At 62.4% G+C, this 55,890-nt stretch carries 54 protein-coding genes (2 of these 54 only partly in view); 26 read left to right on the top strand and 28 right to left on the bottom strand.

The window, feature by feature from the left end; all coding sequences use genetic code 11:
- Window positions 1-2,256, top strand: partial view of an aminotransferase gene (locus tag J3R84_RS14485; protein ID WP_203528351.1) — the 3' portion only. Its footprint begins 672 nt before the window's first position; the window shows 2,256 of its 2,928 coding nt (coding positions 673-2,928); its start codon lies beyond the left edge, outside the window; the stop codon is at window positions 2,254-2,256.
- 39 nt (window positions 2,257-2,295) lie between these two features.
- Here the strand turns inward: J3R84_RS14485 and J3R84_RS14480 are convergent, their stop codons facing one another.
- The 5 genes from J3R84_RS14480 to J3R84_RS14460 are packed head-to-tail and all read right to left on the bottom strand — an operon-like array spanning window position 2,296 to window position 7,421.
- Window positions 2,296-3,615, bottom strand: a complete 1,320-nt coding sequence (locus tag J3R84_RS14480; RefSeq protein ID WP_025424688.1) for an aspartate aminotransferase family protein — start codon at window positions 3,613-3,615, stop codon at window positions 2,296-2,298.
- Window positions 3,612-4,436, bottom strand: a complete 825-nt coding sequence (locus tag J3R84_RS14475; protein ID WP_025424687.1) for an N-formylglutamate amidohydrolase — start codon at window positions 4,434-4,436, stop codon at window positions 3,612-3,614. Before J3R84_RS14475 ends, J3R84_RS14480 begins: the two co-directional genes overlap by 4 nt.
- A gap of 15 nt (window positions 4,437-4,451) precedes the next feature.
- Window positions 4,452-5,798, bottom strand: coding sequence for a glutamine synthetase family protein (locus J3R84_RS14470; protein WP_203528353.1), 1,347 nt, complete (start codon window positions 5,796-5,798; stop codon window positions 4,452-4,454).
- A 36-nt stretch (window positions 5,799-5,834) separates the two neighbouring features.
- Window positions 5,835-6,497 (bottom strand): cysteine hydrolase family protein, encoded by a 663-nt coding sequence (locus tag J3R84_RS14465; RefSeq protein ID WP_025424685.1) that lies wholly within the window; start codon window positions 6,495-6,497, stop codon window positions 5,835-5,837.
- Between the two features lie 42 nt (window positions 6,498-6,539).
- Window positions 6,540-7,421 (bottom strand): MurR/RpiR family transcriptional regulator, encoded by an 882-nt coding sequence (locus tag J3R84_RS14460; RefSeq protein ID WP_025424684.1) that lies wholly within the window; start codon window positions 7,419-7,421, stop codon window positions 6,540-6,542.
- Between the two features lie 178 nt (window positions 7,422-7,599).
- Here J3R84_RS14460 and J3R84_RS14455 point away from each other — a divergent pair, with 178 nt between their 5' ends.
- The 4 genes from J3R84_RS14455 (at window position 7,600) to J3R84_RS14440 (ending at window position 12,418) form a co-directional block, all read left to right on the top strand.
- A complete protein-coding gene (locus tag J3R84_RS14455) occupies window positions 7,600-9,477 on the top strand; it encodes a branched-chain amino acid ABC transporter ATP-binding protein/permease (RefSeq protein ID WP_203528355.1) in 1,878 nt (625 codons plus the stop codon).
- Window positions 9,478-9,511: 34 nt separating this feature from the next.
- Complete coding sequence (locus tag J3R84_RS14450; RefSeq protein ID WP_025424682.1) at window positions 9,512-10,675, top strand: ABC transporter substrate-binding protein; 1,164 nt, start codon at window positions 9,512-9,514, stop codon at window positions 10,673-10,675.
- A 92-nt stretch (window positions 10,676-10,767) separates the two neighbouring features.
- On the top strand, window positions 10,768-11,505 hold the full coding sequence (locus tag J3R84_RS14445) for an ABC transporter ATP-binding protein (protein WP_107028043.1): 738 nt from the start codon (window positions 10,768-10,770) through the stop codon (window positions 11,503-11,505).
- A gap of 25 nt (window positions 11,506-11,530) precedes the next feature.
- A complete protein-coding gene (locus J3R84_RS14440; protein WP_025424680.1) occupies window positions 11,531-12,418 on the top strand; it encodes a branched-chain amino acid ABC transporter permease in 888 nt (295 codons plus the stop codon).
- A gap of 509 nt (window positions 12,419-12,927) precedes the next feature.
- Here the strand turns inward: J3R84_RS14440 and J3R84_RS14435 are convergent.
- Both J3R84_RS14435 and J3R84_RS14430 read right to left on the bottom strand, forming a co-directional pair.
- Complete coding sequence (locus tag J3R84_RS14435) at window positions 12,928-13,938, bottom strand: amino acid ABC transporter substrate-binding protein (RefSeq protein WP_025424679.1); 1,011 nt, start codon at window positions 13,936-13,938, stop codon at window positions 12,928-12,930.
- A gap of 109 nt (window positions 13,939-14,047) precedes the next feature.
- Entirely contained in the window at window positions 14,048-17,104 is a 3,057-nt protein-coding gene (locus tag J3R84_RS14430; protein ID WP_025424678.1) for an aminotransferase class III-fold pyridoxal phosphate-dependent enzyme, read from the bottom strand.
- Between the two features lie 79 nt (window positions 17,105-17,183).
- On the opposite strand from J3R84_RS14430, the gene J3R84_RS14425 reads away from it, so the two are divergent.
- Entirely contained in the window at window positions 17,184-17,666 is a 483-nt protein-coding gene (locus tag J3R84_RS14425) for an Lrp/AsnC family transcriptional regulator (RefSeq protein ID WP_051509126.1), read from the top strand.
- 34 nt (window positions 17,667-17,700) lie between these two features.
- Here the strand turns inward: J3R84_RS14425 and J3R84_RS14420 are convergent, their stop codons facing one another.
- On the bottom strand, window positions 17,701-18,642 hold the full coding sequence (locus tag J3R84_RS14420; RefSeq protein WP_025424676.1) for an AraC family transcriptional regulator: 942 nt from the start codon (window positions 18,640-18,642) through the stop codon (window positions 17,701-17,703).
- Between the two features lie 221 nt (window positions 18,643-18,863).
- On the opposite strand from J3R84_RS14420, the gene J3R84_RS14415 reads away from it, so the two are divergent.
- Window positions 18,864-19,913 (top strand): NAD(P)-dependent alcohol dehydrogenase, encoded by a 1,050-nt coding sequence (locus J3R84_RS14415; protein ID WP_025424675.1) that lies wholly within the window; start codon window positions 18,864-18,866, stop codon window positions 19,911-19,913.
- A gap of 76 nt (window positions 19,914-19,989) precedes the next feature.
- On the opposite strand, the gene J3R84_RS14410 is transcribed toward J3R84_RS14415, so the two are convergent.
- A complete protein-coding gene (locus tag J3R84_RS14410; protein ID WP_025424674.1) occupies window positions 19,990-20,454 on the bottom strand; it encodes an Lrp/AsnC ligand binding domain-containing protein in 465 nt (154 codons plus the stop codon).
- 22 nt (window positions 20,455-20,476) lie between these two features.
- Window positions 20,477-21,640 carry a M20 aminoacylase family protein gene (locus J3R84_RS14405; protein WP_025424673.1) on the bottom strand — a complete coding sequence of 388 codons (1,164 nt, stop codon included), beginning with the start codon at window positions 21,638-21,640 and terminating at the stop codon, window positions 20,477-20,479.
- Between the two features lie 191 nt (window positions 21,641-21,831).
- Between J3R84_RS14405 and J3R84_RS14400 the strand changes: the two genes are divergently transcribed.
- The 3 genes from J3R84_RS14400 to J3R84_RS14390 all read left to right on the top strand — a co-directional run bounded on the left by J3R84_RS14400 (window position 21,832) and on the right by J3R84_RS14390 (window position 25,223).
- A complete protein-coding gene (locus tag J3R84_RS14400; RefSeq protein ID WP_025424672.1) occupies window positions 21,832-22,902 on the top strand; it encodes a D-alanyl-D-alanine carboxypeptidase family protein in 1,071 nt (356 codons plus the stop codon).
- Window positions 22,903-22,914: 12 nt separating this feature from the next.
- Window positions 22,915-24,090 (top strand): CobW family GTP-binding protein, encoded by a 1,176-nt coding sequence (locus tag J3R84_RS14395; RefSeq protein WP_113567682.1) that lies wholly within the window; start codon window positions 22,915-22,917, stop codon window positions 24,088-24,090.
- Between the two features lie 452 nt (window positions 24,091-24,542).
- On the top strand, window positions 24,543-25,223 hold the full coding sequence (locus J3R84_RS14390) for a response regulator (RefSeq protein ID WP_025424670.1): 681 nt from the start codon (window positions 24,543-24,545) through the stop codon (window positions 25,221-25,223).
- Between the two features lie 39 nt (window positions 25,224-25,262).
- On the opposite strand, the gene J3R84_RS14385 is transcribed toward J3R84_RS14390, so the two are convergent.
- From J3R84_RS14385 to J3R84_RS14355, 7 genes are all read right to left on the bottom strand, one after another.
- Window positions 25,263-26,756 carry a sensor histidine kinase gene (locus tag J3R84_RS14385; RefSeq protein WP_203529792.1) on the bottom strand — a complete coding sequence of 498 codons (1,494 nt, stop codon included), beginning with the start codon at window positions 26,754-26,756 and terminating at the stop codon, window positions 25,263-25,265.
- 225 nt (window positions 26,757-26,981) lie between these two features.
- Window positions 26,982-27,167, bottom strand: coding sequence for a hypothetical protein (locus J3R84_RS14380; protein WP_025424668.1), 186 nt, complete (start codon window positions 27,165-27,167; stop codon window positions 26,982-26,984).
- Between the two features lie 178 nt (window positions 27,168-27,345).
- Window positions 27,346-27,582, bottom strand: a complete 237-nt coding sequence (locus J3R84_RS14375) for a sulfurtransferase TusA family protein (protein WP_025424667.1) — start codon at window positions 27,580-27,582, stop codon at window positions 27,346-27,348.
- Window positions 27,582-29,030, bottom strand: coding sequence for a L,D-transpeptidase family protein (locus tag J3R84_RS14370; protein WP_025424666.1), 1,449 nt, complete (start codon window positions 29,028-29,030; stop codon window positions 27,582-27,584). The genes J3R84_RS14375 and J3R84_RS14370 overlap by 1 nt, the downstream gene beginning before the upstream one ends.
- Before the next feature lie 209 nt (window positions 29,031-29,239).
- Window positions 29,240-30,193 (bottom strand): acetyl-CoA carboxylase carboxyltransferase subunit alpha, encoded by a 954-nt coding sequence (locus J3R84_RS14365; protein WP_025424665.1) that lies wholly within the window; start codon window positions 30,191-30,193, stop codon window positions 29,240-29,242.
- A gap of 64 nt (window positions 30,194-30,257) precedes the next feature.
- Window positions 30,258-31,220, bottom strand: coding sequence for a site-specific tyrosine recombinase XerD (gene xerD / locus J3R84_RS14360; RefSeq protein WP_025424664.1), 963 nt, complete (start codon window positions 31,218-31,220; stop codon window positions 30,258-30,260).
- Window positions 31,217-31,366, bottom strand: coding sequence for a hypothetical protein (locus J3R84_RS14355; protein WP_025424663.1), 150 nt, complete (start codon window positions 31,364-31,366; stop codon window positions 31,217-31,219). The genes xerD and J3R84_RS14355 overlap by 4 nt, the downstream gene beginning before the upstream one ends.
- A 241-nt stretch (window positions 31,367-31,607) precedes the next feature.
- Here J3R84_RS14355 and J3R84_RS14350 point away from each other — a divergent pair, with 241 nt between their 5' ends.
- The 3 genes from J3R84_RS14350 to J3R84_RS14340 are packed head-to-tail and all read left to right on the top strand — an operon-like array spanning window position 31,608 to window position 34,628.
- A complete protein-coding gene (locus J3R84_RS14350) occupies window positions 31,608-32,198 on the top strand; it encodes a shikimate kinase (RefSeq protein WP_025424662.1) in 591 nt (196 codons plus the stop codon).
- Window positions 32,191-33,324 carry a 3-dehydroquinate synthase gene (gene aroB, locus J3R84_RS14345; protein ID WP_025424661.1) on the top strand — a complete coding sequence of 378 codons (1,134 nt, stop codon included), beginning with the start codon at window positions 32,191-32,193 and terminating at the stop codon, window positions 33,322-33,324. Before J3R84_RS14350 ends, aroB begins: the two co-directional genes overlap by 8 nt.
- Complete coding sequence (locus tag J3R84_RS14340; RefSeq protein WP_025424660.1) at window positions 33,321-34,628, top strand: HlyC/CorC family transporter; 1,308 nt, start codon at window positions 33,321-33,323, stop codon at window positions 34,626-34,628. Before aroB ends, J3R84_RS14340 begins: the two co-directional genes overlap by 4 nt.
- 3 nt (window positions 34,629-34,631) lie before the next feature.
- Here the strand turns inward: J3R84_RS14340 and J3R84_RS14335 are convergent, their stop codons facing one another.
- Window positions 34,632-34,913: a BolA family protein gene (locus J3R84_RS14335; RefSeq protein WP_025424659.1), complete on the bottom strand. Its 282-nt coding sequence runs from the start codon at window positions 34,911-34,913 to the stop codon at window positions 34,632-34,634.
- 143 nt (window positions 34,914-35,056) lie between these two features.
- Between J3R84_RS14335 and J3R84_RS14330 the strand changes: the two genes are divergently transcribed.
- From J3R84_RS14330 to J3R84_RS14315, 4 genes are all read left to right on the top strand, one after another.
- Complete coding sequence (locus J3R84_RS14330; RefSeq protein WP_025424658.1) at window positions 35,057-35,692, top strand: J domain-containing protein; 636 nt, start codon at window positions 35,057-35,059, stop codon at window positions 35,690-35,692.
- 74 nt (window positions 35,693-35,766) lie between these two features.
- A complete protein-coding gene (gene cobS, locus J3R84_RS14325; RefSeq protein WP_025424657.1) occupies window positions 35,767-36,762 on the top strand; it encodes a cobaltochelatase subunit CobS in 996 nt (331 codons plus the stop codon).
- A 103-nt stretch (window positions 36,763-36,865) separates the two neighbouring features.
- A complete protein-coding gene (cobT, locus tag J3R84_RS14320) occupies window positions 36,866-38,761 on the top strand; it encodes a cobaltochelatase subunit CobT (RefSeq protein WP_025424656.1) in 1,896 nt (631 codons plus the stop codon).
- Window positions 38,762-38,871: 110 nt separating this feature from the next.
- Window positions 38,872-39,864, top strand: a complete 993-nt coding sequence (locus J3R84_RS14315; protein WP_025424655.1) for an esterase-like activity of phytase family protein — start codon at window positions 38,872-38,874, stop codon at window positions 39,862-39,864.
- A gap of 148 nt (window positions 39,865-40,012) precedes the next feature.
- Here the strand turns inward: J3R84_RS14315 and J3R84_RS14310 are convergent, their stop codons facing one another.
- Both J3R84_RS14310 and rpmB read right to left on the bottom strand, forming a co-directional pair.
- Window positions 40,013-40,651: a queuosine precursor transporter gene (locus J3R84_RS14310; protein ID WP_203529793.1), complete on the bottom strand. Its 639-nt coding sequence runs from the start codon at window positions 40,649-40,651 to the stop codon at window positions 40,013-40,015.
- 151 nt (window positions 40,652-40,802) lie between these two features.
- Window positions 40,803-41,099, bottom strand: a complete 297-nt coding sequence (rpmB, locus tag J3R84_RS14305; RefSeq protein WP_025424653.1) for a 50S ribosomal protein L28 — start codon at window positions 41,097-41,099, stop codon at window positions 40,803-40,805.
- Window positions 41,100-41,488: 389 nt separating this feature from the next.
- Here rpmB and J3R84_RS14300 point away from each other — a divergent pair, with 389 nt between their 5' ends.
- Together J3R84_RS14300 and yddG are read left to right on the top strand one after the other, a co-directional pair.
- Window positions 41,489-42,265, top strand: a complete 777-nt coding sequence (locus J3R84_RS14300; RefSeq protein ID WP_025424652.1) for a DUF3108 domain-containing protein — start codon at window positions 41,489-41,491, stop codon at window positions 42,263-42,265.
- Window positions 42,266-42,481: 216 nt separating this feature from the next.
- On the top strand, window positions 42,482-43,372 hold the full coding sequence (gene yddG / locus J3R84_RS14295) for an aromatic amino acid exporter YddG (RefSeq protein ID WP_025424651.1): 891 nt from the start codon (window positions 42,482-42,484) through the stop codon (window positions 43,370-43,372).
- A gap of 43 nt (window positions 43,373-43,415) precedes the next feature.
- Here the strand turns inward: yddG and J3R84_RS14290 are convergent, their stop codons facing one another.
- Both J3R84_RS14290 and gloB read right to left on the bottom strand, forming a co-directional pair.
- Window positions 43,416-43,859: a cupin domain-containing protein gene (locus J3R84_RS14290; RefSeq protein ID WP_025424650.1), complete on the bottom strand. Its 444-nt coding sequence runs from the start codon at window positions 43,857-43,859 to the stop codon at window positions 43,416-43,418.
- Window positions 43,859-44,629: a hydroxyacylglutathione hydrolase gene (gloB, locus tag J3R84_RS14285; protein ID WP_025424649.1), complete on the bottom strand. Its 771-nt coding sequence runs from the start codon at window positions 44,627-44,629 to the stop codon at window positions 43,859-43,861. Before gloB ends, J3R84_RS14290 begins: the two co-directional genes overlap by 1 nt.
- Before the next feature lie 182 nt (window positions 44,630-44,811).
- Here gloB and J3R84_RS14280 point away from each other — a divergent pair, with 182 nt between their 5' ends.
- The 3 genes from J3R84_RS14280 to J3R84_RS14270 all read left to right on the top strand — a co-directional run bounded on the left by J3R84_RS14280 (window position 44,812) and on the right by J3R84_RS14270 (window position 47,696).
- Entirely contained in the window at window positions 44,812-45,576 is a 765-nt protein-coding gene (locus tag J3R84_RS14280; RefSeq protein ID WP_025424648.1) for a class I SAM-dependent methyltransferase, read from the top strand.
- Between the two features lie 90 nt (window positions 45,577-45,666).
- The gene (gene hisC / locus J3R84_RS14275) at window positions 45,667-46,773 is read left to right on the top strand and encodes a histidinol-phosphate transaminase (RefSeq protein ID WP_025424647.1); all 1,107 of its coding nucleotides are present in this window, start codon (window positions 45,667-45,669) and stop codon (window positions 46,771-46,773) included.
- Window positions 46,770-47,696: a prephenate/arogenate dehydrogenase family protein gene (locus J3R84_RS14270; RefSeq protein ID WP_025424646.1), complete on the top strand. Its 927-nt coding sequence runs from the start codon at window positions 46,770-46,772 to the stop codon at window positions 47,694-47,696. The genes hisC and J3R84_RS14270 overlap by 4 nt, the downstream gene beginning before the upstream one ends.
- Window positions 47,697-47,796: 100 nt before the next feature.
- On the opposite strand, the gene J3R84_RS14265 is transcribed toward J3R84_RS14270, so the two are convergent.
- A complete protein-coding gene (locus J3R84_RS14265) occupies window positions 47,797-48,810 on the bottom strand; it encodes a DUF2125 domain-containing protein (RefSeq protein WP_025424645.1) in 1,014 nt (337 codons plus the stop codon).
- A 193-nt stretch (window positions 48,811-49,003) separates the two neighbouring features.
- Between J3R84_RS14265 and J3R84_RS14260 the strand changes: the two genes are divergently transcribed.
- The gene (locus tag J3R84_RS14260) at window positions 49,004-49,534 is read left to right on the top strand and encodes a gamma-glutamylcyclotransferase (protein WP_038575656.1); all 531 of its coding nucleotides are present in this window, start codon (window positions 49,004-49,006) and stop codon (window positions 49,532-49,534) included.
- A gap of 20 nt (window positions 49,535-49,554) precedes the next feature.
- Here J3R84_RS14260 and J3R84_RS14255 read toward each other — a convergent pair whose 3' ends face one another.
- From J3R84_RS14255 to ftsE, 4 genes are all read right to left on the bottom strand, one after another.
- A complete protein-coding gene (locus J3R84_RS14255) occupies window positions 49,555-50,346 on the bottom strand; it encodes a lysophospholipid acyltransferase family protein (RefSeq protein ID WP_203529794.1) in 792 nt (263 codons plus the stop codon).
- Between the two features lie 123 nt (window positions 50,347-50,469).
- Window positions 50,470-51,168, bottom strand: a complete 699-nt coding sequence (locus J3R84_RS14250; protein ID WP_025424643.1) for a YdcF family protein — start codon at window positions 51,166-51,168, stop codon at window positions 50,470-50,472.
- Between the two features lie 96 nt (window positions 51,169-51,264).
- Window positions 51,265-52,212 (bottom strand): cell division protein FtsX, encoded by a 948-nt coding sequence (locus J3R84_RS14245; protein ID WP_107028041.1) that lies wholly within the window; start codon window positions 52,210-52,212, stop codon window positions 51,265-51,267.
- Between the two features lie 73 nt (window positions 52,213-52,285).
- On the bottom strand, window positions 52,286-52,945 hold the full coding sequence (gene ftsE / locus J3R84_RS14240; RefSeq protein ID WP_063934108.1) for a cell division ATP-binding protein FtsE: 660 nt from the start codon (window positions 52,943-52,945) through the stop codon (window positions 52,286-52,288).
- Window positions 52,946-53,202: 257 nt separating this feature from the next.
- On the opposite strand from ftsE, the gene J3R84_RS14235 reads away from it, so the two are divergent.
- The 3 genes from J3R84_RS14235 (at window position 53,203) to J3R84_RS14225 (ending at window position 55,175) form a co-directional block, all read left to right on the top strand.
- Window positions 53,203-53,907: a hypothetical protein gene (locus J3R84_RS14235; RefSeq protein WP_225906529.1), complete on the top strand. Its 705-nt coding sequence runs from the start codon at window positions 53,203-53,205 to the stop codon at window positions 53,905-53,907.
- A 63-nt stretch (window positions 53,908-53,970) separates the two neighbouring features.
- Window positions 53,971-54,516, top strand: a complete 546-nt coding sequence (gene hpt / locus J3R84_RS14230) for a hypoxanthine phosphoribosyltransferase (protein WP_025424639.1) — start codon at window positions 53,971-53,973, stop codon at window positions 54,514-54,516.
- 299 nt (window positions 54,517-54,815) lie between these two features.
- Window positions 54,816-55,175: a response regulator gene (locus tag J3R84_RS14225; RefSeq protein WP_025424638.1), complete on the top strand. Its 360-nt coding sequence runs from the start codon at window positions 54,816-54,818 to the stop codon at window positions 55,173-55,175.
- Window positions 55,176-55,301: 126 nt separating this feature from the next.
- Here the strand turns inward: J3R84_RS14225 and J3R84_RS14220 are convergent, their stop codons facing one another.
- Window positions 55,302-55,890, bottom strand: the 3' end of a protein-coding gene (locus tag J3R84_RS14220; protein WP_025424637.1) for a TIGR02302 family protein. It continues 2,030 nt past the right edge of the window; 589 of the gene's 2,619 nt are visible here — the last part of the coding sequence; its start codon lies beyond the right edge, outside the window; the stop codon is at window positions 55,302-55,304.

Here is a 55,890-nt window from a genome sequence, read left to right as displayed (position 1 = left end):
GATGCGGCCGGCCGGCCGATCCCGGATGGCGTCATCGATTTCGGCGATATTCTGAAGGGCTGGCTCGTCGCAGAGCTCGCCGTCACATGCGCTTCGCTGCTGCATCATGCCGATGGCGATCCTCTCTTCGTTCTGCCGGCCATCAGGGCCTTTCACGCGGTTTGCCCGCTTGAGGAAAACGAGCTGAAGGCATTGTGGCCGCTGATCGTTGCGCGTGCCGCGGTTCTGATCGCCAGTTCCGAGCAGCAGCTCACCATCGATCCTGAGAACGCCTATGTGCAGGGCAACGCGGCCCATGAGCGCGAGATCTTCGACGTTGCCGTCTCCGTACCGCCGGCCATGATGCAATACGCGATCCTGCGTGCCGTCGATGCGGTACCGGAGGCGACGATGCCGGTGGTGGGTGAGGGATTGCTCGTCGACATCGAGCCTGCCGGCGTGCGCCAGATCGATCTTTCCATCTTGAGCCCGCTGCTTCCCGAGGAGCGCTGGCAGCACGAGGCGCTGCCGGCCTCGTTGCTGCAGACGGCGGCGCACGCGATCGGGATGGCGTCGACCCGGTATGGCGAGTACCGGATGACCGAGAGCGCGCTTCGGGCGTCCGCGCCGATGCCGACCTTCGCCCTGCATGTCGATCTCTGCCTGCCGACCGGGACTGTCGTCAGGGCACCCTTTGCCGGCCGACCCGAATGGCATGACGGGCGGATGGTCCTGAACGGTGGGGCGGTCGTTCTCCATCTCTCCGGTCTCGAACCGTCCGAGGATACGGAAGAGACGGTTGCTGCCGGCACGCCGATCGGCACGGTGGTCGAGGCCGGCCATGGGCTTGGCCTGATCCGGGTGCAGCTCTGCCGCGAACCGGGACTGAACCCGCCGCTGTTTGTCCCGGCCCATCAGGCGGATGCGTGGCGCATGCTCTGCCCGTCACCATCAGGCATCCTCGGTTTCGACTGCGATGCGCCGAGACCGCATTCGACCGACCTGCTTGACCGCCGCAAGCGGCACTTCGCCAGGCAGCAGAAAAACTACTATCGCAATCCACCGCAGATCGAACGCGGCTGGAAGGAACATCTGTTCGACGTCGAGGGCAGGGCCTATCTCGACATGGTCAACAACGTCACCATCCTCGGCCACGGACATCCGCGGCTGGCGGCAGCGGTCGGCCGGCAATGGTCGCTGCTCAATACGAATTCGCGTTTCCATTATGCTTCGGTCGCCGAGTTTTCCGCGCGGCTTGCAGCACTCGCGCCCGATGGCCTCGACACGGTGTTCCTGGTCAACAGCGGCTCGGAAGCGAACGATCTCGCCTTGCGGCTCGCCTGGGCCTTTTCCGGCCAGCGCAACATCGTCAGTCTGCTCGAGGCCTATCACGGCTGGACGGTGGCGAGCGACGCGGTCTCGACCTCGATCGCCGACAACCCGCAGGCGCTTGAGACCCGCCCTGACTGGGTGCATGCCGTGGTGGCGCCAAACACCTATCGAGGCCCGTTCCGCGGCGCCGGCACGACCGACAATTACGTCCGGTCGGTTGCGACCAAGCTGCGCGAACTGGAGGACGGGGGGCAAGGCCTTGCCGGCTTCATCTGTGAGCCGGTCTATGGCAACGCCGGCGGCATTCCCTTGCCGAAAGGCTATCTCGACGCCGTCTATGCCATGGTTCGCCAGCGCGGTGGTGTCTGCATCGCAGACGAGGTGCAGGTCGGTTACGGCAGGCTCGGGGACTATTTCTGGGGTTTCGAGGAACAGGGCGTCGTGCCCGATATCATCACCATCGCCAAGGGCATGGGCAACGGCCATCCGCTCGGCGCCGTCATCACGCGGCGTGAGATTGCCGACGCCCTGGAGAAGGAAGGTTATTTCTTCTCGTCATCAGGCGGCAGTCCGGTGAGTTCCATCGTCGGTCAGACGGTGCTCGATCTTCTCGAAGAGGAGAAATTGCAGGACAACGCGCGCGTCGTCGGCGGCTACCTCAAGACGAGGCTCGAAGCGCTGGAGCAGCGGTTTCCGCTGGTCGGCGCCGTGCACGGCATGGGGCTTTATCTCGGTGTCGAGTTCGTCCGCGATCGCGAAACGCTGGAGCCCGCGACAGAAGAGACCGCGGCCATCTGCGATCGCCTTCTTGAGTTTGGCGTCATCATGCAGCCGACCGGCGACCACCTGAACGTCTTGAAGATCAAGCCGCCGCTCTGCCTCAGCCGGGAAAGCGCCGACTTTTTTGCCGACATGCTCACGCGTGTTCTTGACGAGGGTTGGTAGACGCGGGTCCCACCGACGGCAGACGCCGGTAGGACTGCCTCACCAGCCGGCGAATTCTGAAAGCACCGCGTCTGAAACCCGGCCGGCTACGACATCGCCAAAGGCGCGGTCGAGAATGTCGAGCGCCTGGTCGATGTCCGCGTCCGAGATCGTCAGCGGCGGGGTCATCTCCAAAACGTTCGAATTCATGCCGACATAATAGACGACGAGGCCGAGCTCATAGGCGCGGTAGATCAGCTTGGCCGTTTCTCTTGCTGCCGGTGAACGGCTGTCGCGGTCGGCAATCAGCTCCACGCCGCAGGCAAGGCCGCGTCCGCGCACATCGCCGATCAGCGTGTGACGCCCGGAAAGCTGCCGCAGGCCCTGGCGCAAACGTTCGCCCTTTCGGTGGGCAGCTTCGGCCAGTCCCTCGCGCTCGATGGTTTCGAGCACGGCAAGGCCGGCAGCTGTCGACACCGGGTTGCCATGTAGCGTCTGCATCGCAAAGGCCGTGGCGCAATCCATGATCTCGGCCGGGCCGATCGCTGCCGAAAGCGGCAGGCCGCCGCCGAGCCCTTTGCCGACCGTCAGGATATCGGGCACAAAATCCTCATGCTCGAAGCAGTGCATCCTGCCGCTGCGGCCGAGCCCGACCTTGACTTCGTCGCAGACGACGAGGATGCCGTGCCGTTGGCAGAGATCGGCAAATTTTTCGAAGAACCCCATCGGCGGCACGATCAGCCCGCCGTCGGACTGGATCGGCTCGATGAAGGCGCAGCCGATCCGCTCCGGCGGTGCCGAGGTCGCAAACTGCTGTTTCAGGAGGTCGAGGATTGCCTCGCCTGTAACGTCGCCTTGATAAGGCCGGTAGGGATCGGGGTAGGGCAGCAGGATCAGCCCCTCCGCCTTGGTCGCACCCGCCTGGACGCTGTGGCCGGAAAAGGCCATCGAGCCGGTGGTGCAGCCGTGATAGGCGCCAATGAAAGAGATGACGCCGGTGCGGCCGGTGGTTTTGGCGATCGCCCGGAAGACTGCTTCGTTGGCGTCGGAGCCGGAATGGCCGAACCACACCTTGTTGCGTCCCTTGCCGGGGAAAAGGCCGAGCAGTTTTTCCGCAAGGGCGGTCGCCGGTGCGTTGGCGGCGGAGAGAACGCTTGCGCCCGCCGGGTTGGCAACAGCCCGCGACACGGCCTCGACCAGGGCGGGATGGCCATAACCAAGGCTTGCAGCTCCCCAGGCGCCGGATAGGTCGATCAGCTCGCGGCCGTTCTCCTCGACGAGACGTACACCCTTGCCGCCGGCGATGGCGAGCGGAAAGAAGCGCAGCTTCTGCAGGTTGGCAATCGCGTGTCCGTCCCTGGCGTAAAGGCCTTCGGTCACGGGCGGCACTCCCTGAGGCTCGTCTGGAGACAACGGGTCAGCCGCTCACCCCACGCCTTTACGCCCGCGTCGGTATCGATCAGGTCATGCCTGACTTCGATCAGCACGCCCGGCAGCTGGCGCGCGTCGGCATGCACCGGCACCGTATAATCCTCGTCCGGGTGGATGTTGTAGGGCTCGTTGTCGCCGATCGTCAGTTGCTCTTCCGAACTCAGGTCCCGGATCAGCGACTGCGCGAAAGCCTCGGCATCGCGATAGAGAATGCCCGCCTGCCACGGGCGCTGATTGCCGAAATAGACGGGGGTGAAACTGTGCACGCCAACGACAAACGGCCGTTCACCCCTTGCCTGCCGTAGATCAAGGCGCCGGGAAACGGCATCGGCGAAGGGCCTGAACAGCGTATCGATCCGCTGCTGTCGCTCCATCTCGCTCAGATCCCGGTTGGCCGGGATCTCCGTCGTTTCGCTCACTTCCGGAATGAAGGACGGCGCCGAAAGCGGACGGTTGCAGTCGATCACCAACCTTGAATAGTTGGTGAAGAACAACGGCGCGTCGAGGCTGAGGCTTAGATGCTGGGCGAGTGCCAAGGCCCCGATGTCCCAGGCGATATGGCGCTGGCGCTCGTGTTCGGGCAATCCCATGTCACCGAGTGCACGCGGCATGCGGTTGGACGCATGCTCGCACAAAAGCAGGAACGGCGATTTGCCGTCCGGGTTAAACACCGCATAGGGCGGCGGCTCGTCGATCGCCAGAAGCGGCTGGCGGGCGTCGTGCCTGCCGCGTCGGTCGTCGGGGCTCTTGATGGCCGTTGTCGAAGTCATGGGAGCCTATCCGTATCAGTAGACGGCCGCGTAGCGGGCGCAGAGTTCGTCGGGGGAGAGGCCGTCGACGATCTCGATTTCCTTGCGCTTCATCGCGACGTAGCAATCGAGGAAGTCCTTGGCGAACCAGCCGGTCACCACCTTGTCTTCGGCAAGCGTTTCGAGCGCTTCCGGCAGGCTTGCAGGCAGGCGGCGGATGCCGAGCTTCTTCTGGTCCGCGTCGGAAAAATCGGACGGGTCCGAGTTGATCAGCGGCGGCTGTTCGAGGCCAGCCCGGATACCTTCGAGGCCGGCCTTGAGCAGGACGGCCAGCGACAGATGCGGGCTCGCGCAGGCGTCGGCGGCGCGGTACTCCATGTTGAACTGCTTGGCCGGATTGCTGCCGGGCAGATCCAGCGTCGGGCAGATGCGGAGCGTCGCCTCGCGGTTCTTTTCGCCAAGGCAGGTATAGGCAGCGCTCCAATGGTGCGGAACGAGCCGCATGTAGGAGAGCACCGACGGGGCGGTGAAGGCGGTCAGCGCCGGGAGGTGGCGGATAACGCCGGCGGCGAAAGACCCGGCGACCTTCGACAGGCGACCCGGGCGCGACGCGTCGAAGGTGACAGGATTGCCGTCAAGATCGGTGAAGCTGACATGTAGGTGCACGCCGTTGCCCACGCCGTTGGCGCTCGTCTTCGGTGCGAAGCTTGCGTTCCAGCCGAAGAGGGCGGCCACTTCCTTGGTGATGGCGCGGATCGTGGCGCCACGGTCGGCAGCGGTCAGCGCATCCGCCGGGCGGCAGGTGATCTCGAACTGGTCCTTGCCATATTCGGGCAGGAACATTTCCGGCTCGGCGCCCACCTCCTGCAGTGCCGTCATCAACAGCGGGCCGAAGGGTTCGGCACGGCGTTGCGCGCGCAGGCCGAAGGACGGCGCGTCGGGCCAGTCGACGCCGAGAAGCTGGAACTCCTGCTCGACGGCGGAGATGACTTTCAGCCCGGCCTCGCGCTCGAATTCCTCAAGCGTGCGCTTGAGCAAGCTGCGAACGCAGCACTCCCACGGGTCGCCTTTGAGGTCGGTGATATCGGAGTGATAGAAATGCAGCGGGGTGACGTCGGGCAGGCAGGTGACGCGCGCCTTGCTGGCGGGGTCGGCCATCAGCCTGAGGTCGCCGGCCGAGCCCCAGGGATTGTTTTCGGCGATCTGGTCGAAGGGTGTCAGCGCCAGATTGGCAGGCACCCAGCCGACGCCCTTGCGCAGATAGTCGTCGATCTGTGCAGCGGCAAAGCTGCGGCCGCGGGTGATGCCGGCGATGTCGGTGGTGACGAAGGTCGCGAGTTCCGTCAGTGCGGAATGAGCCTTGCCGTTGTTGGTCTCGGTCATGAATTCCCCTCTTGTCTCAAGATCTTCGGCAGCGGCTCAGGCTTGGCGCAGGCCCTGAAGGCGGTTGACGACGGTGTCGGTATCGGTGGTCCAGCAGTAGCCGGAATAGGCGCGGAGGGCGCCTTCGTGGCGCTCGGGGCTGTACGTCGCACAGGCGTCGCTGACGACGGTGACGAGATAGCCGCGGTCGGCGGCGTCGCGCACCGCCATGTCGACGCACTGGTCGGTGATGACGCCGGCGATGATCAGATAGCGGGTGTTGAGGTTGCGCAGGATGTAGTCGATGTTGGTCGAGTTGAAGACGCCGGAAGAGGTTTTCGGCAGCACGATCTCGTTGTCGACAGGCGCCAGTTCGGGAATGACCTGGCCCTCGGGCGAGCCCTTCGGCACATGCATGTCGGAAAGCTTGTGGTCGAGCGAGCGGTCGCGGCCGTCAAGCGTCAGGCTCTCGATGATGGTGTGCAGCACTTCGCAGCCGGAACTGCGGGCCGCCTCGAGGATGCGGACCTGGTTGGGGATCACCGTCTGGCGCAGCCGCTTGTGATAGTAGCTGTCGGCGTCCTGCGGGTGGGTCGGATCGAGATTGGGTTCGCACCAGATGCGCTGCATGTCGACGAACAGCACGGACGTGCGGCCGCGCTCGTAGTCGCTGTCGCGCCTCAGCATGTCGTCACCGACCTTCACTGTAACGGCACTCATTCGGATTCTCCTCGGTTGTGGTCCTGGCCTTTCGGCAGATAGTCAGCGGCCGTCGTCGACGTTCGGGTTGAGAGCGTCTTCGGTGATGGCGTAGCCGCGGCGCAGCTCCTCCATCTTCTCGATGCGGGCGCGCGATTGGGTGGCGAGACGGGCCGTCAGCGCGGCGATCAGCGCTTCCGTCTGGGCGATCGCCGGCACCATCGTGTCGTAGGGCGAGACCGTATCGACCGGCGCCGTCAGCGTGACGGTGGCGAATTCGGCGATCGGCGAAAGCCACCGGTCGGTGAACAGCACGATCCGTGCGCCTTGTGCGGCCGCCTGCTTGGCGAAGCGAATGGTGTCGTTCTGGTAGCGGCGGTAATCGTAGACGAACAGCACGTCGCGTTTGCCGAGATCGACGAGCTGGTCGACCTGGTCGGCCTGGCTGCCGTTGATCCAGCGGGTGTCGCCGCGCAGCTGCTTCATATGCGACCAGAGCAGGCCGGCGAGAAAACCGCTAAACCGACCGCCGAGGCAATGCGCTCGTGCGCTCGTGTCTGCCGCCGCATCGACCGCCGCCTCGAAATCCTCCGACGGCAGCATCTGCATCGAAGCTTCGAGCGCATGGATGCTGGCGCGCAGGAAGTACTGGTAGAAGTTCTCCTGTTCCAGCGACGGCCGCCGCTCGTCGAGCATCGACAGCGGCGAACTCATGCGTTCCTGCACTTCGCCGAGCAGCGCCTTCTGAAACTCCGGATAGCCCTCGAAGCCAAGCTTGTTGGCGAAGCGCACCACGGTCGGATTGCTGACCCCCGCCGACGAAGCCAGATAGGCAACGGTATTCAATCCCGCTGCCGGATAGTTCGACAGGAGCTGCCGCACGATCTTCAGTTCCGATCGTGTGAAAGTAATAGCCCCGTCTGTCAGTCGATCCCGGATTGCCACGATTTCCGCCTCCCAAAAATGATGGCTTGAACCCCGATTTCTAATTTTTGTTACATAATTGCTAGCAGAGAATGTTTTTTGAAACAAGATTGACATTTGATCGCGATGGGATAACTTTCATTACGGGAACTGGCCCGAGCCAAAAACAAAGGCGGGCCGACAATTCGGGGGAATGCAGATGGTCCGCGTCAGGCGAGAAACCGTCGTCGGTATCCTTTTAACGTCGTTGCCGCTGCTGGTGGCCGCTGCCGTCGCTTCGCTGGTTTTTCCGGGGAGCGGTGAGCGCCTCGTGACGCTGTTCATGATCAACGTGATCGCAGTGCTCGGCATCGGCATGTATGCTGGCAATTCGGGCATCGTTTCCTTCGGCCATGTCGGCTTCATGGCGATCGGCGCCTATGCGTCCGGCCTTCTCACCATCAACCCGATCGTCCAGAAGACGGCGCTGCCGCACCTGCCGGAATGGCTCGCCGGCATCGGCATGTCGTTCCTGCCGGCGCTTGCCGTGGCGCTGGTGGTCGTGGCGCTAGTCGCGGTGCTGATCGGAATACCCGTCGCGCGCCTTGCCGGTTCATCGGCTTCGATCGCGACGCTCGGCTTTCTCGTGATCGTCCATGTCGTGTTGGTCGCCTCGACCGATATCACCCGCGGCAGCCAGACCTTCTTCGGCATCCCGCGCGCGGTCAATCTGTGGGTGGCGTTGCCTTTTGCGGTGGCCGCCATCGCCATCGCCCGTCTCTACCGGGATTCGAGCGCGGGGCTGAAGTTGAGGGCCTCACGTGAGGACGAGATCGCCTCGACCGCCGTCGGCGTCAATGTCAGGCTTCATCGGTTTGTCGGCTGGGTCCTCGGCGCCATTCTGGCAGGGGCGGCGGGCGCGTTGCTGGCGCATTTCCTCGGCGCCTTCTCGCCCAAGGACTTCTATTTCAACCTGACCTTCGTGCTGCTCGCCATGCTGATCCTCGGTGGCGTCACCACCGTTTCGGGTGCGGTCGGCGGAACGGCCGTGATCATGCTGATCGTCGAGCTTCTGCGCAAACTCGAAGGCGGTGTCGACCTCGGCTTCGTCACGCTTCCGACGGTCTTCGGTCTCACGGATATCGGCATCGGCGTTGCGATCCTGGTGGTGATGTATCGGCTCCAGGACGGGATCTTCGGGGTCCGCGAGCTGGATGAGCGTCTTGCCTGGTTGAAGCGCTTTGCCGCAAAGCCTGCGACAGCCTCCGACAGCGCGCAAAAAATTGCTCCGGTCCCACCGGGCGGAACACTCAAGGTCGAAAATCTCGGCAAGAAATTCGCCGGACTTGTGGCGCTGGAAAACGCCAATTTCGAGATCAAGCCGGGTCTCGTGACCGGTCTCATCGGCCCGAACGGGGCCGGCAAGTCGACGCTGATCAACAGCGTCTCCGGCGTCGTTCCGCCGTCGAGTGGCCGCGTGCTGATCGACGGCAAAGATATCGCATCGCTGTCGGTTCACGCGGTTCCTGTCGCCGGCCTCGCGCGCACCTTCCAGAACATCCGCCTGTTCAAGAACCTGACCGTGCTCGAAAACGTCACGGTGGCGGCGAGTGCTTTGAAGGGCAATGGCGAGGACCCGATGGAAAGCGCCCGGCTGGTGCTTTCAGAGGTTGGGCTCGACGGCTTTTCCGACCAGCTTGCCGGAACACTTTCCTATGGCGCGCAACGCCGTCTCGAGATCGCCCGCGCACTGGCCTTGAGGCCGCGCTACCTGCTGCTCGACGAGCCGGCGGCCGGCATGAACCCTGCCGAAACGCAGGAACTGATGCACGTGCTCGACCGCATCCGCACGAAGTACCGCCTCGGCCTGCTCGTCGTCGAGCATGACCTGAAGCTGATCATGCGGCTCTGCGATATCGTCGTCGTCCTCAACAAGGGCCAGCAGATCGCCATCGGCACACCGGCGGAGATCCAGGCCAACCCGGCTGTGATCGAAGCCTATATCGGCCGTCGCCGTTCGTCAGCGCGGGCGCAGCATGAGGTTGTCGAGGCCACCGGTCTCCGGCCGGGCACAGGCAGCCTTCACAATCCAGCTTGATCAGCAAACGAAATCAGAAAGAGGGAGCTTACCGATGAAATCGAATCTCAGGGCACTGTGCCTCACCACCATCCTTAGCGGCTTCGCGCTGTCGCCGCTGCCGGCATTTGCCGAAGATTTGGTCATCGGTCTTGCCACCGCCCAAACCGGCGGCCTTGCTCCCTATGACCAGCCGTCGCTGAAGGGCCTGGAAATGGCCGTCGAGGAAATCAACGCGGCTGGCGGCGCTGCCGGCAAGTTCCCGATCAAGCTGGTGGCCAAGGACACGCGCTCGGACGCTGCCCAGACGGCACTGGTGGCGCAGGAACTGGTTGATCAGGGCGTCAAGATCATGATCACGCCTTGCGATGCCGATCCGTCGATCGCCGCCGGCCAGGTGACGCAGGCGGCGCAAATCCCTGCCTTCTCGTTCTGTGCGACCACCCCGACCATGCCGCTTGCTGTCGGCGACTACATGTTCGGCAACTATCCCGCCGACAACGTCCAGGCCGCAGTGCTCGCAGCCTACGCCGTCGAGAAGGGCTACAAGAAGGCTTACATCCTCAAGTCTCCCGATAGCGCCTATACGCTGAAGCTTCCGGAATATTTCGGCGAAGCCTTCAAGGCCAAGGGCGGCGAGCTTCTGGGCGAAGGCACCTTCAGCATGGGCCAGCAGGATTTCGGCGCCGAAGTCACCAAGATCAAGGCGATGAATCCGGCACCCGACGTCATCATGACGGCTGCCTACGAGCCCGATTTTCCGGCCTTCATCCGCCAGCTGCGCGGCGCCGGCGTCACCATTCCGATCCTCGGCAGCGACGGCATCGATTCGCCGACGACATTCGGACTTGGCGCCACCGTCGACGGCGTGGTCTTCACCACGGCCGGGTTTGCCAGTGAGGGCAGCCCGCTCGCCGACTTCAACGTGAAGTACAAGGAGAAGTTCGGTCAGGTGCCGGATACGGTCTACATTGCCAACGGCTACGACCTCGGCAAGGTCATCGACGCTGCCGTGACCGAAGCCAACAGCATCGACCCGGTCGCCATCCGCAACGCCATCGCCTCGCTCGAAAACGTCCAGGGTGTCACCGGCCCGATCAGCTACGCCGGCACGCAAGGCATGCCATTGCGTTCGGTCTCGCTGGTTCGCATCGGAGGTGGCAACCGCGAGCTGATCAGCCAGGGCGTTCCCGCCGCGGCCGACATTCCGGCCCCCTGAGCCGCCACCACTTGCGATCTTCGGCGCCGCGCCGGAGATCGTTCGGCCGCCTGCAGGGCCGTCTCGCAATCCATCGCAAGGACTTTGCCCCGATGATGCACAGTGAAATTCCCGCTCAGAAGCCCCTGCTCGAAGTGAGCGGCCTCAAGGTTGCCTATGGTGCCGTCGAGGCGCTGAAGGGGGTCGATCTCACCGTCAACAAAGGGCAGATCGTCACGCTGCTCGGCGCCAACGGCGCCGGCAAGAGCTCGACGCTGAATGCGCTGATGGGCCTGGCGGCAAAGAAGGCGGGGCGGGTGTCGTTCAATGGCCAGGACATTTCCGGCCTGCCGCCGGAACAGATCGTCAGGCTCGGCATGACGCTGACGCCGGAAGGCCGGCGCATCTTTCCAAGCCTGACGGTGGACGAACACCTGCTGCTTGGCGGCGCCATGCACAAGGCGCGCGGGGTGATATCCGACGTGCGCGAGGACATGCTGTCGCGTTTCCCGATCCTGAAAGAACGTCTTAGCCAGAAAGCCGGTTCGCTGTCCGGTGGCGAGCAGCAGATGCTGGCGATCGCCCGTTCGATGATGTCGTCGCCCGACCTTTTGCTGCTCGACGAGCCTTCGCTCGGGCTGGCGCCGCAGGTGGTCGACCTGATCTTCGACCTGATCGCCGGTCTGCGCCAGAAGGGCCTGACGATCCTGCTCGTCGAGCAGAACGTAGCACTTTCGCTCGAAATCGCCGACGCGGGCTATGTCATGGCGAACGGGCGCATCGTGCTCTCCGGCACTGCCGCCGAACTTCGCAATTCAACTGAAATCCAGGGTGCCTATCTCGGCGCTTGAGGCCGGGGGCAAAGAGGTCACAACGATGGACATGTTCCTGCAGCAGCTGGTCAACGCGCTGAGCCTCGGCGGCACCTATGCGCTTCTCGCGCTTGGGCTCGCGGTCGTCTTCTCGATCATGGGGCTGATCAATTTCGCCCATGGCGAACTGATGACGGCGGCGGGCTACGGGCTGTGCTTCGCCCTTCTGCTGGGCGTGCCCTTTCCGCTCGCCATCTTCGGCGCGCTGATGATCGCGGTGGCGCTTGCCATGTTGATGGAGCGCATCGCCTTTCGGCCGGTGCGGGGCGCGAGCGGCACGACGCTGCTTCTCACCAGCTTTGCCGTCAGCGCCATCCTGCGCGTCATCTTCCAGAACTTCATTTCGGCGCGGCCGAAGCCGGTGCCGATGCCGGAGAGCTTTTCCGGGACGATCGAGATCGGTGGCCTTCACCTCGGCCTGATCCAAGGCACATCGATCCTGGTCACGGTCATCATGCTCGTCGGGCTCAACCTCTTCCTGCGCACCACCGTTCTCGGCCGGGCGATGCGTGCGGCTTCGGAGGATTTCGCCATCGTCCGGCTGATGGGTATTCGCGCCAATGCCGTGGTTGCGACCGCCTTTGCCATTTCGGGACTGCTCGCGGGCGTCGCGGGCATTCTCTGGGTGGCGCAGCGCGGCAGCGTCGATCCGCTGATGGGCTTCCTGCCGGTCTTGAAGGCCTTCATCGCCGCGATCATTGGCGGGCTCGGCAGCCTCTCCGGCGCCGTTGCCGGCGGCTTCCTGCTCGGCTTCATCGAGGTGTTCCTGCAGGCCTATCTGCCGGAAAGCCTGCTCAGCTACCGCGATGCCTTCACCATCCTGCTCGTCATCGGCGTGCTTCTCTTCGCGCCGCAGGGGCTGCTTGCGCGCAAGACGATCGTCAAACTCTGAAGGGTTGCGCCCCACCTGTCGGTTGACCAGAAAAAACGCTCCGGCGTCGGAAATGTCAGACGGTGACAGATCCTGCTGTTTGACGAAAGGGGCATCCCCACGCCCTCATTCCGGCCTTGTGCCGGAATCCAGCGATCCGACGTCGGTCGGGTCAGAGGACTTTTCAGCCCAAGGACTTGGGCTGGCTGGATCCCTGTGACAGGCACAGGGATGAGGGAAGTCTTCGCTGGTGTCGGGATTTCCCGATCTGCTATGACGAGGCCTGACTTGTCGACTGTCCGCTGTCCATCATCGCCGTACGTTTTGTCGGAACCTCCAGATCCCCCTTGGGAAAGCTGCCACAAGCGGCGTTGCGCAACGCCTCGCTCCGAGCAGACAGACAGAATGCAACCGCTCCTTGTCAAACGCCAGAAGCGAAAAACGCCGCGGTGAGGGCCGCGGCGCATGGTTGGTTGGTCTATTTATTGGCGCAATTCCGGAGGGAAGACCTTCTCCGGATTTGCCTGCGATCAGCGCGCCGGCGGCGCGTACATCAGGCCGCCCTGGCTCCACAGCTTGTTGAGGCCGCGGTCGATCTTGAGCGCACTGTCCTTGCCCAGGTGCTTTTCGAAGACCTCGCCATAGTTGCCGACGGCGGAGATCGCCTGGAAGGCCCATGTCGGGCCGAGGCCCAGCGCCTTGCCGGCTTCGTTGTCGATGCCCAGGAACCGCTTCTGGCCGACCGTGCCGCTTTCCTGCATCTTGGCCGCGTTCTCCTTGGTGATACCAAGTTCTTCGGCCTCGATCATCGCGAACAATGTCCAGCGAACGACCTTGAACCACTGCTCGTCGCCCTGGCGCACGGCCGGTCCGAGCGGTTCCTTGGAGATGACTTCCGGCAACACGACGAAGCGGTCCGGGTCGTTCAGCGTCAGGCGCTGGGCGTAGAGCGCCGAGGCGTCGGTCGAATAGACGTCGCAGCGCGCCGTGTTGAAGGCCTGGATCGTCTGGTCGGGCTTTTCGAAAGCGATGACCTGGTACTGGATGTTGTTGGAGCTGAAGTAGTCGGCCATGTTCTGCTCGGTGGTCGTGCCGGTTTCCGTGCAGACGGAGGCGCCCGAGAGTTCCTTGACGCTCTTCACGCCGAGGTCGTTGCGCACCATGAAGGCCTGGCCGTCATAGTAGTTGACGCCGACGAAGCTCATGCCGAGATCGCTGTCGCGCGACAGCGTCCAGGTGGTCTGGCGCGAAAGCAGATCGACTTCGCCCGACTGCAGCGCGGTGAAGCGCTCCTTGGTCGAGAGCGGCACGTATTTCACCTTGTCCGGGTTGCCGAGCGTGGCCGCAGCGACCGCGCGGCAGAAGTCGATGTCGAAGCCGCTCCACTCGCCCTTGTCGTTCGGCGCGGAAAAGCCGAGCACGCCCTGGCTGACGCCGCAGCGAAGTTCGCCGCGTTCCTTGACGACATCAAGCGTGGCGGCGCTGGCTGCCGTTCCGGCGAGAAACGCCGCACTCGCAAGTGCTAGAATTCCAAGTTTCATTGTCCTGTTCTCCTCTTGTTATGCAGTTTTAAAGGCACGCGTCTTCGCTGCCGGGGCACGTGCGCGTCCCGGCCAACTGGCTATCGTTTCGGCGGTATCGAGCCCGGTCTTAACCGAGCTTCCTGCTCACATCCGCAAAGGTCTCTTCGAGGACGGCGAGCAGATGATCGGCGTCGCGTTTCGAGAAGATCATCGGCGGACGCATCTTCAAGACGTTGTCATGTGGCCCTTCGGTGCCCATCAACACGCCGCGCTGGCGGGCGCCGTTGGAAACGGCCCGGGCAAATTCGGTGGCGGGTGCCTTGGTATTGCGGTCGCTGACCAGTTCGATGCCAAGGAACAGCCCCATGCCGCGGACGTCGCCGATCACCTCGTAACGCGCCTGCATCGCCCGGAAGGAGCCGATGAGGTAGTTGCCGATAGCAAGTGCGTTGCCGCGCAGGTCCTGCCCCTCGATGACGTCGAGCACGGCAAGGCCGACGGCGCAGGAAACCGGGTTTCCGCCGAAGGTGTTGAAGTACTCCATGCCGTTGTTGAAGCTGTCGGTGACCTCGCGGGTGGTGACGACGGCGGCCAGCGGATGGCCGTCGCCGATCGGCTTGCCCATGGTGACGATGTCGGGAACGATCCCTTGAGTCTCGAACGCCCACCAGTGGCTGCCGACACGGCCGAAGCCGACCTGAACCTCATCGGCGACGCAGACGCCGCCGGCTTCGCGCACCAGGCGATAGACTTCCTTCAAGTAGCCTTCGGGCAGGAACACCTGGCCGGCAACGCTCGGGATCGATTCCGCGATGAAGAAGCCGAGGCCTTCGCCCTTTGCCTGCATGGCCGCGATCTGCTCTGCGACGCTTTCGGCAAAGCGCTTGCCGTGTTCTTCTGCCGGCCAATCGGCGGGCGCGCGATAGCTGTCGGGAACGGCAGCGACATGGACATGCGGTTTCGGGCCCTTGCCGCCTTTGCGACGGAATTTGTAGGGGCTGATGTCGATCAGCTCCTGCGTGGTGCCGTGATAGGACCAGTCGAGCGTGATGGCGTTTTCACGGCCCGTATGCGCGCGCATCATGCGCAGCGCCAGGCTGTTTGCCTCCGAGCCGCTGTTGACGAAACCGGCGACTGTCAGTTCTTTCGGCAGCGTCGCGGTCAGCCGTTCCGCATAGGCGACAATATTGTCGTGCAGATAGCGCGTGTTGGTGTTGAGGATCGCCGCCTGCTTCGTCATCGCCTCGACGACCGCGGGATGGGCGTGGCCGATGTGGCAGACATTGTTGAAGCAGTCGAGATAGGCGCGGCCACTGTCGTCGATCAGCCAGACGCCTTCGCCGCGCACGAACTTGATCGGCTTTTCGTAGGAGATCGACAGGTTCGGCAGCAGCAGTTCCTTGCGCAGCTTGACGATCTCGTCATGCGCACGACCGCTCTTTGCGTAAAACTCCTCGGCAATGCCGGCGAAGGTGCGCGCATCGGGGAAGAGCTCGGCCCAGACGTCGAGATATTGCGGTTCGCCGACGCCGATGATTTCGGTCGCCGAAAGGTTTGCGTCGATGGAAAGCTGCAAATGCAGGTGCGGCGCCCAGCCGCCGTTTTCCATCGGAGCACCCATTTCGCCGACGAGCGCACCGGCTTCGAGCCGGTCGCCAGCCTTGATCCGGCCCATTGTCTCGTGCGCCAGATGACCCCAGAGCGACACGAAGGGCGGGCAGCCCTCGGGTTCGTGGCGAAGCGCAATCAGGCAGCCGTAACCAAGCGGGTCCGCCTCGATCTCGACGCTGACGACGGTGGCGGCGATCGGTGTGAACACCTTGGTGCCGGCTGCCATGAACAGGTCGAGCCCGAGATGGCAGGTGCGGCGGGTGTTCTCGACCAGCCGTGAGACGAACATTTCGCCGGCATAGACGGTGCGCGCCTCACCCCAGGGGCCGATGCCGAGATCGACGCCGTTTTCGCGGCAATAGTCTTCCCAGATCGCCTGGGCCTCATCCGGCTGTTCACCGGCGGATTTCACCGTCATCGGATGATCAGGGTCGCCGTAGGGCACGAGCGCTGCTGGGTAGGTCGCGGCCGGGCGTTCGAGCAGCGGCGCGAGCGCCTTGCGGTTTTCGCTAATCCAGGCGGTAACGCCGCGCGTTCCCGGAGCTGCCTCGAAGCCGCAGGCCTTGCGCAGGATCGCGGTGGCAAAGCGCGGGTTCATCCGGTCGAGTTTGCGCAAGAGCGTCCAGGCTGGCCTTTCGCTGATGGCAAGGTAAGGATTGTCGGTCGTGTGGGCGCGGCGCGAGGCCGAGATCGTCACCGAGGTGACGAGCCGCATGGCGATGAGGTCGAAGAGAAGATCGACTTCCTCTTCGAGCAGCGGATATTCCGCGTGGAAGCCGCGGGCGATGGCGGCGGTGGCGCCGATCGGGTCGGGATGGTCGAGACCGGCATAGGCGGCGGCAATGGCGACTTCGGCAATGACGGGCGCATAGAGTGCGTCGCCGAAATCGATCAGCCCGGAGATGCGGTCATGATCTGATTTGTCGACCAGTACGTTCCAGTCGTTGGCGTCGTTGTGGATGACAGCCGACCGCAGTGTCGCCAGCCTCGGCTCCACCGACTTTGCAAAGCGGACAAGGAAACGCTCCAGCAATGCGCGGTCATCCGGCTCGGTTACATGGTTCAGCCTGTCCCTGGAACGGCCGGCCTTGCGAATGTCCCAGTCGAGGTCGCGCAACGCACCCGGATGCATGAAGCCTTTCAGCGAGGCGTCGAAGCGGCCGAGCATCTGGCCGAGCGACTGGAGCGCACTGGTGCTGCGGCCGGTTTCGGCGAGCGGGTTGCCCGAGACCCAGCTGACGAGGCGCAGCCTGTGGCTGACGCCGTGCTGGCTGGTGGTTCCGGCAAGGCTGGTGCCGGCCAATGTCGGCTTGATGTGCGGCACCGGCAATTCGGCGGCAAAGGTTCCGACATGGCTGAGCAGCGCCGTCTGGAAGTCGCTCTCGACCTCGGGCTCGGCGGCATTGACGACCTTCAGGATATAGGTGGCGCCGTCGGCGGCCTCGACCTTGAAGTTCTGGTCGCGTTCGCTGGCCAGCAGCGACAGCGTGCCGGAAAGGCCGTAATGCTGCTTCAGCAGTGCTGACGCAGCGTCGATAGAAAAGTCTGGTGTCGTCTTCAGCATGTCGTTCATGGGAACCCTCGTCTTGAGAGGCAGAGTTGCACGAGCGGCCGACGCATGCATCCGGCATTATGCCGGTTGCACCGACATTATGTTTATAATAACCGTCATCTTGTCGGCGCGCTCGGAGGCGGAAATCATGCAGGACATCGACGCGATCGACCGGACGATCCTCAGCATCCTGTCGCGGGAGGCGCGCATCCCGATGAAGTCGCTGGCGGGCAGGATCGGGCTTTCCCGAAGTGCGACGACGGAGCGCGTCACCCGCCTGGAAAAGGCGGGCATCATTCGCGGCTACCGCGCCGATATCGGCCAGCTGGAGGAGGGGCAGATCCAGGCCTTCCTGCTCGTCACGCTGCAGCGTACGCCGTCGATCGGCGTGCTTGACCGGCTCGCCGGCTTTTCTTCCGTGCGCAAGGTTTCCTCCGTCAGCGGCCAGCTCGATCTGGTCGTCGAGGTCGAGGTCGGCTCCATCAACGCGCTGAATGAACTGCGCAACGAAGTGGCGACCATGGACAACGTCGAGGATCTGACGACGTCGATCGTGCTCAGGCGGGATATCGAGCGTAGCTGATATTCCCGGGGATATCGAAAGAACCTGAGGCGTATCACCCCTCGCTCAGCATCTCCGCCTCGCCGGAGAAGCGCTCGACCAACGTACGGCGCACGCGGCCGATGTCGCGCAACGGCGGCTCGCCGAAGTGGCGGGCATATTCGCGACTGAATTGCGACTGGCTCTCGTAGCCGACCTGATGGCCGGCATCTCCGGCATCGAGACTTTCTTCCAGCATCAGCCGCCGCGCCTCCTGCAGCCGCAACTGCTTCTGGTACTGCAGCGGGCTCATTGCGGTGATCGCCTTGAAATGGTGGTGCAGCGACGAAACGCTCATCGAGACCCGGCTCGCTAGGTCGTCGATGCGCAGCGGCCGGGAATAGTGCTCCTTCAGCCAGGCGACGGCGCGGCCGACCTGATGCGGCTGGCTTTCGACTGTTGCCATCTGGCGAAGCCGGTGGCCGTGCGGGCCGGTCACCAGGCGATACAGAATTTCCTGCTCGACCAGCGGCAGCAGTGCGGGAATATCGTCGGGCCGGTCGAGTAGCCGCAAGAGCCTGAGTGCTGCATCTTCGAGGTCAGGTGTGATCTTGCTGACCGTCATGCCGCGCGGCGAGGCGGAGGCCGGCATATGCCCCTGCGCCAGAAAGTCGAGCAATGCCGGAATCTTGGCCGTATCGATCTGGAAGGCGAAGCTGAGATAAGGCTCGTCGGCCGAAGCCTTGCAGACCTGCGACAACACCGGCAGGTCGATCGACGTCAGCAGATAATCGGAAGCGCCATAGATCAGCGTCTCGTCGCCGAGTACCACGCGCTTGGCGCCCTGGACGATGATCGCAAGGCTCGGCTTGTAGGCCGCGCAATTGACGGGTGCGTCGCCGGAATGGCGATGAATGCTCAAACCTGGGATTGCGGTCTGGTGGTCGCCGTCCTTCCCGGTGATCCGGGCAATGACGTCGATCATGTCCTGTCTGGCAGTCTGTCGCGTGGCTGTCATATTCTGTGGTCTTTCCAGCGGCTTAGCATTGTGTGCGGCAATGCTCAGATAAGGCTTCGAAGCGCTATTGCCATCATATATTTTTCATTCTTGCAGGATCGGGCAAAAACTTTGCAGGATCGCGATAACGCTTTTGCCGATCGCGAACGCATAGTCCCTGCCTGCGATCTGCCGGTAACGCTCCGGTCATTTCGCATCTCCCAAAATTGAAGGACAGACTGATGGCCATTGCAAGAGGATATGCGGCGACCGACGCGTCGAAACCGCTGACGCCCTTCACCTTCGAACGTCGCGAGCCGCGCGACAACGACGTGGTGATCGACATCAAATATTGCGGCGTCTGCCACTCCGACATTCACCAGGCACGCAACGAATGGGGCAACTCGGCCTTCCCGATGGTCCCCGGCCACGAGATCGTCGGCATCGTCACCGCCGTCGGCTCCAAGGTCACCAAATTCAAGGTGGGTGACCGCGCCGGCGTCGGCTGCTTCGTCGATTCGTGCACCACCTGCGCGACACGCGACGTCGATCTGGAGCATTACATGCCAGGTCTGGTGGTGACCTATAACGGCGTCGAGGCCGACGGCAAGACAGCGACGCAGGGTGGCTACTCCGACAGCATCGTCGTCAAGGAAGGCTATGTCCTGTCGATCCCGGAAAACCTGCCGCTCGACGCGGCGGCACCGCTTTTGTGTGCCGGCATCACGCTCTATTCGCCGCTTCGTCACTGGAAGGCCGGTCCCGGCAAGAAGGTCGCGATCGTCGGCATGGGCGGTCTCGGCCATATGGGCGTCAAGATCGCCCACGCCATGGGCGCGGAGGTGACGGTGCTCAGCCAAAGCCTGTCGAAGAAGGAAGACGGGCTGAAGCTCGGTGCCGACCACTACTTCGCCACCAACGATCCGGAAACCTTCAAGACGCTTCAGGGCCAGTTCGACCTGATCATCTGCACGGTCGCAGCCGAGATCGACTGGAACGCCTATCTCAACCTGTTGAAGGTCGACGGCGATTTCGTGCTGGTCGGTATTCCGGAAAATGCCGTGCCGGTCCATGCCTTCGCGCTGGTTCCGGCCCGCCGCAGCATTTCCGGCTCGATGATCGGTTCGATCAAGGAAACCCAGGAAATGCTCGACTTCTGCGGCGCCCACAACATCGTCTCGGAGATCGAAACGATCAAGATCCAGGAGATCAACGAAGCCTACGAGCGTGTCGTCAAGAGCGACGTCCGCTACCGCTTCGTCATCGACATGGCGTCGCTCGACGCGGCGTAAGCGCGGGTTCAGGGGTGCCGTACTAAAGTGCTTGCCCCGGGATCCCATCGGCTCCCGGGGTCATTCTTATTTGGTCTCAGACGAGCGGCAGTGGCCCGTCGTTCTTGATCTCTTCCATGACAGCATAGGTGCGGGTTTCCTTGACGCCCGGCAGCGTCCACAGCACCTGGCCAAGGAAATTGCGGTAGGCCGCCATGTCCTCGAAGCGGGTCTTGACGAGATAGTCGAAGCCGCCGGCGACCATGTGACATTCGAGAACCGCCGGCGCCTGCTTGATCGCGATCGCGAACTGATCGAACACGTCGGGCGTCGTCTTGTCGAGCATGACCTCGATGAAGACGAGCAGGCCGAAGCCGAGCTTCTGCGGATCGAGACGGGCGCCGAAGCCCGAAACATACCCTTCCTTCAACAGCCGGCGCAGTCTTTCGCTTGTTGCCGTCGGTGACAGGCCGATGCGATCGGCAAGCTCCAGATTGGTGATCCGGCCATCCGCCTGCAGGATGTTGAGAATTCTACGGTCTATCTTGTCGATCTGATGCATCGTGCCGCCTCCCGCTCGCGCCTCAGGCGGCAAGTCGCGTTTCCGCGAGTTTCACCCAATAGGAAATCCCGTGCGGGATCGCTTCGTCGTTGAAGTCATAGCCCGGGTGGTGCAGCCCGGCGGTGTCGCCGTTGCCCATGAAAATGAAGGCCCCCGGGCGGGCGAGCAGCATGTAGGAGAAATCCTCGCCGCCCATCATCGGATCGAGCGACGGCCTGATATTGCCTTCGCCGGCAATTTCCGCCGCTGCCTTCAGCGCGTAGCCCGTCTCGTCCTCATGGTTGACGGTCACCGGATAGTTGCGGCTGTACCAGACATCGACGGTTGCGCCATAGACGTCGGCGATGCCTTCGGCGATCAGCCGGATGCGGGTCTCGCCGATATCGCGCACTTCGGGCTTCAGGGTGCGCACGGTGCCGCCGAGCACCGCCTCCTCCGGGATGACGTTGTGGGCAAAGCCGGCGTTGAATTTGGTGACCGAGACCACGACGGAAGCGAGCGGATCGACCGTTCTCGACGCGATTGTCTGCAATGCAGTGACGATCTGCGTGCCGATGACGATCGGGTCGATCGTCTTGTGCGGCTGGGCCGCATGGCCGCCACGGCCCTTGATGGTGATGGTGAACTCGTCGGTCGAGGCCATGATCGCGCCGACGCGGCTGCCGAAATGCCCGACGGGCATGCCAGGCATATTGTGCATGCCGTAGACTTCGGCGATGTCGAAGCGCTCCATCATGCCGTCCTTGACCATCTCGTTGCCGCCGCCGCCGCCTTCTTCTGCCGGCTGGAAGATGACCGCGACGCTGCCAGCGAAGTTGCGGGTCTCGGCCAGATATTTGGCCGCGCCGAGCAGCATGGCGGTGTGGCCGTCATGGCCGCAGGCGTGCATCTTGCCGGAAGTTTCCGACGCCCAGGACTTGCCTGATGTCTCGGTGATCGGCAGCGCATCCATGTCGGCGCGCAGGCCGATGGTGCGGCCAGCACCGAGATTGCCCTTGATCAGGCCGACGACGCCGGTCCGACCAAGGCCGGTCACGATTTCGTCAACGCCGAACTCCTTCAGTTTCATTTCGACGAAGGCTGCCGTATTTTCCACCGCGAACAGGAGCTCGGGGTTCTTGTGCAGATGACGCCGCCATTCGGTGACTTCGTTTTGCAGTTCGGCGGCGCGGTTGAGAATCGGCATGAGTTGAGTCCTGTCGGTCTGTTCGATCACATCTATCTGCGGTGGATTGGCGCAGCAGCCAACGAATGGGCTTTGCCATCTCCTCGCCATATAGGCTAAATAGCCGGACGAGACGAGGCAACAGCGGAATTTCGAGGACTATGGTGGTGACAGCAGGATTTTTCATGCGAGGCAAGGCAAGAGCAGTGGGTATCGTGGCCGGTGCCTGCGCGAGCCTTCTCATGGCTATGCCGGCGGTTGCCAATCCGCGGCTCGTCGTCGACGTCAATACGTTGAAGGTTTACGAGCATCAGGACATCTTCCAGAAATGGTATCCGGCGTCGCTGACCAAGCTGATGACGGCCTATACCACCTTCCGGGCGATCAAGTCGGGACAGTTGGCGCTGACAAGCCCTGTGGTGATGACCAAGAACGCCGCTTCGGAGCCGCCGAGCAAGATGTTCTACAAGCCCGGCCAGGCGATGACGCTCGACAGCGCGCTGAAGATGATGCTGGTGAAGTCGGCGAACGACGTGGCCGTGGCGATCGCCGAAACCGTTGGCGGTTCCGAGCCCGCCTTCATCGACAGGATGAATTCCGAAGCGCGCCGCATCGGCATGACGTCGTCGCATTTCATCAATGCCAACGGCCTGCCGGGGCCCGGCCAGTACACCACCGCGCGCGACCTTGCCGTGCTGGCGATCACGCTGAAGCGCGAGTTTCCCGAATACGCGTCCTATTTCTCGCTGGAAGGGTTCACCACCGGCAAGAAGGACTATGCGAACTACAACATGCTGATCGGCCGGTTCGAAGGCGCTGACGGCATGAAGACCGGTTTCATCTGCGCGTCCGGTTTCAACCAGGTCTCCTCGGCGACGCGTGATGGCCGCAGCGTCGTTTCCGTCGTGCTTGGCGAAGACAGCCTCGGCGCCCGTGCCGACGAATCCGCGCGCCTGCTGCAGACGGCGCTGACGACATCGGGAACAGCCAAGCCGTCGCTGGTACAGATCGCGCCTTATGGTGAAACGCGCGACCTGGTTGCCGATGTCAGCAAGCAGATCTGCTCGAAAGCGGCAGCCAAGGTGCGCAGCGAAGGGCGTGACGAAGCCGGGCGGCAGAAGCTGCTCTCGCCGTTCATCCACGAGATCGGCCGTCCGCTGAAGCTGGCCTTTGCCGGCCTCATCCCCGGCAGCGGCGACAAGCTGGCCAAGGTGGGCGCCGATCCGGCTGGCCAGGGCGATGTCGCCAATGTGCCGATCCCGGTGCCGCGGCCGAGCCTCTGATCGGAGTTTCCAATGGTTAGCCCACTGCCGGCCGTGCCGGTTTCGATCCTGACCGGTTTTCTCGGTGCGGGCAAAACGACGCTGCTGAACCGGCTTCTGAAGGACCCGGATCTCTCGGATACGGCCGTCATCATCAACGAATTCGGCGATGTCTCCATCGACCACCTGTTGGTGGAAGCCTCAAGCGACGGCGTCATCGAGCTTTCCGACGGCTGCCTGTGCTGCACGGTGCGCGGCGAGCTGGTGGATACGCTTGCCGACCTCATGGACCGGATGCAGACCGGCCGGATCAAGCCGCTGAAGCGCGTCGTCATCGAGACGACCGGACTTGCCGACCCGGCGCCGGTGCTGCAATCGGTGATCGGCAACCCGGTGATTGCCCAGAGTTTTCGTCTCGATGGCGTGGTGACTGTGGTGGATGCGGTCAACGGGCTGCAGACGCTTGCCAACCACGAGGAAGCTCTGAAGCAGGTCGCGGTCGCCGATCGCATCGTCATCAGCAAGGCGGACCTTGCCGACCAGGCACAATTGGACGAGTTACGGTTGCGACTGCGGGCGCTCAATCCGCGCGCGCCGTTCATTGATGGCGACAGTCCCGAAGCAGGGCGGGGCGCGCTCTTTGCCTGCGGCCTTTACGACCCGGCGTCGAAGATCGCCGATGTCGGCCGCTGGCTGCAGGACGAAGCCGATCATGGGCATCATCTCCACGATCAGCATCATCATGACGGCGACCACGGCCACCATCGCGATCATGATCACCACCACCACCACCACCACCACCACCACCATCATCACGATGCGACGCGCCACGGGGCGGACATCCGTTCGTTCAGCATCGTGCATGACAGGCCGATCGAGCCGATGGCGCTCGACATGTTCATCGATCTATTGCGCTCGGCCCATGGCGAGAAGCTGTTGCGGATGAAGGCGATTGTCGCAGTCTCCGACAATCCGGAGCGGCCGTTGGTCCTGCATGGCGTGCAGAATGTCTTTCACACGCCGGAGCGGCTGTCCGTCTGGCCGGATCCGGCTGATCGGCGCACGCGTATGGTGCTGATCACCAAGGGGTTGAGCGAAGCATTCGTGCGCGACCTTTTCGATGCCTTTACGGGCAAGCCACGCATTGATCGTCCCGACGCGCAGGCGCTTTCCGATAATCCTCTCGTGGTGCCTGGAATGAAATTCTAGAATTGTTTGCGTGACGCCGGCCGTCTTTTGCTGCAAATGGCGCGGGAAACGGTTAAAATCTGTAGTACTTTCGGGTGACGTTTCAGCAGGCGCATAAACATTTTTGGGCTAATATTTTGGCTTTACTTCTAACTTGCCGAAACCGCTCTGAGAATGGCGATGTTTGTGCCATGGACGCGTGGATTCACCAATCAACACGCGGTGTCAGATCTATAACTGCCTGTAAAGATTGAAGTCAACGAACCTTTGTCCGGTTTTTCCCATACGGTGCTTGTCGGCCTCTTAAATCAAAAAGGGCGAGTATTTGCGCGGTATTGTCGATGTTTAGTCCGCGCCTTTCGCCACGTCGGACCGATATTTCTGTGCTTGCCAAATTAACTAGAAGTTAGTGTCTTCTTTAAAACACTGATCTGATGAACTAGCATGTTTGTTGCGGAGGGAGAGCAACGACCATGTCGATATCAGTTGCATTTGTTGACGACCATCCGATCCTCCTGGAAGGACTGGTCAGCTTATATTCTGGAAAAAGTGACCTCGAGATCGTCGCGAAGGGCGAAAACGCGGTCGATGCTTTGAAAATAGTTGAAGAATTTTCACCTGAAGTTCTCGTGCTCGATTTGAGCATGCCCGGCGATGCCATTGCGGCTATCGAGCTGGTTACGCAAAAATACAAAGACACGCGGATCATCGTCTTCACCGCAAATTCAAGCATTGAAACCGCGATACAAGTCCTGAACTACGGGGTCTCTGGCTATGTGCTGAAGGGCAGCAGCGCCAGCGACCTGCACGAGGCCATACGCACGGTCTATGACGGTGAAACGTTCATCACGGCGGGGTTCGCGACCAAGGTCATCATGGCCATGAAGACAGCGGAAATCCGTCGGCGATCCCAGGCACAACGACGCCTGAGCCTGCGCGAAGAGCAGATCGTTCGCCATCTCATGCGTGGCAGCACCAACCGCGAAATAGCGGCCTGCCTCGATATCAGCGAAAAGACCGTCAAGCATTACATGACGGTGTTGATGCAGAAACTCGACGTCAGGAACCGTGTGGAAGTGGTGCTGGCGGCGCAGCGCCTGGATGTGTTGCCGGACGGCTCTGCCGAACGCAGCGCATCACGGCGCATCAACTAGCGCATGTCGCGCAAAGCGGTTTTGCGGTGACGACATGCTCTAGTGACGATCGAACGAGCCGCCGCTGTGATCGAGTGTCAGAACCGCTGTTACCACCGTTCCGCTCGCCCGGCGGATGGTACGCATGCGACCGCCAAATGCGCGAATGCGGCGCTTCTGCGTGATGGTGCCGAGCCCTGTGCGGCCGGTGCTGCGCACGGACACAGTCGTCGATGGTGCGGTGCCCACATCGGCCACGGTGATGAAGAGGCGGTTATGGCGCGTGCCGTAGCGCAGGTGCTGGCGGTTGCCCGGCGCATGTCGCTCGCTGTTCATCAGGGCTTCCTGGATGAAACGATAGACGCAGATGTTGAGGTGTGGATCGACCGTCTGCGAGGCGATCAGTCCGACAACATCGATCTCGCGGCCGATGACATCCACGTGCCGCCTTACCGCAAGCTGGATCGTGTCGCTGAGCGACATGTCGTCGAGCTCCGGCAGCACGAGATCGGTCGAAATGTTCCTCAGCTCCTCAAGTGCCGTCGTAACCGTACTGACCAGCTTGTCGATATCCTGCCGCCTTACCGGATCCGCTGACTGGCCGCCGATCGGTTGCGTGGCCATATCGCTCAGCCTCAGCTTCAGCAAGGTCAACAGCTGGACCGGACCATCGTGCAGATCCGTACCGATCTGGTCGAGGATCATCTCATTGAGCTTGCCGGCCTCGAGCCGCGCCGTTTCCGCAGCCCCACGCAGCCGTCGGTTCTGGTTGGAGAGTTCCAGCGCGCGTCGCAGGCTGTGGCGGATGGCGGCGTGTTGGCGATCGATGAGCAGGCTGCCGCTACGAACGATCAGGAAGAGGAGCGCCAGCATCGGGACCGAGACGAGAAGCACGATGCTGATCGTCTCCCGCCAGGCCGTCGACAGTTCGCCCACCAGGAAATCGGGGCGCTCGTAGAATTCACCGACCAACAGCACCTTGCCGGCTTCGTTTCGCACGAGCGGGGCGTAGACCTCGATGTACATGCCGCGCTGCTCGTCACCGGTGTATTCGTGTTTCTCGATCATCGTACGCGAAACGACGATCTCGCCCGCCAAGGCGCGCTGTAGCTCTTCGAAGACAACCTCCTCGTCGATCTCCTTGCCCGAAGTCGAATACATCAGGCTTCCGTCTGGCCCCCAGATCTTCAGCTCGTGGACATGCTGGCCGAGCGCGCTGGTGCCCAGCAGCTGCTTGAGTTTGTCTTCGACGAATGGCGGCAGCACGCCGCGTTTGATGTCCTCCTCGGAGATCAGCGGCGCAACAAATGTCTGGAGATAGGCAGCGCCGAGCGAGCCGACGCTATTGAAGACGGTCTTTTCCAGACGGTTCGTCGTCCAGACCGCGAGTGCGATCATCAACGCCACAACGACGAAGGAGGCAATGATGATGAACTGCACCTCAAGCCGCAGTCGCTGGAATGTCGACAGCAGGTTTCTCAAGGTTGCTGCCTGGCGCAGGTTCAGCAGGAAGGTTTGCTTGGCGGTTTCTGTGTCGTTCCCAACGGAGTCCATGAAATTTGCCCGATCACCTGCTAGTGTTTTTATGTTCCCTGTTCTTTAAAAATGCGACCGCCAATTCCGGCATCACAGGCAAAAAACGCGATAAATCGGATTTCGCACGCTGGTTGTCAGTTTGGCAGACATTCACTCTGTACGATCCTGCAAAATCTAGCGGCGACTAAGGTCCGACTCTAGGGGACCTTAGTCGGTGGTCGAACGGGCCTTTGGTCGCGAAAATCACACGACGTTATTCGTCGCGCTGACGACGGCTTCGCTGCGCGTCCAATTCTTCCACCATGGTCTCACCTGATCACCGGGGGTGGCGATAGCACCGTTCCGCTCGAGAATGACGATCCGTTGCTCATAGGGGTGGCTGGCCAGTTCGCAACCGCGGACGATATTCCGATCCATTTTGCGCTTCATCGCCCTCATCCGCTCCACTGAGGACCGCGACGACGATTGCCCTATCAACACGGCCACGCCTTTCGTCAAGGAAACCCGACCCACGGGCGCATGCGTCGCATCAGGTCTGCCAGCGCGAACGCATTACACAAGGGACGCGGTGCGGACGGTTCAAGACCACGGACGCTGCTGTTTGGCTTCAAGCGCCCTTGCGGATCAGAAAGCGATAACCGCCGTCGGCCGGCGAGGCCGCTTCGAGGCTGTGGCCGTCTTCCCGGCAGAAATGCGGGATATCGATCACCGCCATCGGATCGGTCGTCTCGATCTCGAGCAGCGCGCCTGCAGCCATGGAGGCGATGCGTTTGCGCGCCTTCAAAACGGGAAGGGGGCACTTAAGCCCCCTGAGGTCGTAAATCGTCTTCTCTTCGCCAGGCATCAATTGCCCCAGATCTTCCAGAACGGCCGCTTCTTCGGTGGCTGCTCCACGGCAACAGGCGCTTCGGCTGCAGGCTCGACGGCGCCTTCGGCATTTGCCGATGCCACGGCGGTCGTCTCGGGCTGAACCTTTTGCTGGGCTCCAGCCGACCGTGTCTGCTTTGCCGCTGTGCCTGCCGGTTGTGTCTGCGGCTGAACGGCAGCCTGTTGCTCCGGAGCTTCGGCGACGGGTGCCGGTGCCTGTTCTGCGGGTTCGCTCCTGGAGAACAGGCTCCAGAAGGATTTCTTGGCCGGCTGCTCGACGGCTGCCTGCAGCACGGGCTGGGGGATCGGGTTGGCGGCCGGAACCGGCACATGGGTGCCACCCTGTGTCGCCTTTTCCAGTTCCTTCTTCTGGATCTCGACAGCCAGCTTGGTTTCTTCGGCTTCCTTCTGCGCGGCTAGCTTCTTTTCGAGGTCGCTTGCCTTCATCAGCTTGCCGGCATCGATCGAATTGCCGGTCGGCGCGTAGGCAAGCTCGCGGCCGGTGCGCTGCTTGGCGACGATCGCCTTGCGCTCGGCCTCGCTCGGCTCATACCAGACCATGCCGTCATACTTCTTCATGGCCTTGTCGTAGTCGAGCTTATAGCCCTTTTCGAAAGTCGACATGGCCATCTGCAAGGCAGGTGGGGTCGACATCGCCGGGCACGTGCCGCCCGGGTTGAAGGCGGCGCTGCCCTGCTGGTTGAAGACGTATTTCTTCTCGCAGACATTGATTTCCGGAGGACGCTTGGTGACTTCGAACTGATCGTAGCCGACCTTCAACATGTTCCAGAAATCGATGTTGGGATTGTTGCGATGACGCGCCATGTTCTCGGCGGTCATGCGGAAAGGAAATGCCTGCAGCTGGACGCTCTGCTGTCCGCCCTTGAAGGCGTCGCGCGCCATGGCGAAAATCTCGATCATCTGCTCGTCGGTCATCGAGTAGCAGCCGGACGACGAACAGGCGCCGTGGATCATCAGATGCGTACCCTGACGGCCGTTGGCGCGGTCATAGGTGTTGGGGTAGCCGGTGTTGATCGCCAGATAGTATTTCGAGTTGGGATTCAGCTGCTGCGGGAACAGCGGATAGAAGCCCTCCGGCGCCTGACGGTCGCCTTCTTTCACCTTCGGACCAAGTTTGCCCGACCAGGCGCAAATCTTGTAGCTCTTCAAGAGCTGGAAGCGGTTGGACGTGTTGGCCTTCCAGACTTCGAGCGTGCCTTCTTCCTTGAAGATGCGCAGCGCGATCGGGGATGTCTTCTGCATCCCGAGCTCGCTCATCTTGGCGCTCATCTTGCTCGAGAGCTGATATTCGGTCTTGTTCTTGACAGTCGAAAGATCGACCGTCGCCGTATCCAGGGCATCGTTGGTGCAGCCGGCAAGCAGCGCGGCGACAGCGGCGGTGGCTACAAGGTTTCTCAAGCGCATCGGCGAAAGCCCGTTCAAACCAAAATTCGTCAGTGAGAGCCGCGTTCGCAGAAGGGCCCTTAGGGAATCAGTAAGCCATTATACTTCACGAATTCTTAACCCTGCAGGGCACGCTGCGCACGCCGTTGTTCATGACCGTACGAATATGGCCAAGATTTGGCCACAGTCCGATTTGTGGTTGCGAATTTTCGGCGAACAATCGCGTCGGATCAGAGGTTCCGGCCGATATTCAGGTACTTCTGTCGGCGATCGGTGCGCAATTCGTCGCCGTTGCGTCCGGACAATTCCTTCAGAGCGTCGGCAATCACCGTTCCGGTGCGGGCGATCACCGATTGCGGATCGCGGTGCGCGCCACCGACAGGCTCGGGAATGATGCCGTCGATCACGCCGAGCGCCTTCAGGTCCTCTGAGGTGATCTTCATGTTGCTGGCGGCTTCCTTGGCGCGGGTCGAATCGCGCCAGAGGATCGAGGCTGCGCCTTCCGGCGAGATGACGCTGTAGATCGCATGCTCGAGCATATAGACGCGGTTGCCGGTGGCGATCGCGATTGCGCCGCCGGAGCCGCCTTCGCCGATGACGACGGTGACGATCGGCACGCGCACGTTCAGGCACATTTCCGTCGAGCGGGCGATGGCTTCCGCCTGGCCGCGTTCTTCCGCGCCGACGCCGGGATAGGCACCGGCGGTGTCGATCAGCGTGATCAGCGGCAGGCCGAAGCGGTCGGCCATTTCCATGACCCGGATCGCCTTGCGGTAGCCTTCAGGGCGCGGGCTGCCGAAGTTGTGCTTGATGCGCGACTTGGTATCGCTGCCTTTTTCCTGACCGAGGACGGCGACAGGCATGCCGCGAAAACGCGCAAGCCCGGCCTGGATGGCCTCGTCATTGCCATAGTTGCGGTCGCCGGCAAGCGACGTGAACTCGGTGAACAGTTCCGAGGCGTAATCGAGGAAATGCGGACGCGAGGGGTGGCGGGCGACCTGGGTCTTCTGCCACGGCGTCAGCTTCGAATAGATCTCGGCCATCGCATCGCGGACCCGTGTCTCGAGCCGTTCGACCTCATCCGAAGTGTTCACACTCTCGTCTTCGCCAGCGAGCTTCTTCAGTTCGAGAATCTTGCCTTCGAGGTCGGAGATAGGTTTTTCGAAATCGAGATAGTTGTGCATGAGATGCGTTTCCGATCGTTTTGCCACAAGGATCTGCCGGCCGAAACCAGCCTGCCCGGCGGTCCTAATCCTGTTTTTTCGCCTGTTTGGCAAGAGGGTGATGGTTTTGCACGAGGTCGTGCAGCCGTTCTTCCAGAACATGTGTATAGATTTGTGTCGTCGAAATGTCCGAGTGACCCAACAGTTCCTGGACGGCACGAAGGTCGGCGCCGTTGGCAAGCAGGTGGCTGGCGAAGGCATGACGCAGCACATGCGGCGAGATCGTCGCCACGCGGATGCCGGCACGCGCCGCCAGTGATTTCAGGTCGCGGGCAAAGACCTGGCGGGGGAGAAAACCTGCCTTTGCCGTTGACGGAAACAGCCACGGGCTTTCGCGCTCGCCCCTGTCGGCTTTTGCCGTTTCTTCTTCGAGGGCTGCCCCATAAAGACGCATCGCGCGGATCGCGGCCTGGGAGAGCGGCACCAGCCGCTCCTTGTTGCCCTTGCCACGGACGACGAGAAAGCGCCCGTTCTGGGCGAGCACGCTTGCGGGCAGCGACACCAGTTCGCTGACACGCATGCCGGTGGCATAAAGAAGCTCCATCAAAGCGTGCATGCGCAGCTTGGAAAGCCGCTCCGGTCCGCCTGCCGTCGCCTCGGCTTCGGTCTCGGCCCGGCCGATCAGTCGTGACACGTCGTCGATGCTCAGCGTCTTCGGCAGGCTTCTACCCTTTTTGGGCGCATCGAGTATGCCTGTCGGGTCGTCGGTGCGCAGGCCTTCTGCATAGAGGAATTTGTAGAACTGCCTGAGCGCCGACAGCCTGCGCGCCTGCGAGGACGGCTTGAAGCCTTGGCCCGCCAGATGGGCGAGATAATGCCGGAGATCGTCGGTCGCCGCACTCGTCAGCCCCGTTCCGCGGCCGCGCATGTGGGACAAGGCGTCTTCCAGATCGCGCTCGTAGGATTGCAGCGTATTGACGGCGGCGCCGCGTTCGGCGCTCATCATTTCGAGGAAGGCCTCGACGTGTGCCGCGGAAAGATCGCTCATTGTGTCTTGTTGACCCGTTCGGATGGGATCTTCACGGTCACGTTGCGCTCGACCGGCTCGACGAAGGTGACGAGCGCGATCATCGTGCCGTAGATCAGCCCGGCGATGACGCCGCAGAAGAACAGGAACCGGAAGAGGGTGGGCATTTCAGTTTCCTCCGCAGGATCCCTTAAACCGGAACGAATTTAAGGATAAAATCATGCAGCCGTTGAATGTGCTGGGGCAACCGTGTGCGCGCTGGACCGGACGCGCCGCACTTTGGTAGATGCCCGATCTATATGAACGCCCCTTTCGCCAAGTTCAAGAAGCATGCACGGACGCGCGCGACGGCTTGACGCTCCACCCCGATTTGTCGATACCGGAAGGGAATGGGGAATAAGAAGTCCAATGAACGACGTGATCGAACCGGTTTCCGCGACGCTTGCCGAACGGGCGAAGCTTGCGCTCGGTAAACGCAATCTCGTTTTCATCGGCCTGATGGGCGCCGGAAAATCCGCGATCGGCCGGTTGGCGGCGCAGGCGCTCGGCATTCCCTTCGTCGATTCCGACCACGAGATCGAGCGCGTCTCGCGCATGACGATCAGCGATCTCTTTGCCCGCTACGGCGAGGACGAATTTCGGGCGCTGGAAGCACGTGTGTTGAAACGCCTGCTGCGCACCGGCCCCCGTGTCGTTTCCACCGGCGGCGGCGCCTATATCAACGAGCGATCGCGCCGCCAGATCAAGCGCGGCGGCTTGACGATCTGGCTCAATGCCGAATTGGACGTGCTCTGGGAGCGGGTCAACAAGCGCGACACACGTCCTCTGTTGAAGACCGAGAACCCCAAGCAGACGCTCGAAAACCTGATGCGCGCCCGCTACCCGATCTACGCCGAAGCCGATCTGACGGTGATGTCGCGCGATGTGAGCAAGGAGACGATGGTGGAGGACGTTCTCACCGCCGTCATAGATTTCCGGAAAGTGCCAAATGATGAATAGCCATGTGATGCCTGCTGCCGAGCGCAAGGTTCGCGTCGATCTCGGTGATCGTTCCTATGACATTCTGATCGGTCCGGGGCTGATCGCTGCTGCCGGCAACGAGATCGCCTCGCGCCTCAAGGGGCGCAAGGTGGCCGTCATCACCGACGAAAACGTCGGTCCGCGCTATCTCGAACCGCTGATGGCGAGCCTGAAGCAGAGAGACATCGAAGCCGTGTCGCTGGTGTTGCCGGCGGGCGAAAAGACCAAGAGTTTCGAGCATCTCATTCCCGCCTGCGAAGCCATACTCGGTGCACGGATCGAGCGCAACGACGCGGTGATCGCGCTTGGCGGCGGTGTCATCGGCGACCTGACCGGCTTTGCGGCCGGTATCGTGCGTCGCGGCTCGCGCTTCATCCAGATCCCGACATCGCTGCTGGCGCAGGTCGATTCCTCGGTCGGCGGCAAGACCGGTATCAATTCGCCGCACGGCAAGAACCTGATCGGCGTTTTCCACCAGCCGGATCTGGTGCTTGCCGACACGGATGTGCTCGACACGCTGAGCCCGCGCGAATTCCGCGCCGGCTATGCCGAGGTTGCGAAATACGGGCTGATCGACAAGCCGGACTTCTTCGCCTGGCTGGAGAAAAACTGGCAGGCGGTGTTTTCCGGCGGGGCTGCGCGCATCGAGGCAATCGCAGTGAGCTGCCAGGCCAAGGCCGATGTCGTGGCGGCGGACGAGCGCGAGAACGGTTTGCGTGCACTGCTCAACCTCGGCCACACCTTCGGCCACGCGCTGGAAGCCGCCACCGAATACGACAGCGCCCGCCTGGTGCATGGCGAGGGCGTGGCGATCGGCATGGTGCTGGCGCATCAATTCTCGACGCGCATGAACCTTGCGAGCGCCGATGATGCGAGCCGGGTCGAAACGCACTTGAGAGCCGTCGGCCTGCCGACGCGCATGACCGAAATCCCCGGTAGCCTGCCGCCGGCTGAAAAGCTGATGGACGCGATTGCCCAGGACAAGAAGGTCAAGGGCGGCAAGCTCACCTTCATCCTGACCCGGGGCATCGGCCAGTCCTTCGTCGCCGACGATGTGCCGGCCTCCGAGGTCCTGAGCTTCCTGAGGGAAAAGCACCCGCAATGACCGGCGAAGCATTCCTGGCATTTCTCGGCGAATACTGGCTGTCGATTGCCGCGGTCTTCTGCCTGCTATTGTTTTCCGCTTTCTTTTCGGGCTCCGAAACGGCTCTGACTGCGGCTTCGCGCTCGCGCATGCATTCGCTTGAGAACAATGGCGACGAGCGGGCGGGTATCGTCAATCGCCTGATCGAGCGCCGCGATCGGCTGATCGGCGCGCTTTTGATCGGCAACAACCTCGTCAACATTCTCGCCTCGTCCTTGACGACGAGCCTGTTGATCGGCCTGCTCGGCAATTCGGGCGTGGCGATCGCCACGGTCGTCATGACCGTGCTGTTGGTAATTTTTTCCGAAGTGCTGCCGAAGAGTTGGGCGATTGCGTCGCCGGATCGCTTTGCACTTGCCGTCGCGCCGCTGGTTCGCCCCTTCGTCGCCGTGGCCGGGCCGCTGTCGAGCCTTGTCAACGGCATCGTGCGGCGCATCCTGTTTCTCTTCGGCGTCAACCTTTCGTCCGACATGTCGATGCTTTCGGCGCATGACGAGCTGCGCGGCGCAGTCGACCTGCTGCACCGCGAAGGCTCGGTCATCAAGGCCGACCGGGATCGGCTCGGCGGCGTGCTCGATCTCGGGGAACTCGAGATTTCCGACATCATGATCCACCGCACCAATATGCGGGCGATCAACGCCGACGATCCGCCTGAAATCTGCGTGCGCGATATCCTGCAGAGCCCGTTCACGCGCCTGCCGCTGTGGCGGAGCTCCACCGACAACATCATCGGGGTGGTGCATTCGAAAGATCTGCTGCGCGCGCTTGCCGAGCCGGATGTCGAGCCGGAAAACCTCGACATCGTCAAGATCGCGCAGAAACCCTGGTTCGTCCCCGACACGACCAACCTCAAGGACCAGCTCAACGCCTTCCTGCGCCGCAAGCTGCATCTTGCTATCGTCGTCGACGAATACGGTCAGGTTCAGGGACTGGTGACGCTGGAGGATATTCTGGAGGAGATCGTCGGTGATATCGCCGACGAGCACGATCTCGATATCCAGGGTGTTCGCCAGGAGGCAGACGGGTCCATCGTGGTCGACGGCTCGGTGCCGATCCGTGACCTCAACCGTGCGCTCGACTGGTCACTGCCGGATGAGGAAGCGACGACGGTCGCCGGTTTGGTGATCCACGAGTCGAAAAGCATCCCGGAGGAGCGCCAGGCCTTCACCTTCCATGGCAAGCGCTTCATCGTGATGAAGCGGGTGAAGAACCGGATCACGAAACTCAGGATCCGCCCGGCCGAGGACCAGACGCCGATCGGCTGATGCCTACCAGCGCGTCGGCTCACCGGGGGCTGCAGGCTCGACGGCCAGCGCGTGCAGGCCGGCGTCGAGTTCGGGCTTCAACAGGTCGTTGATGGCGCGATGGCGCGCCACTCGGCTCATGCCGGCAAAGGCGTCGGCAACGATGCGGACCCGCATGTGGGTTTCGCCGCCGCCGTCGAAATCAGGTTGATGACCCGCATGCAGGTGGCTCTCGTTGATCACGGCCAGCCGTTCGGGGTGGAAGGCTTCGGTCAATTTCTGTTCGATCGTGTCCCGCAGCGACATTCTTCCGTCCCATTTCCTTGGTTGCTGGATGCCCTTATGTTGGTCGGGTCCGGCAGCGCGGCCTAGGCGGCGCAAAATGCCCGCACAAAGCCAGCAACATTCCGCTTTGTCAATTCTTGTTGTGGCCCCGGCCAACCCCCATAATGAGCGCCATGAGACTCGATTCAAAATACTTCGATCGCATTCGGACACGGCGCAAGGTCGAGCCGCGCGCAGAGCCGGCCGCCCCCACCTGTCAGTGGGACGGCTGCGACAAGAAGGGCGTTCATCGCGCACCCGTCGGCCGCAACGCCGAGGGGCAGTATTTCATGTTCTGCTTCGAGCATGTGAAGGAATACAACAAGGGCTACAACTACTTCTCCGGTCTGTCCGACAGCGAAGTCGCGCGCTATCAGAAGGAAGCGGTGACCGGGCATCGTCCGACTTGGACGGTCGGCGTCAACAAGAATGCCAAGAATAGTCCGACCCAATCGCAGACCCGTTCGGGCTCTGCCGGGGCGCAGGCGCGCATGCGCGATCCCTTCGGGTTCGTCAGTGAGGCAAAAGCGCGCGCCGGCCGTCCTGAGCCGCGCCAGCGCAAGCTGAAGACGCTCGAAGCCAAGGCCTATGAAACGCTCGGCCTTAGCGCTTCGGCGACAGCCAGCGATATCAAGGCGGCCTACAAGGATCTGGTCAAGAAACACCACCCTGATGCCAATGGCGGGGACAGGGGATCGGAGGAGCGTTTTCGCGCAGTAATTCAAGCCTACCAATTGTTAAAACAGGCTGGTTTCTGCTAACAACGCGGATTATTACAGAAGCACTTTTGCAGGCGAATGCGCGGGTGCCGTCCGGTGGCCGCTCTGGAGACATGATGAGCAAGATTGACCTCGACATTTCCAACCTCCCCGACACAACCGTCTCGGTTCGGGACGTTTTCGGCATTGACACGGATTTGCGCGTTCCCGCCTACTCGAAGGCCGACGCCTACGTGCCGGATCTCGATCCGGACTACCTCTTCGACCGCGAAACCACGCTCGCCATTCTCGCAGGCTTTGCCCATAACCGACGCGTGATGGTCTCGGGTTATCACGGAACCGGTAAGTCCACCCACATCGAGCAGGTCGCAGCGCGCCTCAACTGGCCGTGCGTGCGCGTCAACCTCGACAGCCATGTCAGCCGTATCGACCTCGTCGGCAAGGACGCGATCGTCGTCAAGGACGGCCTGCAGGTCACCGAGTTCAAGGACGGCATCCTTCCCTGGGCCTACCAGCACAACGTCGCGCTCGTCTTCGACGAATACGATGCCGGCCGCCCGGACGTGATGTTCGTCATTCAGCGCGTGCTGGAATCCTCCGGCCGCCTGACGCTGCTCGACCAGAGCCGCGTCATTCGTCCGCACCCGGCATTCCGCCTGTTTGCAACCGCCAACACGGTCGGTCTCGGCGATACCACCGGCCTCTACCATGGCACGCAGCAGATCAACCAGGCGCAGATGGACCGTTGGTCGATCGTGACGACGCTCAACTACCTGCCGCATGACAAGGAAGTCGATATCGTCGCCGCCAAGGTCAAGGGCTTTACCGCCGACAAGGGCCGCGAGACGGTATCGAAGATGGTGCGCGTTGCCGATCTTACCCGCGCCGCCTTCATCAATGGCGACCTGTCGACGGTCATGAGCCCGCGTACGGTCATCACCTGGGCCGAGAACGCCTATATCTTCGGCGATATCGCCTTTGCCTTCCGCGTGACCTTCCTCAACAAGTGCGACGAGCTGGAGCGGGCGCTTGTCGCCGAGCATTATCAGCGCGCTTTCGGCATCGAGCTGAAGGAAAGCGCTGCCAACATCGTGCTTGAAGCCACCGCCTGATCCATCGTCCGTCTTTCCCCGGGAAAGGCGGACTTGTGACCCTGTGGCAAACTCGATGATGCCCCACCAGGCATCATCGCATCTGGCTGAAGAAGGAACTGTCGTGAGCTCGAACTCCAAGGCAAAGCCGACCACGCGCGAAAATGCAGCCGAACCGTTCAAGCGGGCGCTTTCCGGCTGCATCCGATCGATCGCGGGCGATGCCGAGGTCGAGGTGGCTTTTGCCAACGAGCGACCGGGCATAACAGGCGAACGCATCCGTCTGCCCGAAATCTCCAAGCGGCCGACGCGGCAGGAACTTGCCGTGACGCGCGGTCTCGGCGACAGCATGGCGCTGCGCAAGGCCTGTCATGACGCACGCGTCCACGCGACGATGTCGCCGCAGGGCGCCGACGCGCGGGTGATCTTCGATGCCGTCGAGCAAGCGCGTGTCGAGGCGATCGGCTCGCTGCGCATGGAAGGCGTTGCCAAGAACCTGAGCTCGATGCTCGAAGAGAAATATTCCAAGGCCAATTTCGGCGCGATCAGCAAGCAGGCCGATGCACCGCTCGGCGAGGCTGTTGCTTTGCTGGTGCGCGAGAAGCTGACCGGCGAGAAGCCGCCGGCATCCGCCGGTAAGGTGCTCGATCTCTGGCGCGACTTCATCGAGGAGAAGGCTGCCGGCGACATCAAGAATCTGTCGTCGACGCTCAACGACCAGCAGGCTTTCGCCCGCGTCGTGCGCGATATGCTGACATCGATGGATGTTGCCGAGAAATACGGCGACGACGACATCGAGCCGGACGAGCAGGAAAGCGAGACCGACGAGGATCAGCCGCGCAGCCAGGAGCAGGACGAAAACGCCAGCGACGAGGAAGCCGGCGACGATGCGGCCCCTGCCGACGAAAACCAGGCTGCTGAAGAGCAGATGGAAGAAGGCGAGATGGACGGCGCGGAGATCTCCGACGACGACCTGCAGGACGAGGGTGACGAGGACAGCGAGACGCCCGGCGAGGTCAAGCGCCCGAACCAGCCGTTTGCCGACTTCAACGAGAAAGTCGACTACACCGTCTTCACCCGCGAGTTCGACGAGACCATCGCCTCGGAAGAGCTCTGCGACGAGGCGGAACTCGACCGGCTGCGCGCGTTCCTCGACAAGCAGCTCTCGCACCTTCAAGGTGCCGTCGGGCGGCTTGCAAACCGGCTACAGCGCCGCCTGATGGCGCAGCAGAACCGCTCTTGGGAGTTCGACCTGGAAGAGGGCTATCTCGACACTGCGCGCCTGCAGCGCATCGTCATCGATCCGATGCAGCCGCTGTCGTTCAAGCGCGAGAAGGATACCAATTTCCGCGATACGGTCGTGACCCTCCTGATCGACAATTCCGGCTCCATGCGCGGCCGGCCGATCACGGTTGCCGCGACCTGCGCCGACATCCTTGCGCGCACGCTGGAGCGCTGCGGCGTCAAGGTCGAGATCCTTGGCTTTACCACCAAGGCGTGGAAGGGCGGGCAATCGCGTGAGAAGTGGCTGGCCGGTGGCAAGCCACAATCGCCGGGCCGCCTCAACGATCTGCGCCATATCATCTACAAGTCGGCCGATGCGCCGTGGCGGCGTGCACGCCGCAATCTCGGCCTGATGATGCGCGAGGGCTTGCTCAAGGAAAACATCGACGGCGAGGCGCTGATCTGGGCGCATGAGCGCCTGATGGCGCGGCGCGAGCAGCGCCGCATCCTGATGATGATTTCCGATGGCGCGCCGGTCGACGACTCGACGCTGTCGGTCAATCCGGGCAACTATCTCGAACGGCACCTGCGTGCCGTGATCGAGCAGATCGAGACGCGCTCGCCGGTCGAGCTTTTGGCAATCGGCATCGGTCACGACGTAACGCGCTATTATCGCCGCGCCGTGACCATCGTCGATGCGGATGAACTGGCCGGCGCGATGACCGAGCAGCTCGCCGATCTGTTCGAAGACGAAAGCATGCGCCGCCGTCCGGGGCGCATGCGCCGCGCTAGCTAATCTTTCGCGAAACCGGGGCGACCGTCTGTCGCCCCGTTCATCCCCTAGGCCGCTGCCGCGGTTGCCATCTCCTCCCCGCCTATTCTGCCCGCCCGAAGGAACTCCCCCAGATGCTTGGCCGCGGTCTCCTCGTTCTTTCCCTGTTGGCCTCGACCGGCGTGGCTTTGGCCGCCGGCGGCAGCGAGACGCTGCCCATTCGCAGCCGGCAGATAGACCCATTCAAGGTCGGCTCCAACCAGACGCGGTTCGGTCAGCTGGAATTCATCGGCGGCCTGGAGATGACGTCTTCCAATGCGCTGTTCGGCGCCGTATCCGCGATCCGATTCCGGCCGGATGGCACCTCCTTCGTCGCCGTCATGGATACGGGGCATTGGCTCGAAGGGGCGGTGATCCGTGATGCGAACGGCAGGCTTTCCGGTCTCACGGACCTGACGGCAACACCGATGGCGGACAGGAGCGGCGCGGTCGGGCTGGAGAAATGGAAGGTGGATTCCGAAGGTCTGGCACTGCGCGAGGGCGAGGTGATCGTCAGCTACGAGCAGGCCCACCGCATCGATATCTACCCGGATCCGGGTTTCTCGACTTCGGGGCCGGTCGGCAGCATGCCGCTGCCATTTCCAACAACCGAGCTGCGCAACAATGGCGGGCTTGAGACCGTGGCGATTTCGCCGAAGGATGGCCCGCTCGGCGGCGCTGCCGTCACCGTGTCCGAGCGCAGCGTCGACAAGGCGGACAATCTTCTGGCAGGCATTCTCGATGGCCCGATGAAGGGCGCCTTTGCCGTTACCCGTACCGATCCCTACGCCGTTACCGACGGCGCTTTCCTGCCCGATGGCGACCTTCTGCTGCTGGAACGTCGGTTCAACTTCGCCTCCGGTCTCGGCATGCGCATCCGCCGCATTCCGGGAGCCAGCATTCGGCCTGGCGCCGTGGTCGACGGCGACGTCATTCTCGAAGCCGACATGGGCTATCAGATCGACAACATGGAGGGCCTCGACGTGGTCGCTGGCGCCAGTGGCGATGTCCGCGTCATCGTCATCTCCGATGACAACCACTCGATCCTCGAGCGCAATCTGATGCTGGAATTCCGCCTGATCAAATGAAAACGGGGCCATTCGGGCCCGTCATCAATCACTTGTTCTGCTGCTGCATGTTTCCTGAAATCGTATTCGATTTAAGGATCAAAACATGCAGCAATTCAAAGTGCTACAGCGACCTTTGCGCGTCTATAAGACGCGCTGCGCTGTAGTATCAGGCTGTCGCCTTGCCTGATGGCATCGGCTTGATCACGCTTATCAGCGCGCCGTAGGGCAAAAGCATGATGATGCCGCAGAGGATCTTCACCGTCAGGTCGCCGAGCGCCCAGGAGATCCAGCGCGGAGCCTCGGTCGCAAGGATGCCGAGCAGCGGTGCTGTCTCCAGCGCAAAGCTGTCATTCGGCCCAAAGAACACGAAGAACGGCGCAAAGGCGAAGGAGAAGAACATGGCCGTGTCGAGCGCCGAGCCGATCAGCGAGCCTGCCAGCGGCGCATGCCACCAGCTCTGGCGGCGGAGCTTGTTGAACACGGAGATATCAAGCAGCTGGCCGAACAGGAAGGCGGAGCCGGAAGCGATGGCGATGCGCGGCGTCGCTGCGAAGAAGGACAGAACGATCGCCACGAGGAAGCCGACAACGACGACACGACGCGCAATGCGCGGGCCGAAATGGCGGTTGGTCAGGTCGGTGACGAGGAACGCGAAGGGATAGCTGAAGGCACCCCAGGTCAGGAGGTCGCCGAGCTGCATGCCGGCGATCGAGCCCGGCAGCGGATACTGAACGAGGAAGTTTGAGGCCACGACCACCAAGGTCATGAACGCGACATAGATGAAGAACGTGCGGTTGATCAGCATTTTTTTATCCTGGGAGATGCCACCAGTTGAGCGGAAGCCAGGCTTGAACGCCGGGCCGATGAAAATCTGCAAATTAAACACGAGAAAAAGGCTTGCCGGATAAACCCGCAAGCCTTTTTAAAGTCGTGTCGAAGACAGACGCTGGCGCTGATTAAGCGGCAGCGGCTTCAGCGTTCTTCTTGACGATCTGACGGCGCAGCAGGCGAGCGCGCATGCTCAGCTCGTTCTCGTCGGCCTTCACGAGGAAAGCGTCAAGACCACCGCGGTGTTCAACCGAGCGGAGAGCCGCTGCGGAAACGCGCAGGCGGAAGCGCTGGCCGAGAGCATCGGAAATCAGCGTGACGTTGCACAGGTTCGGAAGGAACTTGCGCTTGGTCTTGTTGTTGGCGTGGCTGACATTGTTGCCCGACTGGACGCCCTTGCCGGTCAATTCGCAACTACGGGACATGGTACACCTATTCTCTTTATCGCCGCCGGACGATGCGGTAGCGGGCCCAGAGCCCAGGCCGCGTTCCTGTTGGCCATTATTGGAAAGTTGCGGTTCTATAGTCAGAGACAGCCCGCCCGTCAAGCCAAACCTCTTGCATTCTCGGAAAACCGCCGTTTCTCCCGGCTGTTTCTGCATCAGGCAAGCTCGATCGCGGCCACAATAATGCTTCACGCGAGTCATTCCAAGCTGATTTACGATGCGCTATCTGTTGTCCTGCGGATGCAGCAGAGGTCCATGATGCGGTAGCGTTCCGGCCGCCGGATCTGTCGGAAAAGGCGTAGAAAAGCCGTAAACGACCTGCATTCCAAGGCATGGCGACGGCATTCGAGTAATGGATCTCTCAGGGCATGAAGTTGCGCATCGGTTCTCGCGCGGTAGCGCTGTTGTCAGTGGCAATGTTTTCCACAGCATCGCTTGCTGCAGATATCGAACATCAGACGGATTACAGCATCTCGCTTGCCGGTTTGCCGCTTGCGAGAGCGTCGTTCCATACGGCGCTTGTAAAGAATCGCTACACGATATCAGGAACGCTGCATTCGGCCGGCCTCGTCGACATTTTCAGCCGGACTTCGGGGCAGACCCGTGTTTCCGGCGTCATCGGCCGCGACTATCTGCGCGCAAACGAATATTCGATGTCCTATCGCAGCGGCAAGAAGGGCCGGGCGATCAGCGTCACCTACAGCAACGGCAACGTCGTGCATGCCAGCATGAATCCGAAGCGCACGCCGCTGCCGAAGAACTGGGTGCCGGTGACCTCGCGCGACATGCGCAACGTGCTCGATCCCTTGTCCGGCCTTATCATTCCCGGTAATGCCCGCGTCTGCCCCAATACCCTTCCGATCTTCGACGGCGAATCGCGTCTCGACATCAAGCTGTCGGCGAGGGGGACCAGGCCGTTCAAGACCAAGGGATTCGAAGGCGAGGTGATCGTCTGCGGCATCCGCTTTGTTCCGAAGGCGGGCTACAAGAAGGGGCGCGAAGACGTCGAATATCTCAGGCAGCTGCAGACCATGGAAATCTGGTTTGCCAAATCTGATGTCGTCGATGTCTATGCGCCCGTCTATGTGCGCATCCCGACCAAGCTTGGCCCCGTGACGGTTTCCGCGACGCGATTCGGCGGTTGATCCACCGAATGGTGGAGATTATCACTAACATTTCACGCCGAGTACTAACATTTCGCGCCGAGTCGTGATTTTATCCGCGCCGGTTTCCGCTACAGCGCAGCGCGTCAAACGTGACGTGCTGCGCTGTAGCGCTTGAAGCTTGCTGCATAATTTTCTCCTTAAATCGATTCCGATCTAAGGAATTATGCAGTTGGAGGCTGCACGAGGGGATAAGACATGAAATTCAAGGCAACGTTGATCGGTGCAACCGCCATTTTGATGTGGTCGCTCCTGGCGCTGTTTACCGCTGCATCCGGCAAGATGCCGCCGTTCCAGTTGTCAGCCATCTGTTTCCTCATCGGCAGCATTCCGGGGGTCGTCGTTCTCGCGCTGAAGCCGGAGCGGCTGGCGCTGTTGAAGCAGCCGGCGAAGGTCTGGATCACCGGCATCGCCGGTCTTTTCGGTTATCACTTTCTCTACTTTACCGCACTTCGCAACGCGCCGGCTGTCGAAGCCGGTCTGATCGCCTATCTCTGGCCGCTGCTGATCGTCGTCGGCTCTGCCCTATTGCCGGGCGAGCGGCTGCGCTGGTACCACGTTGCCGGCGCTTTTGCCGGCCTGATGGGAACGATCATGATCATCGCCCGCAACGGTATCGCCTTTGACGACGCCTATCTGATGGGGTACGGCGCAGCCCTGCTGTGCGCCTTCACCTGGTCCGGTTATTCGCTGCTGACGCGCCGCTTCGAGGCGGTCTCGACCGACGTCGTCACCGGCTTCTGCCTGGCGACATCGCTTCTCTCGTTCGTCTGCCATCTTGGTCTCGAGACGACCGTCTGGCCGGAAACGACGTTCGAGTGGCTGGCGGTTGCGGGCCTCGGCCTGCTGCCGGTCGGTGCCGCCTTCTATGCCTGGGACTTCGGCGTCAAGAACGGCAATATCCAGCTGCTCGGCGTTGCCAGCTACGCCGCACCGGTTCTGTCGACGCTGATCCTCATCCTGTTCGGTTTTGCCGAGCCGTCATGGCGTATCGCCGCCGCATGCCTTTTCGTGACGGGCGGCGCGGTGCTGGCGGCCAAGGACATGATCTTTCGTAAGGCGCGCACGGCGGTGCAGCCGGCAGAGTAACCTTCCGGGCGGAAAACCGCTTCACACTTTTCCTGAAAATGCTCTATTTCTCAGGCGGCGCCCAGTCGGGGGCCGCCATCTCGAAGACTGAGAAATCGAAGCCCGGCGCCACCGTGCAGCCGACAAGCGTCCAGTCGCCGAGCGAGACGGCGGATTGCCACCAGTTGGGCGGCACGAGCCCCTGTGGGCGCTCGCCGCCGAGAATGCCGGGGCCGAGGCGCAGAACCGTTGCAGGCTCGCTGTCGGCGGCAATGCTGAGCTCCAGCGGCGCGCCAGCATAGTGATGCCAGACCTCGGCGGCGTCACGTACCCGATGCCAGTGCGAGCGCTCGCCGCGCTCCAGCAGATAGTAGATCGCCGTCGAGTGGCCGCGCGGCCCGCCGTTGGCGTCGCGGAAGGTCTGCACATACCAGCCCCCTTCGGGGTGGCGCGTCAGCCCAAGGATCTCGATGATGGCGGCCGGCGTCAGTTCCTGATCGGCCGTCATCAGAAATTATCCTTGCGCTTGCGGATTTCGGCAAAGACAGCCGCATCGGTCGCCCCTTCCATGCCGAGATGCGCGCGGATCTTCGGGTCGGCGGCGCGCAGGAACGGGTTGGTGCGCCTTTCGAGGCCGATGGTCGTCGGCGCCGTAAAGCCGCCATCGCAGCGGGTTTCTTCGATCTCGGCCGCACGCTCCCTCAATGCATCATTGTCCGGGTCGATCGTCACGGCGAAATGGGCGTTCGACAGCGTGTATTCGTGGCCGAAATAAACAGTAGTGTCGTCGGGCAGGGCGAGAAGTCGGCTGAGCGACTGCCACATCGTTTCCGGCGTTCCCTCGAACAGGCGGCCGCAGCCGAGCGCAAACAGGGTGTCGGCGGCAAAGAGCAGCTTATCCTCAGGAAGGTGGAAACAGATATGGCCGGCGGTGTGGCCGGGCGTCTCGATGACGTCGACCGGGTGGCCGGCAAAATCGAAGCGTTCAGCGTGACGCACGCTCCTGTCGATGCCGGGGATATTGGCCGCCTCTGCCGCCGGCCCGATGATGGTGGCGCCGAAACGATCCTTGAGCGCGACGTTGGCCGCGACATGGTCTCCGTGGTGATGGGTGGTGAGGATATGGGTGAGCGTCCAGCCACGCCGCTCCAGGGCCTCCAGGATCGGCTGCTCCTCGGGCGCGTCGATCGAGGCGGTGGCGCCGCTTACCGGATCGTGCAGCAGCACGCCGAAATTGTCGGTGCGGCAAAGAAAGAGGTCAAGTTCGAGCGCGGCCATGGCGTGTCTTCCGATCGGGCTTCTGCTGCAGGCGCCTTCGATCGCGGTCGATCAAAGGACAAATCATGCGGCGAGTTTAACGCTACAGCGCCCCTTTGCACGCTCTATGAGCATGCGGTGCTGTGGTGACTGCCGCCGAATGTAGCGAGGCTTGCCTTGAAGTCTACCGCTTCAAGGCTAACATGTTGCGCATGCACACCGATATCGTCGACCTCCGAGAATTCTATCACTCCGAACTGGGCCGCATGGCCGAACAGTCCGTCACCATTGCGCTGTCTTCGGTCTGGGCGCGCCTGCCCGAGGAGCGGCTTGTCGGGCTCGGCTATGCCGTGCCCTATCTCGAGCGTTTCCGGAAGGACACGGAGCGGACCTTTGCTTTCATGCCGGCGGGGCAGGGGGCGGTGAACTGGCCGGTTGCCGAGTTGTCGTCGACCGCGCTGGTGTTCGACGAGGAATTGCCGCTGCCCGATTCTTCCATCGACCGGGTTTTGATGGTGCATTCGCTGGAATTTGCCGAAAGCCCGCGCGAGACGATGAAGGAGATCTGGCGGGTGCTGGCGCCGGGCGGCCGGCTGGTGATCGTCGTGCCCAATCGTCGTGGTGTCTGGGCGCGCATGGAGCATACGCCGTTCGGCTCGGGGCGGCCCTATTCGCGCGGTCAGCTGACGGCGCTTCTGCGCGAGACGAACTTCACACCCGGCGCCTCGTCGGAGGCACTGTTCTTCCCGCCGTCGAAGCTGAAGATGATCCTGCGCCTGCGCCGGGGCTTCGAGCGGCTTGGCCGCTCGCTCTGGCCGGTCTTCTCGGGCGTGATCGTGGTGGAGGCGCAGAAGCGGCTTTATCAGGGCCTGCCGGTTGCCGCGCGTGCGTCGCGGCGCGTGTTCGTGCCGGTGCTGGCGCCACAGGGTATCCCGAGCACCCGGGAGCGCCCGCGCGCCCAGCCTTGATCGCCACTCTGCCGGGCTTGCCGACCCTCGACAAATGCCGATTGCGCCGGTATTGGCTTGGCCTCATTTCCTGCCTTGAAAGCTGATCCGATGAGCCTTGCCTCGAAGAGCCCGCAGCCGCGTCCCGGCATTCTGGACATTGCCGCCTATGTGCCCGGCAAGGAGCATGCCCCCGGTGTCGCCAAGGTCCACAAGCTCTCGTCCAACGAGACGCCACTCGGCGCCAGCCCCAGGGCGATCGAGGCCTTCCAGGCCGCGGCCTTCAACCTGGAGCGCTACCCCGACGGCCAGGCCCAGGCGCTGCGCGCGGCGATCGGTGCTGTGCACGGGCTCAACCCGGCAAACATCCTGTGCGGCAACGGCTCGGACGAACTGCTCGGTCTCCTGTGCCACACCTATCTGGCGCCCGGCGACGAAGGCATCATCACGGAGCACGGGTTCGTGGTCTACAAGATCCAGATCATGGCCGCCGGCGGTACGCCGGTCATGGTCAAGGAGCGCAACGCGACCGTCGACGTCGATGCCATTCTCGCGGCGGTCACCGAGCGCACGAAGATCGTCTTCATCGCCAATCCGGCGAACCCGACTGGAACCTATATTCCCGTCGACGAAGTTCGCCGTCTGCATGCGGGCCTGCCCGAGGGCGTGCTTCTGGTGCTCGATGCCGCCTATGCCGAATATGTTCGGCGCAACGATTATGCGGCCGGGCTCGAACTGGTGTCGGCCAACCGCAACGTCGTCATGACCCGGACGTTCTCCAAGATCTACGGTCTTGCCGGTCTGCGTATCGGCTGGATGTACGCTCCGCCGCAAGTGATCGACGCGGTCGATCGCGTGCGCGGGCCGTTCAACCTCAGTGCGGCGGCGATTGCAGCCGGTGCCGCGGCCGTGCGCGATCAGGCCTTCGTCGCTGAGGCGGTCGACCATAACCTCGTCTGGCTGGAGCGTGTCAGCCGCGCGGTGGAATCGATCGGTCTCACGATCACGCTATCGGTTACCAACTTCGTGCTCATCCATTTCCCGGACGAGGACGGCATGCGTGCGAACGACGCGGATACGTTCCTCACTCATCGCGGCTACATCCTGCGTGCGATTGCGGCCTACGGCTTTCCCAATGCCCTGCGCATGACCATCGGCTCGCAGGAAGCCAATGAGGGCGTGATCGCGGCACTGACAGAATTCATGGGACGGAAATGATGACACAGCAGTTTGAAACGATCGCACTTATCGGCATCGGCCTCATCGGCTCATCGATCGCCCGGGAAATCCGAGACAAGCAGCTCGCCCAAACCCTGGTGATCTCGACCCGCAGCGAAGCGACGCTTTCGCGCGCCGAGGAGCTTGGCCTTGGCGATCGCTATACGCTGTCGGCTGCCGATGCGGTGCGCGGTGCCGATCTCGTCATCGTGTCGGTGCCTGTCGGTGCGTCCGGTGCGGTGGCCGCGGAAATCGCCGCCCACCTGAAGCCTGGCGCGATCGTCACCGATGTCGGCTCGACCAAGGGCTCGGTCATCGCCCAGATGGCGCCGCATCTGCCCGCCACGGTTCATTTCGTGCCAGGGCATCCGATCGCCGGTACCGAGCATTCCGGTCCGGACGCCGGCTTCGTCGGCCTCTTCCGCGGTCGCTGGTGCATCCTGACGCCGCCGGACGGCCAGGACGAGGAAGCGATCGCGCGGCTGCGGCTGTTCTGGGAAACGCTTGGTTCTATGGTCGAGCAAATGGATGCCGAGCATCACGACAAGGTGCTGGCGATCGTCTCGCACCTACCGCACATCATCGCCTACAACATCGTCGGCACGGCGGACGATCTGGAAGCGGTGACCGAATCCGAAGTCATCAAATATTCCGCGTCCGGTTTCCGCGACTTCACCCGCCTGGCCGCGTCCGACCCAACCATGTGGCGCGACGTCTGCCTGCACAACAAGGACGCGATCCTCGAAATGCTGTCGCGGTTTTCCGAGGACCTCGCCTATCTGCAGCGGGCAATCCGCTGGGGCGACGGCGACAAGCTGTTCGATCTCTTCACCCGCACCCGCGCGATCCGGCGGTCGATCATCCAGGCAGGTCAGGACACGGCCATGCCGGACTTCGGCCGTCACGCGATGGATCAGAAGTAGCCGATAAACGAAAGAGCCCGGGGCGTGGATCATCCACGCCCCGGGCTCTTTGTATTCTCGCGAAGGCCGCCAGAGCGAGCGGCTTTTCGCTGCACCGGGATCAGAGCGTCGGCAGCACGCCGATCGGGATGAAGGCGAGGAAGGCGGTGCCGTCGCGCACGTTGAGCTTGACTGTCGCCTCGTTCTTGCCGTTGGCCAGCGCCTTCAGCATGTTGGCCGTGTTGTTGACCAGGTTCGCATCGTCGGGGATCAGCGTGACCAGGTTTGTGCGCCAGGCGTCGATATTGGTCATCGTCAGCGAAAACTCGCCGGAGATCAGCCCCTGGTCGTTGACCGAGAAGGGGCCCGACAGCTTGGCGTTCATGCCCGAGCCAAGGTCGACTGTCATCTGGCGCAGTTCGCCCTTGCTCCCGCGCAGCATCGCCGGCGTCGGGATGCCGGAGCCCATCCAGCTCGCCTTGTCGACAAAGGTGAGGTCGGCGGCAAGATTGGCGGGTGGCGCGAAGCTTGCGCCGTTCTCAGGACGAAGATCGAGCTTGTCGACGCTCAAGGCCGCATCGAGATCGTTGCCGTTCTGACGCAGGTGCATTTCGCCGTGGCTGGCGCCGAAGCCGAAGCTGTCGCCGGTCAGCGGCAGGCGCACGGTGCCGGTCAGGTTGTCATAGGTCAGCGAACTGCGGTCGAGCCCGGAAAGGGTCGCCCTGACGCTTGCATGCAGCAGCGTCCAGTCGGCCGAGACATTGAGGTCGGGCGAAACGCGCAGTTCGGCCGGACCATCGAGCTCGATGATCGCATGGCTGGGCTGGTAGACTTGTGCCGCGGTCCGAAGCGCGCCGAAGGAGGCGGAGGCACCGCGGCGGGTGTCGTCGAGATTGACCTTGTCGCAGAACAGGCCGATGCGGAACGGGAAGCCGCGCACGTCCATGTTCGTGCACTCGCCGCCGAGCCCGTTTGCCCGGCCGTCCGCGAGCTGGGTCGTCAGGCGCTTCTCGACCTGGTCGGCGACGGCATACCAGCCGGCCGAATAGGCGGCACAGACGATCACTATGCCGGCGATAAGCCAGCGAAACTTCCGGCTGACCGGCGAGGGATTGGCGACTGCGGTTGCGGTCATGGTAACGCGTACTCCACCAAACTCAGATCGCGGCCGCCTTTCGGGTGGCGCCGCCGATCCTGCTTATTATCTTTCATTCTATGCACGGGAACGACTTGTCTCTTCCGTGCCGAGATGCTGTGCCGTAGAAAAACCGACATGGCTGGCCACCGATGAGCCGACGATTCGGCGATGAGCAGACAGCGCGGATTGAATGACAGTGGATATGGACGAATTTTGGGTCTTTGGCTACGGGTCGCTGATGTGGAACCCGGGCTTCCGGTTCGAGGAAAGATCGACGGCGCGGGCATTTGGCTATCGTCGGTCGCTTTGCGTGCGCTCTTGGGTGCATCGCGGTACTCAGCAGCGGCCGGGCCTGGTGCTCGGGCTCGACTATGGCGGCTCGTGCATCGGCGCGGCTTTTCGCATCGACAACGGCGAGAGGGCGGCGGTGATCGACTATTTGCGGGAACGCGAGCTTGTCACGCATGTCTACAAGGAAAAGACGATGCCGGTGCAGCTTGCCGACGGGCGGCGGGTTCCGGCGCTGACCTATGTGATCGACCGCGCCCATGTGCAGTATGCCGGAGCGCTGAGCGCTCCGGAGGCTGCGGCGATCGTCGCCGTCTCGTCGGGAAAGTCGGGTCCGAACAGCGAATACGTGTTCAACACGCTTGCCCACCTCAAGGAGATGGGCATTCGCGACCATTGGCTGGAAGAGGTCGTGGCGACCCTTAACGCATAATGTCCGGGATCAGGCTCGGTTTAGCCGCGGCCCATCGCCTTCAGTTCGGCAAGGCGCTGCTTTGCCGTCGGCGGCAGCGGCAGATGCGGGTTGTTTCTGACCGTCTCGATCAGAAGCTCGTCGCTTGCCGTCTCGGTCACCTCGATCAGCCTGGCGAGGAACTCGTCCGGATCGAGGCCCGCCTCGATCGGCGGCAGCACGCGAACCTTGAAATGGCCGGGGAAACGCAGAAACTTGCGGCGCGGCCAGAACAGGCCTGGATGCATGGCGACGGGCACAACAGGCACGTTGAGGTCACGGTAAAGTCGGGCGATGCCATATTTATAGTGCGGCGGTGCGCCGGGCGGCCTGCGGGTGCCTTCGGGATAGATGATCAGTTCTCGGCCGGACGCCATTTCCTGCTTGGTCCGATCCATGACTTCGGTCATGGCCCGGCCACGCGCGGCACGGTTCACCGGCACCATGCGCTGCTTGCGGACGTACCAGCCGAAGAGCGGGATCCAGGTCAGTTCGCGCTTGAGAATGAAGAAGGGATCGTTGAGCCAGGGCAGGAGCGCATAGACATCCCAGAACGACTGGTGCTTGGGCGCGAAGATGTAGCCGCTCTTGGGGATGTTCTCCAAGCCCTCGATCTCGAAGGTCGTGCCGACAATCTTTTTGAACAGCCAATGATTGCTGCGCGCCCAGTTCTTCGGAACGAACCAGGCCTTCTTCCGCGACATCAGAAAATAGGCCGGCGTGAAGACAATCATCTGCAGGATCAGATTGACGTAGAAGACCAGATTGAAAAGGACCGAACGCAGGACGATCATCAGCAGGCTCTCGAGGCGAGTTCAGGGATATCCAGCCCGTGGGCCGATGGATCGCTGCGTACACGAATAAACGCCGAAGGAAAACCGCCCGTCGTCACTTTGCTGATTAAGGGGTGGCAGCGATTATTCTTCGGCCGGTGTCGCACGCGAGGGAACGGTGCGCAATCCGCTCGCCGGGCGGGCACCGGCCATATCGCGCACGGAGGCGACGGAATACTTGCCGAACTCCAGCAGGATCGATTTCAGCACCATCGGATTGCGCAGCCAGTTCGTCGTCTTGAGGTCGGAGTTGACGACAGGATAGGCGATGAATTCGGTCTCCGGGCGGGCGCGACGCAACTCGAGCAGGCTTCGCGGCATATGGTAGTTGTTGGTCACAACAAGTACGCGCTTGTAGCCGTGATCGCTGATCCATTGGCTCGCCTCGGTCGCATTGCCGATCGTGTCGATCGCCTCGTGGCCGATGTCGACGCAGCATTTGAAGAGATCGGCCGAGCTTTGGGTGTTGCGCCGGATCTGGCTGCCGGTGGTCGCCGGGTGGACGCCCGAAATCAGCAGCCTTTTGCCGGCCCCGGATTTCAAGAGGTCGACCGCCTGATCGATGCGCTGGAAGCCGCCGGTCAAGACGACGATCGCTTCCGCCTTCGGGTCTTCCGGCGGTTGCATGGACGCGACGGTATCGGCGAAATTGAGGAAGGCCGCGACCACGATCGCGAACGGCACAAGCAGAATGAAAAAGGTCCGGCGGAGAATTTTGCGCAAGGGACTACGGGGTCGGCGTTCCTGCTCGGCCCCGCCTTGCCATTTGCCTCCTCCGGCCATCCCGCTCCCGCGAAGTCCTTGCGCCATCATGATTCTCTTCAGATAGCGCCAGATTGCGGCAAGGAATGGATCGAATAAAGGTGAAACATCTGGGCGTCAGCTTTGGTAGGTATCCGTACGTCCGGGATCAGAGCGGATCAGGTCGATCTCGTAGATCGTGCGCGTTACCGTGAGCCGAGCCGTCAGCGTCGTCAACACCGCAATGACGATCATGATGGCAAGAATACCGAGATAGCCACTGTAACCGATGGTGAACGTGCCGAAGAGGGCGGTGGCCTGGTCCGTTTCCGGCGTCGCCAATGTGCGCGATTGCCAGTAGCCAGCAAGCGCGAAGAACAGCGCCGCCAGCAGCCCGCCGGCGCCGGCCCCCTTGAGGCTTATTCTGAGGAAATGCTTCTGGAACTCCGATGCCACGAATCCTGCCTCGGCGCCGACGAAATGCAGCACTTCGACGATATGGCGGTTTCCGGACAGTGCGCCGCGCGTGGCGAAGATGACGGTCAGCACCATGGTCGAGAAAACGAGGATCAGCACGCCGGTCCCGATCATTGCCGTGGTGTTTGCCATCGCCACCAGGCGGTCCACCCAGGTACGGTGATCGTCGAGGAAGGCCTGCGGGATGATCTCGGTCAGCGCCTTGCGCATGGCTGCGAAATCGGGCGGATTGTTTTCATCGATGGTGATGATGACGAGGCGGGGAACGGGCAATTCGTCGAGATCGAGGCCTTCGCCGAGCCAGGGCTCAAGCAGGCGGGCCGTTGCTGCGCGGTCGACGATGTTGCCACCTGTCGCTCCGCTGAAGGTCAGGGCCAGATCTCGCGCATCGGCAAGCGCCTTTTCCATATCGAGACCGTCGTCCGGTTTGATCTGGATGGTGATCTCGCGGGAAATCTGGCTCTGCCAGCTTTGGGCCGTGGCGCGCACCATGCTGACACCGCCGAGCGTGAGGCAGGCGAGGAACGACATGATCGCGATCACGCACATCAGCGCGTGACCGGACACGTTCGTCGACGGCACGATCGGCCCCATCGGGCGCACGCGCATCTCCGTGCGGCGCGGCTGCTGCTGCGGTTCCGGTTGCTGCTCCGGCACCTCATGGGTGCGTTTGGTGCGGCCCTCACTCATAGATATCGAGCCGCCCTTGCGAAAGGATCATGCGCCGCGCCTCGACCTGATCCATCAGCGACAGATCGTGGGTGGCAATGACGACGGCGGTGCCGAGCCGGTTGAGTTCGAGGAAGAGGTTCAGCAAGCGGCGGGCCATCGGCGGGTCGACGTTGCCGGTCGGCTCGTCCGCAAGCAGGATTTCGGGGCGGTCAATCAGCGCGCGGGCGATTGCCGCGCGTTGCTTCTCGCCGCCGGAAAGTACGGGCGGCAGCACATTGATGCGCTCGCCAAGCCCAACCCATTTCAACAGTTCGAGCACGTCGGCGCGGTAGCTCGATTCGTCCTTGCCGCGCACGCGCAGCGGAAGCGCAACGTTCTCATAGGTGGTCAGATGATCGAGCAGGCGGAAGTCCTGGAAAACGATGCCGACGCGCCGGCGCAGCATGGGGAACTCTTCGCGCGGGATCGACGAAATGTTGCGGTCGAACATGCGGATCAGACCGCGCGTCGGCTGCAGCGAGAGGAAGAGCAGGCGCAACAGCGTCGTCTTGCCGGCGCCGGAGGGGCCGGTGAGGAATTGGAACGACCGGCGCGGAATGTCGAAGGTCAGGTCCCGGAGAATTTCCGGCCCCATGCCATAACGCAATCCGACGTTCTCAAAATGAATCAATGGGTACCCATCTCTCTCACGACCCGTGCGGTTCTGCTTGGGGACGGCTATCTGCGCATAGGACGCCAAGCGCCGAAAGGCAAAACCGCCAGCGGAATCATGGTTAAGCAGCGGTTAATTTTTCATGAAAAGACGCCGCTTTCACGGCCTCTTTCCGAAGCATTAACCATTTCGGTTTACGTGTCGGAAAGATTTGATGCAATGCCCTGATTCTTGCACCGCCAGGGATCGGCGCATTGCCCGATGGTTTCGCATGGATGGCAGGTCCGTCCGCGATCCAGGAGGAAAAGGCGATGCAGGCATTCCGCACGAAATCGGCTGGAGCCGCGGCCTATGCCGATCTGCTGCCACCGGACCGCGGTCCACGCGAAGCTGCACCCGCGCCGCGCCGCGTCGACTATGTCGACGCCGAATTCGAGACCGTTTCGGCGACGGCCCGCCGCAATCCCTATCCCGTTTTCAATGACAATCGGCGGCACACTCGACGCCACGGCCCGACATTGACGGTCGTTCGCGACGAGAAGGCCGCCCTCAGGCGCCTGTTGTCTCTCGCCGAGACTTGGTTGCGCGCCATGCCGGCACGCCGGTTCGCCGCGCTTGTCGCAGCTTTCGCCCTTGCGGCGTTTGCGGCTATCATCGTCCTTTCGACCGGTGACGGGGTCGAAAGCGAGCCATTGGCGATCACCGACGTCACTGCGTCGCTCGATTATTCCGGCGGCATGCGGGTACTTTCGGTCTACGGCTCCATCGACAATTCCTCTTCCGCCCTGCAGCGACTGCCGTTGGTCGTGGTGGATGTGGTCAGCAATGGCCGCAAGGTTACGGCGACGCGATTGATGCCGGAGGGTGCCGCCATCGCACCCGGCGAGAGCCGCCGCTTCGTGACCAGGCTCCCATATGCAGGTGGAAAAATGCCCGAGGTGAAGGTTTCCTTCGCCGAAAACGGTGTCTCCGTGCGCTGATTGTGCTAAGCGGGCGCAAAAGGGAAGGCGTTTGTCTTCCGGATGAAACGCTGGAGAAACCGCATGCCCGTCGTTCGCGGAAAGAATATCGAGCCCCTTTATACGGCAGAGACGATCGCCGCACGCAACACCGAGCTTGCCGACATGATCGTCGAGGGTCCGCACAAGGACCTTCTGGTGATCGCGGTGCTCAAGGGCTCGTTCATCTTTGCCGCGGACCTGATCCGCGCCATGCACAACACCGGCCTGGCACCGGAAGTCGAGTTCATCACGCTGTCGAGCTACGGGCTCGGCACGGTCTCCCAGGGCGTAAAGATCATCAAGGACATCGATAGCGACGTGCATGGCCGCGACGTGCTCCTGATCGACGATATCCTGGAATCCGGGCGCACCCTGCGTTTTGCGAAGGAACTGATGTACGAGCGCGGCGCGCGCAACGTCACCATTGCGGTGCTGCTCGACAAGCGCGTCAAGCGCAAGGTCGAGCTCGAGGCCGACTATGTTGGCTTCGAATGCCCTGATCATTTCGTCGTCGGCTACGGCATGGACGTGGCTTACGCGTTCCGAGAACTGCCCTTCGTTGGCGTCGTCACCGGCGACGCCGAGTAGAGACGAGAATGTGCAGCGCTGCGGCGTTTGAGATCGCGGCGCTGTAATGACCTCCAGGCCGCGTTCAGCGCTCGAAGCAGGGCCGCTGTAAAACGCGCATTCCGAAATCCAGCCGCCCGGCGTTTACCGAACACAAAGAAAAAGCTGGTTGTTTGGGGTCGTGTCGCGTTTCGCCCCCTGGGATGCCACGTGCCGCTGCGGACTGCCTCACGATTCTTGTGAGTGTTGCCGTATCCATTGGAATGGGCCGGCCTCTTCGCGAGAGAGCCGTGCCGTTGCAGCGAACGCGGGAGGCCATGATGGCGAAGATCCTGATTACCGAGGACGAGGATGCATTGCGCTCCTTCGTCGCCCGGGCCTTGAGGCTCGATGGACATGAGACCGTGGAGGCTGGAGACGGCGCAGATGGGCTTGCCTGCCTGCAGACCGAGAATTTCGATCTGCTGCTGTCAGATATCCGCATGCCCGTCATGGACGGCATCGAATTGACGCATCAGGCGTCCGCAGCCTTTCCGGCGATGAAGATCCTGCTGATGACCGGTTACGCCGAACAGCGCGAGCGGGCCGACGATCTCGCCGACAAGATCGTCGACGTCATCTCCAAGCCCTTTTCCCTGCCTGACATCCGCAAGGCGGTGGCCCTGGCGCTCGCTGCCTGACGGGTCCCCCTCCATCGCCCGATCGTGGGCGAGGCATTGATTGTTTGGCGATCTGACAAATTGAATACGGCCCTGGCGCGTTTCCGCTCCAGGGCCGTCGTCGTTTCCGGCTCTTTTGGCCGAGGGTCAGCGCATGTCGAGCAGGCGTTCGAGATACTGGCGCTCGGCCTCGGGCGACAGCGTGTTGCCAAGGCGGCGGCGGATTTCGTCGAGAATCTCACGCGCCCGCTGGGTGTCGATTTCATCGGGAACTTTCACCTGGTCGCCGAAGTCCGGACCGGCATTCTGCTGGCGTCGACCGAGCGGGTCGCGACCATTCTGGCCGTATTGCGGGACGCCCTGACCGGGTCCTTGTCCCTGGGCCTGCATCTGGTTCATCATGTCCTGGGCGCCGTCACGCAGCGCCTGCAGTGCGCGGCCCTGGCTGCCGACGGCCGGTTCGCCCTGGCCCTTGCCAAGGGAGCCGGAGGCGCCTTCCATTTCGCGCTTGGCGTCGCCGAACCCCTTGCCGGGCTTGATGCCAAGGCTCTCCAGACCCTTCTGCAGTTCGCCGAGTTGCTTGCCCAACGCATCCTGCTGCTGCTTCAGCTGCTTCAGCGCTTCCTTCAGTTGCTCGGCGGTCATGTCGTCGAGCGGGCTGGGCTGGCCGTTCTCGTCACCACGCTGGCCCGGATCCTGCGGCATGTCCTGACCATAAAGCTCGTTGTCCTCGCCC

The sequence above is a fragment of the Ensifer canadensis genome, from assembly GCF_017488845.2.
Lineage (GTDB): Bacteria > Pseudomonadota > Alphaproteobacteria > Rhizobiales > Rhizobiaceae > Ensifer > Ensifer canadensis.
The sequence above is the reverse complement of the archived record's forward strand: the minus strand, read 5'-3'. Positions and strand labels throughout refer to the sequence as shown.

Bases quoted from the DNA above. Each gene is read 5' to 3' on its own strand.
- gloB (WP_025424649.1), bottom strand. From the start codon at position 44,629: ATGGCCGCGCTCGAACTTGACCTCTTTCTTTGCCGCACCGACAATTTC.
- J3R84_RS14280 (WP_025424648.1), top strand. From the start codon at position 44,812: ATGTTGCGCATGCACACCGATATCGTCGACCTCCGAGAATTCTATCAC.
- J3R84_RS14310 (WP_203529793.1), bottom strand. From the start codon at position 40,651: ATGCTGATCAACCGCACGTTCTTCATCTATGTCGCGTTCATGACCTTG.
- hisC (WP_025424647.1), top strand. From the start codon at position 45,667: ATGAGCCTTGCCTCGAAGAGCCCGCAGCCGCGTCCCGGCATTCTGGAC.
- J3R84_RS14290 (WP_025424650.1), bottom strand. From the start codon at position 43,859: ATGACGGCCGATCAGGAACTGACGCCGGCCGCCATCATCGAGATCCTT.
- J3R84_RS14475 (WP_025424687.1), bottom strand. From the start codon at position 4,436: ATGACTTCGACAACGGCCATCAAGAGCCCCGACGACCGACGCGGCAGG.
- J3R84_RS14315 (WP_025424655.1), top strand. From the start codon at position 38,872: ATGCTTGGCCGCGGTCTCCTCGTTCTTTCCCTGTTGGCCTCGACCGGC.
- aroB (WP_025424661.1), top strand. From the start codon at position 32,191: ATGAATAGCCATGTGATGCCTGCTGCCGAGCGCAAGGTTCGCGTCGAT.
- J3R84_RS14330 (WP_025424658.1), top strand. From the start codon at position 35,057: ATGAGCGCCATGAGACTCGATTCAAAATACTTCGATCGCATTCGGACA.
- J3R84_RS14270 (WP_025424646.1), top strand. From the start codon at position 46,770: ATGATGACACAGCAGTTTGAAACGATCGCACTTATCGGCATCGGCCTC.
- J3R84_RS14375 (WP_025424667.1), bottom strand. From the start codon at position 27,582: ATGCCTGGCGAAGAGAAGACGATTTACGACCTCAGGGGGCTTAAGTGC.
- J3R84_RS14440 (WP_025424680.1), top strand. From the start codon at position 11,531: ATGGACATGTTCCTGCAGCAGCTGGTCAACGCGCTGAGCCTCGGCGGC.
- J3R84_RS14370 (WP_025424666.1), bottom strand. From the start codon at position 29,030: ATGCGCTTGAGAAACCTTGTAGCCACCGCCGCTGTCGCCGCGCTGCTT.
- J3R84_RS14455 (WP_203528355.1), top strand. From the start codon at position 7,600: ATGGTCCGCGTCAGGCGAGAAACCGTCGTCGGTATCCTTTTAACGTCG.
- J3R84_RS14340 (WP_025424660.1), top strand. From the start codon at position 33,321: ATGACCGGCGAAGCATTCCTGGCATTTCTCGGCGAATACTGGCTGTCG.
- J3R84_RS14415 (WP_025424675.1), top strand. From the start codon at position 18,864: ATGGCCATTGCAAGAGGATATGCGGCGACCGACGCGTCGAAACCGCTG.
- J3R84_RS14250 (WP_025424643.1), bottom strand. From the start codon at position 51,168: ATGGCCGGAGGAGGCAAATGGCAAGGCGGGGCCGAGCAGGAACGCCGA.
- J3R84_RS14430 (WP_025424678.1), bottom strand. From the start codon at position 17,104: ATGAACGACATGCTGAAGACGACACCAGACTTTTCTATCGACGCTGCG.
- J3R84_RS14265 (WP_025424645.1), bottom strand. From the start codon at position 48,810: ATGACCGCAACCGCAGTCGCCAATCCCTCGCCGGTCAGCCGGAAGTTT.
- J3R84_RS14235 (WP_225906529.1), top strand. From the start codon at position 53,203: ATGGCAGGTCCGTCCGCGATCCAGGAGGAAAAGGCGATGCAGGCATTC.
- J3R84_RS14420 (WP_025424676.1), bottom strand. From the start codon at position 18,642: ATGACAGCCACGCGACAGACTGCCAGACAGGACATGATCGACGTCATT.
- J3R84_RS14425 (WP_051509126.1), top strand. From the start codon at position 17,184: ATGTTTATAATAACCGTCATCTTGTCGGCGCGCTCGGAGGCGGAAATC.
- rpmB (WP_025424653.1), bottom strand. From the start codon at position 41,099: ATGTCCCGTAGTTGCGAATTGACCGGCAAGGGCGTCCAGTCGGGCAAC.
- J3R84_RS14355 (WP_025424663.1), bottom strand. From the start codon at position 31,366: ATGCCCACCCTCTTCCGGTTCCTGTTCTTCTGCGGCGTCATCGCCGGG.
- J3R84_RS14365 (WP_025424665.1), bottom strand. From the start codon at position 30,193: ATGCACAACTATCTCGATTTCGAAAAACCTATCTCCGACCTCGAAGGC.
- J3R84_RS14465 (WP_025424685.1), bottom strand. From the start codon at position 6,497: ATGAGTGCCGTTACAGTGAAGGTCGGTGACGACATGCTGAGGCGCGAC.
- J3R84_RS14405 (WP_025424673.1), bottom strand. From the start codon at position 21,640: ATGCCGATTCTCAACCGCGCCGCCGAACTGCAAAACGAAGTCACCGAA.
- J3R84_RS14260 (WP_038575656.1), top strand. From the start codon at position 49,004: ATGACAGTGGATATGGACGAATTTTGGGTCTTTGGCTACGGGTCGCTG.
- J3R84_RS14385 (WP_203529792.1), bottom strand. From the start codon at position 26,756: ATGGACTCCGTTGGGAACGACACAGAAACCGCCAAGCAAACCTTCCTG.
- J3R84_RS14380 (WP_025424668.1), bottom strand. From the start codon at position 27,167: ATGAAGCGCAAAATGGATCGGAATATCGTCCGCGGTTGCGAACTGGCC.
- J3R84_RS14435 (WP_025424679.1), bottom strand. From the start codon at position 13,938: ATGAAACTTGGAATTCTAGCACTTGCGAGTGCGGCGTTTCTCGCCGGA.
- J3R84_RS14300 (WP_025424652.1), top strand. From the start codon at position 41,489: ATGAAGTTGCGCATCGGTTCTCGCGCGGTAGCGCTGTTGTCAGTGGCA.
- J3R84_RS14450 (WP_025424682.1), top strand. From the start codon at position 9,512: ATGAAATCGAATCTCAGGGCACTGTGCCTCACCACCATCCTTAGCGGC.
- xerD (WP_025424664.1), bottom strand. From the start codon at position 31,220: ATGAGCGATCTTTCCGCGGCACACGTCGAGGCCTTCCTCGAAATGATG.
- J3R84_RS14255 (WP_203529794.1), bottom strand. From the start codon at position 50,346: ATGATCGTCCTGCGTTCGGTCCTTTTCAATCTGGTCTTCTACGTCAAT.
- J3R84_RS14470 (WP_203528353.1), bottom strand. From the start codon at position 5,798: ATGACCGAGACCAACAACGGCAAGGCTCATTCCGCACTGACGGAACTC.
- yddG (WP_025424651.1), top strand. From the start codon at position 42,482: ATGAAATTCAAGGCAACGTTGATCGGTGCAACCGCCATTTTGATGTGG.
- J3R84_RS14410 (WP_025424674.1), bottom strand. From the start codon at position 20,454: ATGCATCAGATCGACAAGATAGACCGTAGAATTCTCAACATCCTGCAG.
- J3R84_RS14225 (WP_025424638.1), top strand. From the start codon at position 54,816: ATGGCGAAGATCCTGATTACCGAGGACGAGGATGCATTGCGCTCCTTC.
- hpt (WP_025424639.1), top strand. From the start codon at position 53,971: ATGCCCGTCGTTCGCGGAAAGAATATCGAGCCCCTTTATACGGCAGAG.
- J3R84_RS14445 (WP_107028043.1), top strand. From the start codon at position 10,768: ATGATGCACAGTGAAATTCCCGCTCAGAAGCCCCTGCTCGAAGTGAGC.
- cobS (WP_025424657.1), top strand. From the start codon at position 35,767: ATGAGCAAGATTGACCTCGACATTTCCAACCTCCCCGACACAACCGTC.
- J3R84_RS14245 (WP_107028041.1), bottom strand. From the start codon at position 52,212: ATGCGCGTGCGCCCGATGGGGCCGATCGTGCCGTCGACGAACGTGTCC.
- J3R84_RS14350 (WP_025424662.1), top strand. From the start codon at position 31,608: ATGAACGACGTGATCGAACCGGTTTCCGCGACGCTTGCCGAACGGGCG.
- J3R84_RS14390 (WP_025424670.1), top strand. From the start codon at position 24,543: ATGTCGATATCAGTTGCATTTGTTGACGACCATCCGATCCTCCTGGAA.
- J3R84_RS14395 (WP_113567682.1), top strand. From the start codon at position 22,915: ATGGTTAGCCCACTGCCGGCCGTGCCGGTTTCGATCCTGACCGGTTTT.
- J3R84_RS14335 (WP_025424659.1), bottom strand. From the start codon at position 34,913: ATGTCGCTGCGGGACACGATCGAACAGAAATTGACCGAAGCCTTCCAC.